General features: G+C 57.7%; 59 protein-coding genes (2 of these 59 cut by a window edge). 34 read left to right on the top strand and 25 right to left on the bottom strand.

What is annotated here, in order from left to right; genetic code table 11:
- A protein-coding gene (locus GOW16_RS15030) for a TetR/AcrR family transcriptional regulator (RefSeq protein ID WP_170416415.1) crosses the window boundary here: on the bottom strand, positions 1 to 357 show its 5' portion. The gene continues 237 nt to the left of window position 1, outside the view; the window shows 357 of its 594 coding nt (coding positions 1-357); its start codon is at positions 355 to 357; its stop codon lies off the left edge, out of view.
- 105 nt (positions 358 to 462) lie between these two features.
- Between GOW16_RS15030 and GOW16_RS15025 the strand changes: the two genes are divergently transcribed.
- Positions 463 to 888, top strand: coding sequence for a VOC family protein (locus GOW16_RS15025; RefSeq protein WP_170416414.1), 426 nt, complete (start codon positions 463 to 465; stop codon positions 886 to 888).
- A gap of 225 nt (positions 889 to 1,113) precedes the next feature.
- On the opposite strand, the gene GOW16_RS15020 is transcribed toward GOW16_RS15025, so the two are convergent.
- Both GOW16_RS15020 and GOW16_RS15015 read right to left on the bottom strand, forming a co-directional pair.
- Positions 1,114 to 1,314, bottom strand: coding sequence for a hypothetical protein (locus GOW16_RS15020; RefSeq protein ID WP_170416413.1), 201 nt, complete (start codon positions 1,312 to 1,314; stop codon positions 1,114 to 1,116).
- Between the two features lie 188 nt (positions 1,315 to 1,502).
- A complete protein-coding gene (locus GOW16_RS15015; RefSeq protein WP_170416412.1) occupies positions 1,503 to 2,528 on the bottom strand; it encodes an AraC family transcriptional regulator in 1,026 nt (341 codons plus the stop codon).
- Between the two features lie 55 nt (positions 2,529 to 2,583).
- On the opposite strand from GOW16_RS15015, the gene GOW16_RS15010 reads away from it, so the two are divergent.
- The 3 genes from GOW16_RS15010 (at position 2,584) to GOW16_RS15000 (ending at position 4,575) form a co-directional block, all read left to right on the top strand.
- On the top strand, positions 2,584 to 3,237 hold the full coding sequence (locus tag GOW16_RS15010) for a peroxiredoxin (protein WP_170416410.1): 654 nt from the start codon (positions 2,584 to 2,586) through the stop codon (positions 3,235 to 3,237).
- A gap of 89 nt (positions 3,238 to 3,326) precedes the next feature.
- Positions 3,327 to 3,929 carry a hypothetical protein gene (locus GOW16_RS15005; RefSeq protein WP_170416408.1) on the top strand — a complete coding sequence of 201 codons (603 nt, stop codon included), beginning with the start codon at positions 3,327 to 3,329 and terminating at the stop codon, positions 3,927 to 3,929.
- 193 nt (positions 3,930 to 4,122) lie between these two features.
- Positions 4,123 to 4,575: a GNAT family N-acetyltransferase gene (locus GOW16_RS15000; protein ID WP_170416406.1), complete on the top strand. Its 453-nt coding sequence runs from the start codon at positions 4,123 to 4,125 to the stop codon at positions 4,573 to 4,575.
- A 727-nt stretch (positions 4,576 to 5,302) separates the two neighbouring features.
- Here GOW16_RS15000 and GOW16_RS14995 read toward each other — a convergent pair.
- The 5 genes from GOW16_RS14995 to GOW16_RS14975 form a co-directional block, all read right to left on the bottom strand.
- Positions 5,303 to 6,289 carry a zinc-dependent alcohol dehydrogenase family protein gene (locus GOW16_RS14995; RefSeq protein ID WP_170416404.1) on the bottom strand — a complete coding sequence of 329 codons (987 nt, stop codon included), beginning with the start codon at positions 6,287 to 6,289 and terminating at the stop codon, positions 5,303 to 5,305.
- A 78-nt stretch (positions 6,290 to 6,367) separates the two neighbouring features.
- Positions 6,368 to 7,213, bottom strand: coding sequence for an enoyl-CoA hydratase/isomerase family protein (locus GOW16_RS14990; protein WP_170416402.1), 846 nt, complete (start codon positions 7,211 to 7,213; stop codon positions 6,368 to 6,370).
- Positions 7,214 to 7,305: 92 nt separating this feature from the next.
- A complete protein-coding gene (locus GOW16_RS14985; protein WP_170416400.1) occupies positions 7,306 to 8,094 on the bottom strand; it encodes an SDR family NAD(P)-dependent oxidoreductase in 789 nt (262 codons plus the stop codon).
- 12 nt (positions 8,095 to 8,106) lie between these two features.
- On the bottom strand, positions 8,107 to 9,072 hold the full coding sequence (locus GOW16_RS14980; RefSeq protein WP_170416398.1) for a TIGR03571 family LLM class oxidoreductase: 966 nt from the start codon (positions 9,070 to 9,072) through the stop codon (positions 8,107 to 8,109).
- A 13-nt stretch (positions 9,073 to 9,085) separates the two neighbouring features.
- A complete protein-coding gene (locus GOW16_RS14975; RefSeq protein WP_170416396.1) occupies positions 9,086 to 9,862 on the bottom strand; it encodes a CmcJ/NvfI family oxidoreductase in 777 nt (258 codons plus the stop codon).
- 113 nt (positions 9,863 to 9,975) lie between these two features.
- Here GOW16_RS14975 and GOW16_RS14970 point away from each other — a divergent pair, with 113 nt between their 5' ends.
- The 5 genes from GOW16_RS14970 (at position 9,976) to GOW16_RS14950 (ending at position 13,704) form a co-directional block, all read left to right on the top strand.
- A complete protein-coding gene (locus GOW16_RS14970; protein WP_170416594.1) occupies positions 9,976 to 10,881 on the top strand; it encodes a LysR family transcriptional regulator in 906 nt (301 codons plus the stop codon).
- Positions 10,882 to 11,070: 189 nt separating this feature from the next.
- Complete coding sequence (locus tag GOW16_RS14965) at positions 11,071 to 11,859, top strand: exodeoxyribonuclease III (RefSeq protein WP_170416394.1); 789 nt, start codon at positions 11,071 to 11,073, stop codon at positions 11,857 to 11,859.
- Between the two features lie 76 nt (positions 11,860 to 11,935).
- The gene (gene trxA, locus GOW16_RS14960; protein ID WP_170416391.1) at positions 11,936 to 12,853 is read left to right on the top strand and encodes a thioredoxin; all 918 of its coding nucleotides are present in this window, start codon (positions 11,936 to 11,938) and stop codon (positions 12,851 to 12,853) included.
- A 27-nt stretch (positions 12,854 to 12,880) separates the two neighbouring features.
- The gene (locus tag GOW16_RS14955; RefSeq protein WP_170416389.1) at positions 12,881 to 13,522 is read left to right on the top strand and encodes an LON peptidase substrate-binding domain-containing protein; all 642 of its coding nucleotides are present in this window, start codon (positions 12,881 to 12,883) and stop codon (positions 13,520 to 13,522) included.
- The gene (locus GOW16_RS14950; protein WP_170416386.1) at positions 13,519 to 13,704 is read left to right on the top strand and encodes a Trm112 family protein; all 186 of its coding nucleotides are present in this window, start codon (positions 13,519 to 13,521) and stop codon (positions 13,702 to 13,704) included. Before GOW16_RS14955 ends, GOW16_RS14950 begins: the two co-directional genes overlap by 4 nt.
- Here the strand turns inward: GOW16_RS14950 and GOW16_RS14945 are convergent.
- Entirely contained in the window at positions 13,701 to 14,963 is a 1,263-nt protein-coding gene (locus GOW16_RS14945; RefSeq protein ID WP_254429796.1) for an FAD-dependent monooxygenase, read from the bottom strand. The genes GOW16_RS14950 and GOW16_RS14945 overlap by 4 nt on opposite strands.
- Positions 14,964 to 15,017: 54 nt before the next feature.
- Between GOW16_RS14945 and GOW16_RS14940 the strand changes: the two genes are divergently transcribed.
- From GOW16_RS14940 to GOW16_RS14925, 4 genes are all read left to right on the top strand, one after another.
- Positions 15,018 to 16,346, top strand: a complete 1,329-nt coding sequence (locus GOW16_RS14940) for an amidase (protein WP_170416385.1) — start codon at positions 15,018 to 15,020, stop codon at positions 16,344 to 16,346.
- 108 nt (positions 16,347 to 16,454) lie between these two features.
- On the top strand, positions 16,455 to 17,636 hold the full coding sequence (locus GOW16_RS14935; protein ID WP_170416383.1) for an aminotransferase class I/II-fold pyridoxal phosphate-dependent enzyme: 1,182 nt from the start codon (positions 16,455 to 16,457) through the stop codon (positions 17,634 to 17,636).
- Positions 17,637 to 17,650: 14 nt separating this feature from the next.
- Positions 17,651 to 20,548 carry a DNA translocase FtsK gene (locus GOW16_RS14930; RefSeq protein ID WP_170416381.1) on the top strand — a complete coding sequence of 966 codons (2,898 nt, stop codon included), beginning with the start codon at positions 17,651 to 17,653 and terminating at the stop codon, positions 20,546 to 20,548.
- A gap of 39 nt (positions 20,549 to 20,587) precedes the next feature.
- A complete protein-coding gene (locus tag GOW16_RS14925) occupies positions 20,588 to 21,184 on the top strand; it encodes a LolA family protein (protein WP_170416378.1) in 597 nt (198 codons plus the stop codon).
- 12 nt (positions 21,185 to 21,196) lie between these two features.
- Here GOW16_RS14925 and GOW16_RS14920 read toward each other — a convergent pair whose 3' ends face one another.
- A complete protein-coding gene (locus tag GOW16_RS14920; protein WP_170416376.1) occupies positions 21,197 to 21,778 on the bottom strand; it encodes a lytic transglycosylase in 582 nt (193 codons plus the stop codon).
- A gap of 60 nt (positions 21,779 to 21,838) precedes the next feature.
- Positions 21,839 to 22,720 carry an AEC family transporter gene (locus GOW16_RS14915; RefSeq protein WP_170416374.1) on the bottom strand — a complete coding sequence of 294 codons (882 nt, stop codon included), beginning with the start codon at positions 22,718 to 22,720 and terminating at the stop codon, positions 21,839 to 21,841.
- 80 nt (positions 22,721 to 22,800) lie between these two features.
- Between GOW16_RS14915 and hspQ the strand changes: the two genes are divergently transcribed.
- Positions 22,801 to 23,127, top strand: a complete 327-nt coding sequence (gene hspQ, locus GOW16_RS14910) for a heat shock protein HspQ (RefSeq protein WP_108861127.1) — start codon at positions 22,801 to 22,803, stop codon at positions 23,125 to 23,127.
- 34 nt (positions 23,128 to 23,161) lie between these two features.
- Here hspQ and GOW16_RS14905 read toward each other — a convergent pair whose 3' ends face one another.
- The 3 genes from GOW16_RS14905 to GOW16_RS14895 form a co-directional block, all read right to left on the bottom strand.
- Positions 23,162 to 24,739, bottom strand: a complete 1,578-nt coding sequence (locus tag GOW16_RS14905) for a gamma-glutamyltransferase family protein (protein ID WP_170416372.1) — start codon at positions 24,737 to 24,739, stop codon at positions 23,162 to 23,164.
- Positions 24,740 to 24,953: 214 nt separating this feature from the next.
- Positions 24,954 to 25,397, bottom strand: coding sequence for an ATP-binding protein (locus GOW16_RS14900; protein WP_254429795.1), 444 nt, complete (start codon positions 25,395 to 25,397; stop codon positions 24,954 to 24,956).
- A 28-nt stretch (positions 25,398 to 25,425) separates the two neighbouring features.
- A complete protein-coding gene (locus GOW16_RS14895) occupies positions 25,426 to 25,764 on the bottom strand; it encodes an STAS domain-containing protein (RefSeq protein ID WP_170416368.1) in 339 nt (112 codons plus the stop codon).
- Between the two features lie 102 nt (positions 25,765 to 25,866).
- Between GOW16_RS14895 and GOW16_RS14890 the strand changes: the two genes are divergently transcribed.
- Together GOW16_RS14890 and GOW16_RS14885 are read left to right on the top strand one after the other, a co-directional pair.
- The gene (locus tag GOW16_RS14890; RefSeq protein WP_170416366.1) at positions 25,867 to 27,039 is read left to right on the top strand and encodes a thiolase family protein; all 1,173 of its coding nucleotides are present in this window, start codon (positions 25,867 to 25,869) and stop codon (positions 27,037 to 27,039) included.
- Between the two features lie 53 nt (positions 27,040 to 27,092).
- Entirely contained in the window at positions 27,093 to 27,545 is a 453-nt protein-coding gene (locus GOW16_RS14885) for a GAF domain-containing protein (RefSeq protein ID WP_170416364.1), read from the top strand.
- Positions 27,546 to 27,595: 50 nt separating this feature from the next.
- On the opposite strand, the gene GOW16_RS14880 is transcribed toward GOW16_RS14885, so the two are convergent.
- Complete coding sequence (locus GOW16_RS14880) at positions 27,596 to 27,985, bottom strand: SHOCT domain-containing protein (RefSeq protein WP_170416590.1); 390 nt, start codon at positions 27,983 to 27,985, stop codon at positions 27,596 to 27,598.
- A 111-nt stretch (positions 27,986 to 28,096) separates the two neighbouring features.
- Positions 28,097 to 28,477 (bottom strand): DUF1294 domain-containing protein, encoded by a 381-nt coding sequence (locus tag GOW16_RS14875; protein WP_368039915.1) that lies wholly within the window; start codon positions 28,475 to 28,477, stop codon positions 28,097 to 28,099.
- Between the two features lie 18 nt (positions 28,478 to 28,495).
- Here GOW16_RS14875 and GOW16_RS14870 point away from each other — a divergent pair, with 18 nt between their 5' ends.
- The 10 genes from GOW16_RS14870 to rarD all read left to right on the top strand — a co-directional run bounded on the left by GOW16_RS14870 (position 28,496) and on the right by rarD (position 39,579).
- Entirely contained in the window at positions 28,496 to 29,065 is a 570-nt protein-coding gene (locus tag GOW16_RS14870) for a helix-turn-helix domain-containing protein (protein WP_170416362.1), read from the top strand.
- Positions 29,065 to 29,688, top strand: coding sequence for a LysE family translocator (locus tag GOW16_RS14865; RefSeq protein ID WP_170416360.1), 624 nt, complete (start codon positions 29,065 to 29,067; stop codon positions 29,686 to 29,688). Before GOW16_RS14870 ends, GOW16_RS14865 begins: the two co-directional genes overlap by 1 nt.
- Before the next feature lie 4 nt (positions 29,689 to 29,692).
- Complete coding sequence (locus GOW16_RS14860; RefSeq protein ID WP_170416358.1) at positions 29,693 to 30,073, top strand: GFA family protein; 381 nt, start codon at positions 29,693 to 29,695, stop codon at positions 30,071 to 30,073.
- A 14-nt stretch (positions 30,074 to 30,087) separates the two neighbouring features.
- Positions 30,088 to 32,538, top strand: coding sequence for a GcvT family protein (locus GOW16_RS14855; protein WP_170416356.1), 2,451 nt, complete (start codon positions 30,088 to 30,090; stop codon positions 32,536 to 32,538).
- An 18-nt stretch (positions 32,539 to 32,556) separates the two neighbouring features.
- Positions 32,557 to 33,033: a cupin domain-containing protein gene (locus GOW16_RS14850; protein ID WP_170416354.1), complete on the top strand. Its 477-nt coding sequence runs from the start codon at positions 32,557 to 32,559 to the stop codon at positions 33,031 to 33,033.
- Positions 33,034 to 33,043: 10 nt separating this feature from the next.
- The gene (locus tag GOW16_RS14845; protein ID WP_170416352.1) at positions 33,044 to 34,096 is read left to right on the top strand and encodes an alcohol dehydrogenase family protein; all 1,053 of its coding nucleotides are present in this window, start codon (positions 33,044 to 33,046) and stop codon (positions 34,094 to 34,096) included.
- A 12-nt stretch (positions 34,097 to 34,108) separates the two neighbouring features.
- The gene (locus GOW16_RS14840; protein ID WP_170416350.1) at positions 34,109 to 35,002 is read left to right on the top strand and encodes a homocysteine S-methyltransferase family protein; all 894 of its coding nucleotides are present in this window, start codon (positions 34,109 to 34,111) and stop codon (positions 35,000 to 35,002) included.
- 10 nt (positions 35,003 to 35,012) lie between these two features.
- Entirely contained in the window at positions 35,013 to 35,987 is a 975-nt protein-coding gene (locus tag GOW16_RS14835; protein ID WP_170416348.1) for a GlxA family transcriptional regulator, read from the top strand.
- 88 nt (positions 35,988 to 36,075) lie between these two features.
- Positions 36,076 to 38,529, top strand: coding sequence for a GcvT family protein (locus GOW16_RS14830; protein ID WP_170416346.1), 2,454 nt, complete (start codon positions 36,076 to 36,078; stop codon positions 38,527 to 38,529).
- A 144-nt stretch (positions 38,530 to 38,673) separates the two neighbouring features.
- Complete coding sequence (gene rarD, locus GOW16_RS14825; protein ID WP_170416344.1) at positions 38,674 to 39,579, top strand: EamA family transporter RarD; 906 nt, start codon at positions 38,674 to 38,676, stop codon at positions 39,577 to 39,579.
- Here rarD and GOW16_RS14820 read toward each other — a convergent pair.
- Positions 39,570 to 40,280 carry an SGNH/GDSL hydrolase family protein gene (locus GOW16_RS14820; RefSeq protein ID WP_170416342.1) on the bottom strand — a complete coding sequence of 237 codons (711 nt, stop codon included), beginning with the start codon at positions 40,278 to 40,280 and terminating at the stop codon, positions 39,570 to 39,572. The two genes, rarD and GOW16_RS14820, sit on opposite strands and share 10 nt — an antisense overlap.
- Positions 40,281 to 40,282: 2 nt before the next feature.
- Positions 40,283 to 40,693 carry a nuclear transport factor 2 family protein gene (locus GOW16_RS14815; RefSeq protein WP_170416341.1) on the bottom strand — a complete coding sequence of 137 codons (411 nt, stop codon included), beginning with the start codon at positions 40,691 to 40,693 and terminating at the stop codon, positions 40,283 to 40,285.
- 96 nt (positions 40,694 to 40,789) lie between these two features.
- On the opposite strand from GOW16_RS14815, the gene GOW16_RS14810 reads away from it, so the two are divergent.
- Complete coding sequence (locus GOW16_RS14810) at positions 40,790 to 41,437, top strand: RluA family pseudouridine synthase (RefSeq protein WP_170416340.1); 648 nt, start codon at positions 40,790 to 40,792, stop codon at positions 41,435 to 41,437.
- A 2-nt stretch (positions 41,438 to 41,439) separates the two neighbouring features.
- On the opposite strand, the gene GOW16_RS14805 is transcribed toward GOW16_RS14810, so the two are convergent.
- Entirely contained in the window at positions 41,440 to 41,625 is a 186-nt protein-coding gene (locus GOW16_RS14805) for a hypothetical protein (protein WP_170416338.1), read from the bottom strand.
- A gap of 102 nt (positions 41,626 to 41,727) precedes the next feature.
- Here GOW16_RS14805 and GOW16_RS14800 point away from each other — a divergent pair, with 102 nt between their 5' ends.
- The 4 genes from GOW16_RS14800 to GOW16_RS14785 all read left to right on the top strand — a co-directional run bounded on the left by GOW16_RS14800 (position 41,728) and on the right by GOW16_RS14785 (position 44,705).
- Positions 41,728 to 42,417 (top strand): helix-turn-helix transcriptional regulator, encoded by a 690-nt coding sequence (locus GOW16_RS14800; RefSeq protein WP_170416336.1) that lies wholly within the window; start codon positions 41,728 to 41,730, stop codon positions 42,415 to 42,417.
- A gap of 108 nt (positions 42,418 to 42,525) precedes the next feature.
- On the top strand, positions 42,526 to 43,197 hold the full coding sequence (locus GOW16_RS14795) for an OmpA family protein (RefSeq protein WP_170416334.1): 672 nt from the start codon (positions 42,526 to 42,528) through the stop codon (positions 43,195 to 43,197).
- A gap of 115 nt (positions 43,198 to 43,312) precedes the next feature.
- Positions 43,313 to 43,855 carry an NADPH-dependent FMN reductase gene (locus GOW16_RS14790; protein WP_170416332.1) on the top strand — a complete coding sequence of 181 codons (543 nt, stop codon included), beginning with the start codon at positions 43,313 to 43,315 and terminating at the stop codon, positions 43,853 to 43,855.
- Between the two features lie 49 nt (positions 43,856 to 43,904).
- On the top strand, positions 43,905 to 44,705 hold the full coding sequence (locus GOW16_RS14785; RefSeq protein ID WP_170416330.1) for an acyl dehydratase: 801 nt from the start codon (positions 43,905 to 43,907) through the stop codon (positions 44,703 to 44,705).
- Here the strand turns inward: GOW16_RS14785 and GOW16_RS14780 are convergent.
- Positions 44,697 to 45,737: an NAD(P)/FAD-dependent oxidoreductase gene (locus GOW16_RS14780; RefSeq protein WP_170416328.1), complete on the bottom strand. Its 1,041-nt coding sequence runs from the start codon at positions 45,735 to 45,737 to the stop codon at positions 44,697 to 44,699. The two genes, GOW16_RS14785 and GOW16_RS14780, sit on opposite strands and share 9 nt — an antisense overlap.
- 49 nt (positions 45,738 to 45,786) lie before the next feature.
- Here GOW16_RS14780 and mnmD point away from each other — a divergent pair, with 49 nt between their 5' ends.
- On the top strand, positions 45,787 to 46,452 hold the full coding sequence (mnmD, locus tag GOW16_RS14775) for a tRNA (5-methylaminomethyl-2-thiouridine)(34)-methyltransferase MnmD (RefSeq protein ID WP_170416326.1): 666 nt from the start codon (positions 45,787 to 45,789) through the stop codon (positions 46,450 to 46,452).
- Positions 46,449 to 47,318, top strand: a complete 870-nt coding sequence (locus GOW16_RS14770; protein ID WP_368039914.1) for a DMT family transporter — start codon at positions 46,449 to 46,451, stop codon at positions 47,316 to 47,318. Before mnmD ends, GOW16_RS14770 begins: the two co-directional genes overlap by 4 nt.
- Here GOW16_RS14770 and GOW16_RS14765 read toward each other — a convergent pair.
- On the bottom strand, positions 47,292 to 49,256 hold the full coding sequence (locus GOW16_RS14765; protein ID WP_170416324.1) for a transglycosylase SLT domain-containing protein: 1,965 nt from the start codon (positions 49,254 to 49,256) through the stop codon (positions 47,292 to 47,294). The two genes, GOW16_RS14770 and GOW16_RS14765, sit on opposite strands and share 27 nt — an antisense overlap.
- Before the next feature lie 134 nt (positions 49,257 to 49,390).
- Here GOW16_RS14765 and dapA point away from each other — a divergent pair, with 134 nt between their 5' ends.
- Complete coding sequence (dapA, locus tag GOW16_RS14760) at positions 49,391 to 50,263, top strand: 4-hydroxy-tetrahydrodipicolinate synthase (protein ID WP_170416322.1); 873 nt, start codon at positions 49,391 to 49,393, stop codon at positions 50,261 to 50,263.
- 127 nt (positions 50,264 to 50,390) lie between these two features.
- On the opposite strand, the gene GOW16_RS14755 is transcribed toward dapA, so the two are convergent.
- From GOW16_RS14755 to pta, 4 genes are all read right to left on the bottom strand, one after another.
- Positions 50,391 to 51,263: a dimethyl sulfoxide reductase anchor subunit family protein gene (locus GOW16_RS14755; protein WP_170416320.1), complete on the bottom strand. Its 873-nt coding sequence runs from the start codon at positions 51,261 to 51,263 to the stop codon at positions 50,391 to 50,393.
- Positions 51,263 to 52,012 carry a 4Fe-4S dicluster domain-containing protein gene (locus tag GOW16_RS14750; protein ID WP_170416318.1) on the bottom strand — a complete coding sequence of 250 codons (750 nt, stop codon included), beginning with the start codon at positions 52,010 to 52,012 and terminating at the stop codon, positions 51,263 to 51,265. The genes GOW16_RS14755 and GOW16_RS14750 overlap by 1 nt, the downstream gene beginning before the upstream one ends.
- Before the next feature lie 91 nt (positions 52,013 to 52,103).
- On the bottom strand, positions 52,104 to 54,917 hold the full coding sequence (locus tag GOW16_RS14745; protein ID WP_170416316.1) for a molybdopterin oxidoreductase family protein: 2,814 nt from the start codon (positions 54,915 to 54,917) through the stop codon (positions 52,104 to 52,106).
- Between the two features lie 78 nt (positions 54,918 to 54,995).
- On the bottom strand, positions 54,996 to 55,049 hold the 3' end of the coding sequence (gene pta, locus GOW16_RS14740; protein ID WP_170416314.1) for a phosphate acetyltransferase. Its footprint extends 969 nt past the window's final position; 54 of the gene's 1,023 nt are visible here — the last part of the coding sequence; its start codon lies beyond the right edge, outside the window; the stop codon is at positions 54,996 to 54,998.

The raw sequence follows: 55,049 nt of genomic DNA, 5'->3' as shown, positions 1-55,049 counted from the left end.
TGGGGCCTCTTCCATAAGTAGGCGCACCCGACCTGGAACCAACATCGCATCGAAAAAGGCATTCGATCCAGTCACCATGGCCTGTTCGGGATCGGCAACATTGCGCGTTTCCTGGTCAATGTGGCGCGAGATTGCTTTGGCCTCCTCTTCTGCGACGGCGCGGAAAAGGTCAGCCTTGTCCTTGAAATGATGATACAGCGCGCCGCGGGTTACGCTGGCCTTACGCACGATGTCTGGGGTTGCAGTATCGGAAAATCCCGAATCCACAAACAGTTCACGGGCAGCCTCTATGAGTTTAGCGCGCGTTTCGGCGCGCCGGTCTGCCTGGCTGCGGCGGGCGGTTTTTTCTGCGGTCAAGACTAATGGCTCCGAATATCATTGCAAACATCTTACATACATCTTGCATGTATTTGCAAATTTATGATACATACAAATTGCATGTAAGTTAGGGAGATCAAGAATATGCGTGTCACTCAATATTACCCGGTCATTCAGTCTGAAACGGTTTCTGAGACAGCAGAGTTCTACAAACGTCACTTTGGCTTCCGCGCGGCGTTCGAGGCGGATTGGTATGTGCATCTACAAAGTGAAGTGGATCCGTCGGTCAATCTCGCGATCGTCCAGTCGGATCACGAGACGATCCCAGAGGTTTCCCGCGGTGCGTCTAAGGGTATGATCCTCAACTTTGAAGTCGAGGATGTCGACAAAGTGGACGAACGACTTCGGTCGGAAGGAGTTCCTGTCGCAAAGTCACTTGTGAGCGAGCCGTTTGGCCAACGCCATGCGATTTATCGCGATCCAAACGGGGTACTGATCGATGTCATCACCCAGATCCCACCCTCAGAGGAATTCCTGTCTCAATATGCAACCGACGCGGTACCGTCGTGACTAGAGGTGCCCAAAAACCCACTGATTGATGATGATTGCGCGGCCGCCCTGTATCGCGCAATCCACGCCTAATTGGTGCATTCAATACTGGTGGTCATTCCTTTGATACTGAATACACCAAAGCCCGATCACGTCGCTCTTCAGGGGCAAGAGCTGTGCTTGTGGGCCACATCGATGCATCGTGGTATTGATAAAGCCCAATAAACAAAACGAATTGACCGTTCCTCACAGGCTGAAAAATTTGCGGTCAGCTGCCTGCGCTTCCGGCGTTGCGATTTCCATCGAAACCATAGCTGAGATACCAATCCAGCCATTTTGGTATTCGAACGCCTGGAAGAATTCCTGAAACTGCCATACTCCATTCCCCTGTAGCAGCCCGCACACTCTATCGATTTTATTCAGACAAATCTGCCACTGGGTTGCCATGTGGTGAACGTCCGTTTTGGGCTGCCACCAGTCGCTGACGCGAGTTGCGCAGAATGTCAGGAGTGAAGCGAACTTGCCTGATGCTGCGGAAAATATGGTCGGGTGCAAAAGCTTACCCCCCGTTTCTGGGCATGGCAAGTTTGGCCTTTCTACGCTGTGACTATCTTAGTGCAGCACTTGAAGAAGTCCTAAGTGTTTTCTTTTCTCCACTCTGAAGGCGAAACGCCAAAATGACGCTTAAAGGCCCGGCTAAACGCCGCTTCTGATGCATATCCGGCCCGCTCTGCTGCATCTGCGATGTTCAACTGCTGTTCAGCAAGACCGCGAGCCGCAAGCTGCATACAGGTGTTTTGTACAAATTCCCTAGGTGAACAGCCAAGCAGATGATTGAATCTTTCGGTCAGCACGGTACGCGAAACCGCGCATTCCTGCGCTAGCGTTTCGACAACCCATCTCCTCCCCGGATACCGGTGGATCAATCCAATAGCTCTGCTGACAGCACGGTCTTTGAGAGCGTCAAGCAACCCACCGCTCTTGGAATTTGAGATGTAGTCTCGAACGGCTTCGACAAACAGAAGCTCGGATATCCTTGCGAGTGTAGCCTCTGATCCAAGCTGGCCGTCGGACATTTCCGTTGCCGCATACTTTAAGGTTGTTTTCACCAAGGACCCGGAACGACACTCTAGTCCATTATATCGAAACACGGGTGGCAAAGCGTTCAAAAGCGGATCATGCTGAAGCCCACGCCCTCCTAGGAACCCGCACACAATTCTGGTTTTTTCACCACCTCCGCCATGTCTGATGACCATCAGCTCTTCAGGTCCATTTCGGTCAGTCACATCCAATGCCGGAACGGTTGTAGCCGGTTGCTGACCTTTCAAAAGGTGAGGGTCATTACGGGGAAGAATAACCGCTTGCCCGGGCAAGAATATGTGGGCGTTTTTTTCTGCGTCGATCACGGTCAGACAGCCTTCCAACACATAATGAAAAAGAACCATTTGATCCGCGGGACCCAGATAGTGGCTGCAATCGGATGCTTTCAGAGCCGAAGACACACACCAGGGTTCGGAAAACTCCGCATGAAGAAAAACGCCACCTGTCAGCCGTGCTGAACGAAGAATTTCCGACAAAGCGTCCATCAAAGTCCTCGCGATCTGACTTCCGGCAAATCGGCAATGAATTCCGGTCAGACGATCATTCAGCAGAAATTCCAAAAGGTCTACCTCGTATCCGGGCCTACTAAGACCCCGGATACTGAAAGGAAGCACAATGAAACTTGGAGACAAGGTGCCGGATTTCTCGGCCGATAGCACGGCGGGTGAAATCCGGTTTCACGATTGGATCGGACAGGACTGGTGCCTGTTGTTCAGCCATCCAAAGGACTTCACGCCGATCTGTACGACCGAACTCGGATCAATGGCGCGATACCATGCCGATTTCACCGAGCGTGGTGTCAAAGTCATCGGACTGGGCACCGACAGTGTAGAGGATCACATCAGGTGGTCCGGTGATATCGAAGAAACTCAAGGCGCCCGCCCAAGATATCCGATTATCGCGGATACGGATCTGCAAGTCGCCAAACTCTATGACATGATCCCGGCATCCGCAGAGTTCGATCTCAAAAGCAGGACTGCGCAGGACCTGTTCACCATCCGCAGCACGTTTCTTGTCTCACCCGACAAGCGGCTTCAGATGGCGATGACCTATCCAATGACGGCAGGTCGGAACTTCGAAGAAGTCCTCCGGGTCGTCGACGCAATCCTTCTGACAGCGCGACATGATGTGGGCACACCCGCAGGCTGGCAACCGGGTGAACCGGTGATGATCCTGCCATGGGTCACCGACGAAGATGCGCGAAAGCGCTACCCTGAAGGGTGGCAAACGATCAAACCCTACATGCGTGTCGTTGATCAGCCTCGATAACCAAACCAGATTTGAAACACAGGAGAATTAAGTTGAGACAAGTGTCAAAGTCTATTCTAGCCCAAATGCTTGTGGTTGGTGCCGCAGTCATGGCAACGCAGACCCACGCTATGGACCTACATCTGCAACAAGCCTCTGTGAACACGCACAGGTCTCAGGGCGAAGTCCGGGAGGTTCAAGGGGCCACAGGAACGATGGTTCGGTCTGAGGATGGCATCTTTGTTGATGTGAAGACCAAGGAACTTGAACCGGGGCACGTCTATACGATGTGGTTTGTCGCAATAAACGATCCATCGAATTGCAGCGCGACGCCCTGTCCAAGCACTGACGTGCTTGGCTCATCTACCATGGTAAAATCAGATCTGGGTTTCGCAGATGGGACCATTGCAGACCTCAGTGGAGCCGCCCATTTTGCGACATTCCAGCCGTTGGGCGAGCTGACAAATGCCTGGTTTGGAAACGGACTAGCGCAATCTGGCGCAGAAATTCACCTTGTACTGCGCGACCATGGGCCGATGCAGATGGGTTACGAGCGTCAGATGATGTCGACGTTCAGAGGGGGGTGCACCGACGAAAGTGTGTCAGATTCTGTACCCGACACGGCCAGAAACGATGGGCTTATGGGTTACTTCGCCTGTTCCAATCAACAGACGGTGATCTTTCTCCCATCCGGAGTCGGGCAAGATTCTTGATGGGGCGTCAGGCGGCCAAAGAACCCTTGCATCACCGTAAGAGGCCGATAGCAACTTAGCCAAAGCTATTGAAGACAGGGGTTGCTCAGAATTTTAGTACTGCTGGGCAACCCCTGCTGATCTATTGAGAGTCCATTTTGCGATGACAGGCCAACGTCCGGCTGAGTGCGCAATAAAGCCAAGGAGACCAAAATTGATTGAATTACGTTCACCACGGCGAAGTGAGCTCGAAGCGGTGACGGATCTGTGTATGCGATCCAAGGCCTTCTGGGGTTATGATGCGGATTTCATGAACGCTTGTCGAACAGAACTAACTGTGACGGAAAGCGATCTGTCTGAAGAAGCCATTGTCTTGTCTGTGCAAGGTTCAGAGATCACCGGAGTTGTTCAATTGTCTTTCGATAGGAAAACTGTGTGTCTTGAAAAACTCTTTGTCGATCCTGCGTACATGGGGAAAGGGATTGGGCGGTGCCTGTTTACTTGGGCGCGGGACAAATCGCGGCTTCGGCAAGCTATGCGTTTGGTTGTTGAAGCTGATCCCGACGCTGTTCCGTTCTACACAGCAATGGGCTGTCGCGAAGCGGGAAATGTGCCATCAGGTTCGATACCTGGAAGGTATCTTCCGCGCCTCGAATTCGAACTATAACTTGCCTGAAAACACCGGGATTCGATGCCTATTCTGACGTCCACTTGAAACAAGCTTATCTCAATTTCTGGTCATACAATGGGCGCTGGGAACCTATGTTGCCCCGGCCAGGACCGCAAAGATTGCTGCATGGTCCTGGTTTTTCGTCGACAGCTCAGGCTCCGTTCTGGTGGGCGCGCCATTCTACGTTGATCTGAACCTGTCATCTCTAGTCCTGATCCAGATGTCCTGTCGCCCTAGGACGGCAAACAAACATGCAAAATCTTGACGTGAAGCGGCATTTATTAGGTTTGGAAAGGAAGACTGTCTTTGACAGAAAACCGTCAACGGTTGAAGCGACGACAACGGAGGTTTTCACTCCGGACATACTGGTGTTCTCAAGGGTGCGGCCTCTTTCAATACCTGACCTGAGCCGCTCGTGTATGTCCACGAAGTGCTAGTTCAACGACCATCGGATTTCGCGTCTGTAGCGAATGGTAGCTAAGCGGGCTGCGAACGCAGCAACTGGACCGGTATCTGAAAAGCAGGTATGGGCCGTTGGATATGTCGTGGAGAACGGGACAGGGACTTGTGCTGCTTCTGCACCGAGGTCTACGGTGAGCCCAAATCGACCGATGCTACGCTTTGCACGAAGGTCTGCTAAGCACTGATAGTTGTCATAAATTGCAGCTCAAACTGAGTTGGTGCGCAAGGTCGTTTTGCGGGCACCAATCTCAGCTGAAACTTATCACAGCTCCACTACGACTTTTCCGACCTTAGACCCATTCGTCAGGTGCGCATAGGCTGCGCCGACGTCAGACCACCCAAACTTCTGTTCGTCGACAATCGGTTTGAGCGCTCCGTCATCCGCCAGTTCCGCCAGTGTCCTCAGGATGTCGCCATGTGTTTGCCGCCCAACATCGTGCATCATCGGGATCAGCATGAAAACGACATGCAGAGACAGACCTTTGAAATGCGCAGGCGTCAAATCAATCTCGACCATCGCGACCGTTGAGGCGACATGGCCATTGAGCCTGGCGGCTTCGAACGAGTTGGTCATGTTCGGACCGCCAACGCTATCAAACACCATATCGAAGCCCACACCGTCGGTGTTCTCAGCCACGTAATCCTGGACCCTTTGCGTTGTGAAATCTATCGCGTGCGCGCCCAGCTCTTCGATCAGGGTCATCTGATCCTCGCCGCGACCCGTTGCGGACACTTTGGCACCAAGGTGGCGGGCGATTTGGATAGCAATATGACCAACGCCACCGGCGCCGCCTTGTACCAGCACGGTCTGCCCTTCGCCAACACCAGCGCGGGTCAGCCCTTCGTAGGCGGTGATGCCGACGAGAGGCAGCGCTGCGGCTTCCCGCATGCTCAGCGTCTTGGGTTTGTGGGCAATCAGGCGGGCATCGGCATTAATGTACTCTGCCAGAGCGCCCGGGATTTCCATCAACCCACCCGCGCAGCCATATACATCATCACCTATGGCGAAGCCTGTCACGCCTTCGCCAATTGCAACGACCGTGCCAGCGAAATCCATGCCAAGCACGGCGGGCAATTGGGGTGACAGAGGCAGGTCCGTACCCATGCTTCGGATCATTGTGTCGACGGTGTTGACGCTGGTCGCGGCCACTTTGACAACCACATGTCCAGAAGTCGCGACCGGGTCGGGTGTTTCAGCAAGCTCGAATAGCGCATCGGGTCCGTAAGAGTTGAGAACCATTGCCTTCATTGAGGTTTTCCTTTGTGAAATGTTGTCAGGCCCACATGGAAACCACGCCGCCTGACGAGTTTGTTGTCTTGGGGGTGGTCAGTTGATGTGCTGCACCTGCATCACCAGATCGCCCCACTTGCGCTGGTTCTCGATGTCGTGTTCCAAACCTTGTTCATCCGCGATCGTGAAACGTTTGACGGCCGGAGTTTTGCTAGTCGCTTGATATAGCCAATAGGCTTCGGCCTTCAGCGCCTCATCGATGGGCTTGTCGATGGATTCATAGACCATCTGCTTGCAGGCATTGATCGACTCCGCAGGGAATTGTGCGATCCGTTCGGCCAGTGCGGTCACATAGGGGCCGATCTCATTGGGCTCCAAAACCTTGTTGATGGTGCCGAGGCGCTCTGCATCATCCGCGTCATAATCTTGTGCGCTCAGGATGATCTCAAGCGCTTTGCCAAGGCCGGTTTGACGGGCCATGCGCGAGGCGCCGCCACCGCAGGGCAGGATGCCCATTCCGACCTCCATCTGCATGAACTTGTACTTTCCCCGTGCGGCAAATCGCATATCCAACGCTAAGGCCAATTCGTGCCCGCCACCGCGCGCGAACCCTTCCAGCTTTGCGATAGTAGCCTGTGGCACCTTGCTGATCCGCTCGCAGACCGACTGCAGGTCCAAAAGCTGGGCGTCCTCGCGGGACACGGCCTCAGTCGACATGTCCTTGAGCAGGTCGGTGTCGTAGTGGCAGACCCAGATTTCCGGATTGGCGGATTGAAAGATCACGACCTTGGTGTCGCGGTCCCGCTCTAACCGCATGGCCAGACTGTTGAGGTCGGCCAGCATTTCCTGGCCCTGCACGTTCACGGAGCCAAAGTTGAAGGTGACCGTGGCGATACCGTTTTCGACGGCTACGTCAAAGGTTTGGAAGTTCTCATACTTCATCAGGCAGTCCTTTCTTGGGCCTCAACGCGGTGTGCGTGAGGGATAGGGGAGTGTTAAAGGTGGAAGTGCGCAGCGCTTTCGCGCCGGGATGGTCAGCCCGTCCGGCTGATCAAGCCTTTGATGGTATTCATGACGTCGGCAGCGTGGTTCTTATCGCGCGCTGCGGCATGCGGATCAGCGAAAGCCCCACTATCATTGTCGAAATAGGCACCTGATGCGTCAGCGAACCGTGCACCCAAGGCAGCGTCAATCAGGATGTCAGCGCCGATGTTCATATCGTTCCCAGCCAAACCAAAGCCTTCTTTCACCATCTTTGAGGCCAGAAGTGATCCGGGATTTACAGCGACCATCACTGGCGCATTGGACAGCGATTTGGCCCATTCGCGGGTCCAGATAGTGATCGCCAATTTACTTTGGGCGTAGGCTTCCATATCCGCCAGCGGCACATTGCCCTGCATGGCCTTGATGTTCACCGGGGCCTGCGCTGCCGATGACAGGTTCACGACACGCCCGTCGGCGGGAATGATCAGCAGCAGCAATTCGGTTAGCAGAAACGGTGCAAGCGTGTTCACGACAAAGCGGATGTCCTGACCATTTTCAAGCACGGTCTGCGGGGCTTTCAGCACGCCTGCGTTGTTAATCAACACATCCAGTTTGTGATGCTTGGCCCGAACGTTTTCGGCCAGTTTTCGAACCGCGGACAGATCGCTCAGATCAGCGGCATAGGTTTCAACATCGCCTCCGACGGCGGCAGCCGCGCGCTCCAATTTGGGTACACTGCGACCATGCATCAGCACTTTGTGCCCGTCGGCGGCCAGTTTCTTTGCCGTCAGCAGGCCAATACCGTCGGTTGAACCTGTGATAAGAATAGTCTTGGTCATAAGTGTGATCCTTTACGAAAAGTCAGGCAGCACAGTGTCCGCCAAATGTTCGAGGGTTGTATCGATGGGTGCTGGATTGAACCTTAGGTTCAATGCGACGTGATTGACGCCGAGCGTCTCAATCTCACGCAGATAGCTGCGCAGGAAATCAGTTCCAGACTGAAACCCAAGATGGATTGGGCGTGGTGGTGCGGCGGGGTCGGCAACGACATCGACATAGAGCGATTGCATAACAGGCTTATCCGGTTGACCCGCCGCCTTCACACGTCTGCGGTAGTCTGCGATGACTTGACCCTGAGCCGCCGCGGTACGCGGATAGGTCATCCAGCCATCTCCGTTCTGCGCGACCCAATTGTGTGTTTGTTGGCTACCACCGGTAATGAGCATCGGCAGACGCGTCCCGTGCGGCTTTGGCAATAGATCAATCCCGCCATGCAGTTTGCCCTGTGCATTTTCATGCTTGGGGTAAGCCGATCCAACCGTGCGGATATAGTTAACACTATCGCGGAAACGTGCCCCCCGGTCGTCAAAGCTCTGGTTCATCGCCGGGTACTCCTCGGGCCGGTCACCGGAAGCTACACCCAAAAGCAACCGCCCGCCCGAGAGCACATCTGCCGTTGCTGCGGCCTTGGCGACATGAGCGGGGTGACGCAATGGCAGGATCACGCTCGACGTTCCAAGCGCAATCCGTTCCGTCGCTGTCGCCAACGCCCCTAGATAGACAAATGGGTCAAGAACTTGCCCGGGATCACCGAAGCTTGTAACATTGAAGGGCACGTCCCGAAGCCAAAGTGCCGCAAACCCAAGCGCCTCGGCTTTCCGAGCCGCTTCCAAGTGCCCTCGTAGCGTCGGCTCTGCGCCGACAGCATAGGCTTCAAGAGGCAACACAAGGCCAACGCTCAATCGCCCGGGACGGAATACCTGGTTGTAGGCCAAATTGATTTGCTCAAACTCAGCCGGTTGCGTTTTATCCAACATCTCTAGCCCTCCTTCAATAGCGCACCAAAGTGCGACTTTCGATGCTTTTGCGAACGGTAGTGATGTTTGGATCCTCGACCATATCAAGGGCGCTATGAGCAATCGAAGCCAGGCCTTGATTGTCATAGATGTTGAAGATCGCGACCTCATCCGGCGTCATCTTGGATTGATAGATCCATTCATGCTTGAGGTTTCCTACCAGCCCCATGATTTGTCCTTTGCGGTCGGGATAGATCAGGTCCAGCAGAATCCAGTCAGATGGATCAATCGATGACGGGCGAACAAAGCCTAGAGGTGCCGAATTGATCGGATGATCCACAGGGCGCCACACATTGATAAAAGCGTAGTGACCTTGCGCCCACTCCTCTGCGGCCTCGGCGCCCAGTAAGTCGATAAGCCGCTGTTCGGCTCCGTCCTTGCTGTAGTCGCTATGGACATTGCGCGCCGGTTTACGCATTGCTTCGGGGTCATCTACCCGAACGGTGTGATCAAAAACCACCACCTCTCGCGCACCCAGCCTGTCCTGCAGTATCGCCTTGAGCTCCGCGTCATAAATCGGTTCCCAGCTGTCGCCTGCAAAGTCTAAGGCCTGCGTTTCCAGTGGCGTGATTTCAACGGCATCACACGCAAATGAAACAGGCGTGGTGGTTGTGCGATTGTCTTCTAACACAACGGATGTCGCTGCCAGTTCAGGGGAAATCAGGTTACCTGCGACCCCGCCAGCATCAAGTTCAAAGGCTTGCCGGTAGGATTTGTGAATATGGTAGTTGACTATGGCTGTCCGTGTCATTTGCGCCTCCTGCCTAAGCTCTGCTGTGTCTGTGAAAGGGATTTAATACTGATCAAATTGCAGATAAACTGCTTAGCAATGGATTGTTAATTCGGATAATGAATATAATGGGCTTGGACACTGACGCGCTTCGATTGTTTATCAAGGCAGCAGAAATGCTGAACATCAGCGCGGCGGGGCGTGACCTGGGCATGGCCCCGGCAGTCTCCAGCGCAAGGCTTGCCAAGCTGGAGCAGAACCTGGGTTTCGAGCTTTTGCACCGCACGACGCGCAAAGTGTCGCTGTCGGTGGAAGGAGCAGATTTCCTGCCCTTCGCCCGTGAGATCATTGCGCAGGAGGAGGCAGCACTTGCTGCATTGGGCAAGCAAACGACAACGATCAAAGGTACATTGCGGTTTGCTGCACCAAGCAGTTTTGCACAGCTCTACATCGCGCCAATCCTGCCTAAGTTCCTTGAACAGCATCCCGACCTCACTCTCGATCTGCGCCTGTCGGATGTACAGTTCGACCTGATCGAAGGAAGCTATGATCTAGCGCTCAGGAACGCGCCACTTGTCGACACCAGCCTGAAGGGCCGCAAACTGGCTGATGACCAGCGTATTCTTTGTGCGGCGCCACACTACCTCGATACGCACGGCGTTCCCGTTACACCAGCCGATTTGACAAACCACCGTCTGATCGCTTTCCAAAACCTCCAACCGCGGCCACTGATAGGACCAGCAGGCGAGAACGCAATTTTCGATCCCGCATCAGCCAAAGGACAATTGATCATCGATGACGGCCAAAGCCAAGTCCGCGCCACACTAGCCGGAGCCGGTATTTCATTGAACGCTCGATGGAGCGTGCATGATCAACTGAAGTCAGGCCGTTTGGTACGGGTTCTTCCAAACTTTGAGGCCAGTGAAGACAATGTCTTGTGGCTGATCTACCCCAAGTCCAACGTGCTGTCCCCCAAAGTGCGGGTGTTCATGGACTTTCTGGTTGCAGAAATTGGCGCAAAGCCTCCTTGGGAAACATGAGCTCAAATTAAGTTCAGCGTGCTGTCAGACATCCTGACGCCAATGTCGGAGACAGGCGTTGAGCGGACATGCCTTGTCCAATCGCAAAAGTCTGGTTTGTCCGCTCAGTTGCTCTTCGGGGTCGTTTCCTATGGCACCCCATCCCTCACCACGCTAACCTCGCGCCCAACCGCGACAGAGGAGTCCCCTATGCCCTTTACCCTTGCCACCTGGAACATCAACTCGGTCCGCCTGCGCGAGCCTATCGTGCTGAAATTGCTGCAGGAAGAGGCTCCGGATGTATTGTGTTTGCAGGAGTGCAAGTCGCCGGTCGAGAAAATCCCGACCGAGGGGTTTGCAGAACTGGGATACACCCACATGGTTGCAAGGGGTCAGAAAGGGTACAACGGCGTCGCCATCCTATCGCGCCTGCCGATGGAAGAGGTCGGCGATAAGGATTTCGCGGGGCTCGGGCACGCACGCCACATTGCAGGGCGTCTGGAAAACGGCGTGACGATCCACAATTTCTACGTCCCCGCTGGTGGCGACATTCCGGATCGCGAAAAGAACGAAAAGTTTGGACAAAAGCTCGACTACCTCACAGATATGCGCGACTGGTTCCATGCCGAAAAGCCCAAGAAATCCATTCTGGTCGGGGATCTGAACATCGCCCCGCGCGAAGATGATGTCTGGTCGCACAAGCAATTGCTCAAAGTCGTCTCGCACACGCCGATCGAGGTCGAACAGCTTGCCGAAACGCAGGATGCAGGCGGTTGGGTCGATATCACGCGTCAGGATATTCCTGAAGGACAGCTCTATAGCTGGTGGTCTTATCGCGCCCGCGATTGGGATGCCGCGGACAAGGGGCGGCGGCTGGACCACGTCTGGGCCACGCCGGATATTTCCAACGCGGGCCATTCCAGCCGTGTCCTGCGCGATGCGCGCGGTTGGGAAAAACCCAGCGATCACGCACCGGTATTTGCGACATTCGATCTTTGACCCTATAACTCTCCCCTTGGTTTCTGCCCTTTCCGGTTGCATATAGGGGCCAAATTTGAACGAAAGAGTGAATGCCATGGACCTTCTGAACGCCGCAGCCGGACCTGATGCCACCGATCTGATCAAGGATGGATCCGAGGCCACCTTTATGGCCGATGTCGTTGAGGCCTCGCAGGAAACCCCCGTGATCGTGGACTTCTGGGCCCCGTGGTGCGGTCCGTGCAAAACGCTTGGGCCGCTGTTGGAAGAGGCTGTGACCGCCGCCAAAGGTGCGGTGAAAATGGTCAAGATCAACGTAGATGAGGCGCAGATGATCGCCTCGCAAATGCGCGTTCAGTCGATCCCGACTGTCTATGCATTCTACAAGGGCCAGCCGGTCGACGGATTTCAGGGTGCCGTGCCGGGATCAGAAATCAAGGCATTCGTGGACCGCGTGATCGAGGCGGCAGGCGGCGAAAGCCCCGGTGGGCAGCTGGATGACGCTGTTCAGGCCGCCGAAGAGATGCTGGCCGACGGCGCAGCCGTTGACGCGGCTCAGACCTTCGCGGCCATCCTTGGAGAAGATCCAAATCACGCTGGCGCTTATGGCGGTCTGGTACGTGCCCATATCGCATCCGGCGATCTGGAGCAGGCCGAGGCGATTCTGAACGGTGCGCCGGCCGAGATTTCGACTTCGGCCGAGATCGAAGCCGCCCATGCCCAGCTTGAGCTGGCGAAACAGGCTGCGGATGCAGGCCCAGTAGGCGAACTGAAAGCAGCGGTCGAGGCGGATGCCGATAACCATCAGGCGCGCTTTGATCTTGCGCAGGCGCTGCATGCCAATGGTGAGGTCGAAGAGGCCGTTGCGCAGTTGCTGGAACTGTTCCGACGGGATCGCGAGTGGAATGACGGTGCCGCAAAGGCGCAGCTGTTTACGATTTTCGACGCTCTCAAACCCAATGATCCAATTGTTCTGAATGGCCGGCGCAAGCTCAGCTCGATGATATTTGCCTAAATCCTGATCAGAGCTACACTCGGATACATGATGCATCCCGCTGATCTGCCGGAAACGGTATCCGTTTTTCCATTGCCGGGGGCGCTGCTGCTGCCCCGATCCCGCCTGCCGCTGCATATATTTGAGCCGCGCTACCTTCAGATGCTGGACGACGCACTGAAAACGCCCGAACGTCTGATCGGTATGGCCCAGCCGAATCCGTGTCAGTCGAACGAAAGCAAACTGCATCAGATCGGCTGCGCCGGGCGTGTGACGCAGTTTTCCGAGACTGAGGACGGCCGATATCTGATCACACTGACCGGCATTTCGCGGTTTCGGATCAAGTCCGAATTGGATGCGTTTACGCCTTATCGCCGTTGTGCCGTCTCGTGGGACGGGTTTGACCGTGATCTGGGTAAGGCCGAAGCGGACAATGCGTTCGACCGCTCGCGCTTTTTAGATCTGCTCGAACGGTTTTTTTCTTCACGCCAGCTCTCGACCGACTGGGACACATTGAAGGACGCCGATGATGAGCTACTGGTGAATTCCCTGTCGATGCTGCTGGATTTCGACCCCGAAGAAAAACAGGCGCTGCTTGAAGCGCCTTGCCTTCGCACGCGCCGCGAGACATTGGTGACATTGATTGAATTCGCCATGCGCGGCGGATCGAGCGAGGAAAAACTGCAATGACCGAAGCTGAACACCCCTTTGATCGCCATATGCTTGAGGCGCTGATCTGTCCGCAGACCCACACCACATTGCACTACGACGCCAAAAAGCAGGAACTGGTGTCCAAAGCTGCTAATCTGGCTTTTCCGATCCGCAATGGCATTCCGGTCATGTTGGTGGATGAAGCGCGCGAACTGGACTAAATCGCGCGCCCTTGCAGCAGTTTTGGCAGATCTCCGGTTAGCCCGGCGGCCTCACGTACAAAGCCGCGGCGTAATCCGGGCAATGAGTCGACGATTTCCATCCCGATGTCGCGGCCAAAGCGCAGGATCGGGTTGTCGTTGGAAAACAGCTTGTTGAACACATCGGTCGCCATAGCCAGCGCCGCCGTGTCGAACCTCCGCCATTCCTGGTAGCGTTCCAGAACCAGTACCGAGCCGATATCCTCGCCGCGCCGTCCGGCAAGTGTCAGAACCTCGGCCAGCGCGCCGACGTCGCGAAGACCTGCATTCAGCCCTTGTCCGGCAATAGGGTGCATTCCGTGGGCGGCGTCCCCGACCAGCGCCATCCGGTCACCGACGAAAGAGTTGGCGATGGTCAGGTTCAGCGGATAGGTGAACCGGTCGCCCTGCAGGCGGATATCCCCCAGAAAACCTCCGAAACGCGGGCGTAGGACCTGCAAGTAGTCGGCCTCGGGCATGGCATTGATACGCTGGGCCATCTCAGTGCGCTCGCTCCAGACGATCGAGCTGCGGTTGCCGGTCAGCGGGAGAATTGCCAAAGGACCGGGCGGCATAAAGAACTGATGTGCGATCCCGTGGTGGGGCAGATCGTGCTCGATGGCGCAGACCAGCGCAGTCTGACCGTAATCCCAACCCGAGCGCTTAATCCCCGCACGTACCGCGGTTCCGCTGCGGCGCCCATCGCAGCCGACAAGCAGGCTCCCGGTAACCTGGGTACCGTCGTCCAGCGTCAGCTTGACCCCGTTCGCATCGTTGTCCTGAGCGATCACAGTTTTCCCACTGATCTGATTTATGCCCTTTTCCTCGGCCATTGTATCAAGGAATGCGCGGCGCAGGTGGCGGTCTTCGACCATAAAGCCCATCGGACCTTCTTCAATCTCGGCATGATCGAAATGCATGAAGAACGGGGATGGCCCCGCGCCAGCATGTCCGTCAGTGACCTTGATCTCAAGCATTGGCTGGGCGTGTTCCGCCACCTTGTCCCAAACGTTTACCGCAGCCAATAGCCGTTGCGAGGCGAGCGCCAGCGCATAAGCGCGCCCATCAAAGGCTGCGTTTTTTCGGGCTTTTTCGGCCAAGGCGTCGATGACGGTGACAGAATGCCCCGTCTGGGCCAGTGCCAGGGCCAGGGCCGGGCCGTTCAGGCCGCCGCCGACGATCAGGATATCCGAGTTGTGTTCCATGGCCTGCAATATGCGCGCCCTTTCGGGATTGTCCATGTGCGGTCCTGTCGCTACCGTCCCTCAAAGCGCTTTTTTCGCAAGGGGGCAGGGATGCAGGACTGGCTGACCATGACGGCGTGTGATCTGGGCCGAGGTATCGGTATGGGGCAGATCGATCCGATTGAACTGACCGAGACCTATCTGGCCGCCATCGATGCGCATCCGCATGTCGAAAGAATCTATGCCCGCGTTACCCATGATCGTGCGCGGGCCGAAGCGCAGGCCGCGCAGGAACGCGCCAATTTGGGCCTGCGGCGGTCCTTGCTGGACGGTGTGCCCATCAGCTGGAAAGACCTGTTCGACACCGCTGGAACCGCAACCGAGGCTGGATCGGCCCTGCTTAAAGGCCGCGTACCCGAGGCGGATGCGGTAGTCGTACAAAACGCCACAGCAATGGGCACGGTCTGTCTGGGTAAGACGCATATGAGCGAGCTTGCGTTCTCAGGCCTGGGGCTGAACCCGATTACCGGGACGCCCCCGTGCATCGACGATGAAGAGGCGGTGTCTGGAGGGTCATCTTCGGGCGCCGCGGCGTCGGTTGCCTGGGGGCTCGCCGCCTGTGGAATCGGTTCAGATACGGGCGGTTCGGTGCGCATTCCGTCGGCCTGGAACAACCTGGTCGGGCTAAAAACCACTGCCGGACGGGTCAGCCTTGAGGGCACAGTGCCCTTGTGCCTGCGGTTTGATACCGTTGGACCGCTGGCCCGCTCGGTCGAGGACGCAGCCCAAATGCTGGCCTTGCTGGAAGGGCGGACTCCGCCGGATCTTCGCGGGGCCAACCTAAACGGCCGTCGCTTTGCCAACCTTCAGACAGTGGCGCAAGATGATTTGCGGGATGAGCCGCGTAAGGCGTTTGACAATGCCGTGGACAAGCTGCGCGAGGCAGGAGCTGAGATCGTGCCGCTGGAGGTTCCTGAGCTGAACGAAGCTATGGCGCTGTCCGGTATTCTCTACACGACCGAAGCGTATGGGCTGTGGCGTGATGTGATCGAGGCCAACCCCGATGCCATGTATCCTGAGATTCTCGAACGTTTTCGCGCAGGCCGAAATGCGACGGGTGCCGATTACATTGCGGCTTGGTCCAGACTAAAAGCCTGCAGGGCGGCATGGGATGCGGCCACATCCGGGTTCGATGCTGTGCTTGCGCCCACGGCACCCATTCTGCCGCCAAATCTGGATCGGCTGATGGATGACCACGACTACTATGTCACCGAAAACCTGCTGGCCCTGCGCAACACTCGGATTGGCAACCTGATGGGGCTGGCCGCGCTGACGCTGCCGACGGGAACACCGGGCTGCGGGCTGATGATGATGGGCTATCCGGGTTCGGAAGAGGCCCTGTTACGGTTTGGATCGGCCGCCGAGGCCGCATTGGCCTGAATGCCACAATCCCCTGATTCGCCGTCTCTTTGTCTGGACGAAGCAGGGTGCGATCTGTAATCTGCTTGAAAAACGGGGCGAAATGATCCCGGTATTGAGGCAGTAGTTATGAATTTCCCCGAGCGGTTTTCGAACCTACCGGAATATGCATTCCCGCGTCTGCGCACCCTGTTGGATCATCACCAGCCGGGGGGTGATGTGATTCACATGACCATTGGCGCACCGATGCATGATTTTCCAGCGTGGGTCACCGATGTGATCACAGAAAACGCAGCCGGGTTTCAGGGCTATCCACCCAACGAAGGCTCGCCTGAGCTGCGCTCGGCGATCACAGGCTGGATTGACCGCCGCTATGGCGTGTCTATGGATCCCGACACCAATGTGATGGCTCTGAACGGCACGCGCGAGGGGTTGTACAACGCTGCGATGGCGTTGTGCCCCGAGCAGAAGAATGGCGAAAAACCCGTCATCCTGTGCCCGAACCCGTTCTATCAGGTCTATATGGTGGCCTCGCTGTCGGTACGGGCGGATCCGATCTTCGTGCCTGCAACCGCCGCCACAGGTCACCTGCCGGACTATGCCGGGCTGCCAACGGACGTGCTGAACCGCACTGTTGCGGCCTATATCTGTTCGCCTGCAAACCCGCAGGGCGCGGTCGCCTCGCGCGACTATTGGGTCGAGCTGATTCAGCTGGCCGAGACATATGATTTTCGCATCTTTGCGGATGAGTGTTATTCCGAGATTTACCGTGACACTGTGCCAACCGGCGTTTTGACCGTTGCACAGGAACTTGGGGCGGATCCCGAGCGGATCACATTATTCAATTCGCTTTCGAAGCGATCCAATCTGGCCGGGCTGCGTTCTGGCCTGATCGCGGGTGGGCCGCAAACCATCAAGCGGGTCAAGCAGCTGCGAAATTACGCGGGTGCCCCATTGCCGCTGCCTTTGCAGGCAGCCGCCGCCAAAGTCTGGGCGGATGAGGCGCATGTGGTCGAGAACCGCGCGCTCTATCAGGAAAAATACACCATCGCGGATGAGGTGTTCGCGGGGGTGCAGGGTTATATGCCGCCCGAAGCTGGGTTTTTCCTGTGGTTGCCGGTCGAAAACGGCGAGGAAACCGCACTGAGGCTGTGGCAGGAGACCGGTGTGCGGGTTCTGCCGGGCGCATATCTTTCTCAAGGTGATCCGGGACAAAACCCGGGCGAGCAATTTATCCGGGTCGCGATGGTGGCCCCAAAAACAGAGTTGCGGCAGGGGCTGATCACGCTCCGTGACTGCATCTATTCGTGAGGTACGAGGGCAAAATGGCATCATATAACGCGCGCAACCGCGATCCATTGCTGGACAGCACGACTCAGGCCGCCATCGAACGGCGCAGCAAGGAACTGATCGGGATCGCCCTGATCCTGCTGGGGCTGGCTGCGGCCGCGATGATCTGGTCCTACACGCCGGATGATCCGAACTGGATGGTGTCAACTGACGCGCCGGTGCAGAACTGGATGGGGCGGATTGGGGCATCGATTGCCGCGCCGCTGTTCATGATCGTCGGATGGGGCAGCTGGAGCATCGCGATGGTGCTGATCGGTTGGGGCATACGCTTTGCCGGGCATTTTGGCGAAGAGCGCGCGGTGGCCCGTCTGATATTTGCTCCGATCTGGATTGCGATCGTTTCGGTTTACGCAGCAACTTTGGTACCCGGAGAGGCCTGGCGCACAACCCACAGCTTTGGTCTGGGCGGGTTGTTTGGCGATACCGTAATGGGTGCGCTTCTGACGCTGCTGCCGATCTCATCACACTTCATGGTCAAGCTGATGTCGTTTGCGATGGCCGCAGGCATGCTAGCGTTGGGGATTTTCGTCCTTGGGTTCACAAAAGCCGACGTGCGCAAGGGCATGCGGGCCTTCTTGCTGGGCCTTGTGATGGCCTACGACATGCTGATGAACCTTCTGGGCCGCAGTGCGACGGCGACCGCGCAGGCCGCGCGGGATCGCCGGGCACAATGGGAAGAGCGTAAAGCCGCCCGCGCAGAGACAGCTGGTGCGATGTTTGACGATGACATGGCATATGCCGATCCGGTGTTCGATGAGCCGGAATTTAATGAGCCTGAGCCCGCAAAACCTGGCCTGCTGGCACGGATGCCCAGCCTGATCCGCCGCCCTGATCCGATGCCCGAACCGGAATTGGTCGACCGCGAGCCTGTTGCTGGATTCGATGAAATGCCCGGTGAAGATCGCATCAAGTCCAAGATTTCCGCAGCCGTGCGCAACCGTAAGGTGGCCACAGGTGAGATGGCGCCAGAGGTCGATCCGACACTGCCACTGACCAAGGGCCGGGGTCGGGGACCGGACCCTCTGATCCTGAACCCCAGAGGTGGCGACGAACTGCCGCCCGAGCCGCCGGTGACGTCCAACGGTCTGCCGCCCGAGCCGATGCTGACAGCAGAGCCCGCGCCTGAATGGCAGCAGGAACCCCTGCATCAGGACTTTGTGCCTGAGCCTGCATATGAAGATGAGGCTGTATTTGAAGATACGCCCGAACCCGAACCGGTACTGCGTCCCGCGATGAAAATCCCGGTGGCCGAGCCGCGCAAACCGGTGGTCGCGCAGCCTGTGCGCCGAACACCGCCGCCCTCGCGCAGGGCGCAGGCCGAAGCGCAGCCCGCACTGTCATTTGAGGATCGGCATTCGGACTTTGAACTGCCTCCGTTGAGCCTGCTGTCCAATCCGGCCAGCATTCAGCGCCACCACCTTAGTGATGAGGCGTTGGAGGAAAACGCACGCATGTTGGAAAACGTGCTGGATGACTATGGCGTGAAGGGCGAGATCGTTAGTGTTCGCCCTGGTCCGGTCGTTACCATGTACGAACTGGAGCCCGCTCCGGGCCTGAAAGCCAGCCGTGTGATTGGTCTGGCCGACGATATCGCGCGCTCGATGTCCGCGCTTTCGGCGCGGGTTTCGACCCTGCCGGGACGTTCGGTCATCGGGATCGAACTGCCAAATGAGAACCGTGAAATGGTGGTGCTGCGCGAAATCCTCGCCAGCCGCGATTTTGGCGATGGCAACCACGCGCTGCCGCTGGCTCTGGGCAAGGATATCGGCGGTGAATCCGTTGTGGCGAACCTCGCCAAGATGCCTCACCTGCTGATCGCGGGTACGACCGGTTCCGGTAAATCGGTTGCGATCAACACAATGATCCTGTCGCTTCTGTACAAGCTGACGCCGGATGAATGCCGCCTGATCATGATCGACCCCAAGATGCTGGAACTGTCTGTCTATGACGGCATTCCGCATCTGCTCTCACCTGTTGTAACCGATCCCAAAAAAGCGGTTGTCGCTCTGAAATGGGTCGTGGGCGAGATGGAGGATCGTTATCGCAAAATGTCCAAGATGGGCGTCCGCAACATCGCTGGCTACAACGGCCGCGTGAAGGACGCGCTGGCCAAGGGCGAGATGTTCAGCCGCACGGTTCAGACCGGGTTCGACGATGAAACCGGAGAGCCCACGTTCGAGACCGAAGAATTCGCACCCGAAGCGATGCCCTACATCGTTGTTATCGTCGATGAGATGGCCGACCTGATGATGGTTGCGGGTAAAGAGATCGAGGCTTGCATTCAGCGTCTGGCGCAGATGGCGCGAGCCTCGGGCATTCACCTGATCATGGCGACACAGCGGCCCTCGGTCGACGTTATCACGGGCACAATCAAGGCGAACTTCCCAACCCGGATTTCGTTCCAGGTGACATCGAAGGTCGACAGCCGCACAATTCTTGGCGAGATGGGTGCCGAACAACTGCTGGGGCAGGGCGATATGCTGTACATGGCCGGTGGCGCCAAGATCACCCGCTGCCACGGCCCGTTTGTCTCGGACGAAGAGGTTGAGGAAATCGTCAACCACCTGAAGCAATTCGGCCCGCCGGACTATATGAGCGGAGTGGTCGATGGACCGGCCGAGGAAAAGGCAGACAATATCGACGCTGTTCTGGGTCTGAACACCGGCGGCAACACCAACGGAGAGGACGCGCTGTACGATCAGGCCGTGGCGATTGTGATTAAGGATCGCAAATGCTCGACCTCGTACATTCAGCGGAAACTTGCCATTGGCTATAACAAAGCTGCGCGGCTTGTTGAGCAAATGGAGGATGAAGGCGTTGTTTCGTCGGCAAATCACGTCGGTAAGCGGGAAATCCTCGTCCCCGAGCAATAGGATATTTAATAACAAGGGCAGAGCGCATATCTGATAGCCATGAAACAGATTGCCTTTGCCCTTGCTTTGACACTGGCCGCGCCTGCGGCCTGGGCGGCTGATAAGCTGCCGTTGTCCCAAATCTCAAACTACCTGAACGGCCTCAAAACCGTTGAGACCACCTTCACACAAGTCAACGATGACGGCTCGTTGAGCACCGGAAAGCTGTGGATGGAACGGCCCGGTAAAATGCGGTTTGAATACGATCCGCCCAACAGTGCCGTGGTTCTGGCGCGGGCAGGCACGGTGCAGATATTTGACCCGAAATCGAACCAGCCCCCCGAACAGTATCCGCTGAAACGTACACCCTTGTCGCTGGTCCTGGCGCGAAATGTAAATCTGGGGCAGGCGAATATGGTGGTCGCCCACGACTTTGACGGAACAGCTACAGTTGTAACGGCTCAGGACCCGAAAAACCCCGAATCCGGGCGGATTGAGCTGATGTTCACGGGCGATCCGATCGAGTTGCGCAAATGGGTCATACACGACAATGCGGGCAGTCAAACGACCGTGTTGCTGGGTCAATTGAGCACTGGTGGCAACCTTAGCAACGATTTGTTTTCAAAGTCGAAAAGAAGCGGGTCAAGCAATCGCTGACCCGCAATCTTGTCAGTAGCGGCAGTTGGCCAGCTGCGCCTGATAAAGCTTGGCGCGGGCATCAACGTCATTGGCGACGTTCAACAGCCAGGATTTGCTGTTGTGGCTGCCGCGGGCAAAACCGGTGTGCCCCTCGTGATAGGCCAGATACTGGTTGCGTGTATCACTGGGGTGAATGCCATTCCGCTGATGACTTTTGTTCATGTACCAGCCGATGAAATCTGACGCATCGCGAATGCGGTCTCGTTTCGCGCGGCGCTTGCCGGTCTCTTTGCGGTATTCATCCCATGTCCCGTCCAACGCCTGGCTGAACCCATAGGCGCTGCTTTGACGGCCCATCGGAATCACGCCCAGAACGTATTGGTGCGGTGTGCGTGCATCGTGCTTGTAGCGGCTTTCCTGATAGATTGTCGCCATCTGGACGTGAACGGGAACCCCCCACTTACGCTCGGTCTTCTTGAAGGCCTTGATGTAGTCGGGTTTTTCGCGCGCAATACTGCACGCGTCATTCAATCTGCTCGGTGGCTGTTTGGACCCGCCACCACAGGATGCCAAAAGCAGCACCCCAAGGAGTACGAAAAAAATTCTGCTCATGTGCCTCGTGCCTTTTTTCTTTATTCTAGCGCAGATTGAGCATTTAGGAAATGACAATCGTTACAGAACAATAGCTAGAATTATAGGCAAGGCGCCCACAGACAGCACAGTTGACACCATGACCATACCTGCAACGGCGTCCGCATCCGCGTCAAACCGCTCGGCTAGAAGGTATGATGTCACCGCGACCGGGGTGCACATCTGCAAAACCATTACGCCAAAGGCGACTGAGTCCAGATCAAAGAAACGCGCGATTGCCCAGCCGAGCGCAAAACAGACCAGCAATTTCAGGACAGACAGCCAAATCGCCTGACCCAATTTGCGCGTTGTCAGCCTTGCGACGGCGACACCAACCGTAATCAGCATCATCGGGACAGCCATCTGGCCCAGCAGTTCCAGCGTGTTGGTCAGAAACAGCGGCGTTTCCCAATCCTGCCACAGAAACAAGGCCCCAAGCAGAGTTGCCCAAACCATCGGCTCGCGCGCGACTTTGCCGAACGCCCCCTTTCCAGCGACGAGGTAGATGCCATAGGTGAAGGAAAACAAGGCGGTTATGGCCAGAAAAATGACTGCGAAACCCAGGCCTGCCTGACCAAACGCAAAAATGCATAGCGGAAGGCCCAAATTGCCAGTGTTTCCAAAAATTAGCGGCGAAAGGTAAGTTCGGCGGTCCAGATTAGAAATCCGAACAAAAACGCCAAATGCTACGGCAAGCCCAACATGACCGGCAATTGCGGCCAGCGTGAAACGGGTCAACTCTCCTGCCGGAATCTCGGTCTGCATCAGCGCCACAAAGATCAGGCTGGGCACGGCCAGCGTCACGGCAAGGCGTGTCACGAACTCCAGACGATATTCAAAACCAAGTTTGACCCAAGTGAATCCGATGCCCGCAAGCAGGAAGACCGGCGCCACAATTTCGAACACTGTCAGTAAGATGTTCACAGACTGTTTCCTTTAATTTCCGATCAATGATTGGCATTTCGGCCCGGAAAGAGGTAGTAAGATCTCTGGGGGCTGAAAAAATGCTGAAGACAAATGCCAAGTACCGCCTGGGACAGGTGGTCCGCCATAAAAAGCATCCCTTCCGAGGGGTGATTTTTGACGTGGACCCGGAGTTTTCCAATACAGAAGAGTGGTATCAGGCCATTCCCGAGGACAGCCGCCCCATCAAGGATCAGCCGTTTTATCATCTGCTCGCAGAAAACGACCAATCCTTCTATGTGGCTTATGTTTCAGAACAAAATCTGGTTGCGGACCAATCCGGAGAACCGGTTGAGCATCCTGATATTCCTGACATGTTCGGTCCTTTCGAGAATGGCGCATACCCGCTGCACTTTAATTTGAACTAAGTGATTTGGTGCGCCAGATCGCGCGCCCTGGTGGTCAATAACCTAACGCACAACCATCTTTTCTGGGGTCGCTAGCGCCTTCCAGAACACCGTCTGAGCGGATTCGGATTGCTTGTGCCCCGCCCAGTGGCGTTTCTGGAACCTGAACGTTGTGTCCTAATTCACACAATTGTTGAGACGTACTGGGCGGAATTCCGCGCTCAAGTTTCAGTACACCGCCGTCCGCAAAGGCGCGCGGGGCGTCTATTCCGGCCTGCAAACCCAAGCCATGATCGGTGAGGTTGGACAATAGGCGTGCGTGGCCTGTAGGTTGAAACGCACCTCCCATCACACCGAATGGCATCAGCACTCGGCCATCCTGTCTGAGCATACCGGGAATAATTGTGTGCATCGGTCGCTTGCCCGGGCCAAACTCGTTTGGATGATCAGCCTGCAGGTTGAAACCAGAGCCTCGGTTCTGCAGCAATATCCCGTACTTTTCTGATGCGATACCGGACCCAAAGCTGTGAAATATGGAATAGATCAGCGAAACCGCCATCCGATCCCGGTCAACAACCGTGATATAGACCGTGTCTTTGTGAATGGACTCGGTTAGCGGGGCTGCCGCTGGCATGGCGCGCTTGGGGTCAATCAACGCGGCCAGCCTATCGGCCACCGTCTGGTCAAGGAACCGCTCGGCATGGGTTGTGAAATCTGGGTCAGCAATGAACCGATTGCGCGCGTCATAGGCGAGTTTCGAAGCCTCGGCTTCAAGGTGGATGAGTTCTGGCCCAAAGGGGTCAAGGCTGCCCAGATCAAAGTTCTTCAGAATGTTCAAAAGCAGGATTGCAGTCGCACCTTGGCCGTTTGGCGGATGTTCGACCAGATCAATGTCATTGTAGGTTCCGCTGATGGGCTGGGCTTCGGTGCACTGTGTGGCCAGAAAATCCTCGGCAGTGTGAACACCACCCAATTCTTTCAGGGCGTCGATCATATCCTGTGCAATTTCACCGGAATAAAAGGCATTGCGGCCATTGCGTGCGATCTGGCGCAGGACCTCGGCCTGCCCCGGCGCGCGAAAGACCTGTCCTGTCTGTGGCACTTGACCGTCGATCAGATAATGCGCACGCGCTGATCCTTGTAGCGTTGGGGCTCCAATTTCCCAGTCTAAAGCCACCCTGGGTGCAACAGGCACCCCTACCTCGGCATAGTGAATCGCGGGCTGCAAGATTGCGTCCAGCCCAAGCCTTCCTTCGGTCTCTTCCAGATGGCAAAACGCGTCAATCGCACCGGGAATGGTCACAGAATCTGGCGTGCTCAAGGGCACCGCGTCGAGCCCCTTGGCCCGCAACTTATTCGCGTCACTTGCCGCCGGGGCGCGTCCGGACCCGTTCAGGGCGCGTATCTGATCTTCGCCTGCGCGATTATACAGAACAAAGCAGTCGCCGCCGATCCCCGTCATCTGAGGTTCGCAAATACCCAGCAACACAGAGCCCGCAATGGCGGCATCCATCGCATTGCCGCCCTGTTGCAGGATATTCAACGCGACCTGAGCGGCCAAAGGGTGCGATGTGGCGCACATTCCTTCGGTTGCCAGAACTTCGGACCGACCCGGAGTGTGAAAATCCCGCATAGGCTTGCCTTCCCCTTTTGAACACGCCGAACGTAAAGCGTGGTCAGGGATTGTCTAGTCACATCAGCGGGAAGGGAGGTCCTCGGCGCCGTTCACTGGGTGGGGGCTGTGACACAAGGCGCCGAGGGAAGCTATCTGAGCTACGAATATCTTTCTGCCCTTTGTTTGCGGCGCGCCAATGGTGCGATCGGGGCCTTTATGTGGCCATTTTGGGTCACGTGACGGGGTTTGGAAAGTCAAACCGCAAGGATAGCCGATTGCAGCCATTGCGGCGTTCATAGCGAATATCACTGGTCAGTTCATGGATCAGAAACCACCCAAAACCACCTTCAGGCAATTCATCGCGCGTTGATCCCAATGGTGCGGGGACACCATCCGGTACACGAAATCCGGGTAGTGGGTTCCCAGTGTCAGAGATCAGAATATCCAGCCAGTTTTGATGCAGCCGACAATGCACTTTGACCTTGGCTGGCGTAATCCCCGCATAGGCATGCTCAACGACGTTGTTGATCGCTTCAGCCAGCGCGATTTTCACATCTCCAGCCTTCCGTGACGGCAGACCATGCGCCTCTAAGCCCTTGCTTAGCTCGGCTATGCCATCGCTGGCCTCGGCTTCGGTTGCAGCAAAGCTCAGATCCAAGAAGTCCCCGTTCCCCATGGGCATCGCGCCTATTCAATCCTTAAGTTCATTCAGCCGACCGTGCCAGAGCGTCGTCCAAGGTCGGATAAAGTTGAAAGACCGTATCCATGCGGGTCAGGCGAAACACCTTTTCGACGAAAGGGTGCAGACCAGCCAAGTCCAGCCTTCGGTCACTGCCAAGTTGTTTCATCGACGCGACGATGGCCCCAAGACCGCTTGAGTCGATGAATTCCACCTCCGTCAGGTCCAGGACCACACGCGCCGCGCCGCCTTCGGCCTCATTGCGCATATCTTCCTTGAACTGAATGGCCATTGCAGCATCAATTCGGTCCGAATGCACTGTAATGATCTGCGTAGTGTCTGTTGTCTTACTGGTCAGGGCCATGCGCGCGGGTTCTCTAAACTGAAAATCACTCGTAGAAATACGCTAGACGGCAATTCTTACCATTCGGTATCCATCCCAGTAGAAAAACGGAGGAGCATCCAAATGAAACAAGTCGTTATCGCTGGCGCAGCACGTACCCCGATGGGTGGGTTTCAGGGGATGTTCGATACAGTGACAGCAGCCGATCTGGGCGGTGTTGCGATCAAGGCCGCGCTGCAGGGGGCGGGCGCAGAATCTGTTGACGAAGTTCTTATGGGATGTGTTCTGCCAGCTGGACAGGGTCAGGCCCCTGCGCGCCAGGCCGGGTTTGCGGCAGGGCTGGGTGAAGAGGTCCCAGCCACGACGCTCAACAAAATGTGCGGATCGGGCATGAAAGCAGCCATGATGGCCTATGATCAGATTGCCTTGGGCCATGCCGACACAATGATCGCGGGCGGGATGGAGAGCATGACGAATGCTCCCTATCTTTTGCCCAAAATGCGCGAGGGCGCGCGGTTGGGTCATGCGCAGGCAATGGATCATATGTTTCTGGACGGGCTCGAGGATGCCTATGACAAGGGTCGCCTGATGGGCACGTTTGCCGAAGACTGTGCCGAGGCCTATCAGTTCACGCGCGAGGCGCAGGATGAATACGCGCTGCGTTCTTTGTCGAATGCGCTGGCCGCACAGGAAAATGGTGCATTTGCGGATGAAATCACGCCCGTCTCGGTCCGCACTCGCAAGGGCGAAGTCACCCAGTCCGCGGATGAGCAGCCGTTTTCTGCGCGGCCCGAGAAAATCCCAACGCTCAAGCCAGCCTTTCGAAAGGATGGTACCGTCACGGCTGCAAACTCTTCTTCGATTTCAGATGGTGCTGCCGCGTTGGTGCTGGCATCGGAGGACGCGGCACAGGTGCAGGGCTTGAGTGTCCGTGCCCGTATTGTCGGCCACGCCAGCCACGCGCAGGCACCAGGGCTGTTTACGACCGCACCAGTTCCGGCCGCGCAAAAATTGCTGACCAATATCGGTTGGTCGAAAGAAGATGTTGACCTGTGGGAGGTCAACGAAGCCTTTGCCGTCGTGCCGATGGCGTTCATGCATGAGATGGGCTTGCCCCGCGATATCGTCAACGTGAATGGTGGGGCCTGCGCTCTGGGCCACCCGATCGGTGCATCGGGCGCGCGGATCATGGTCACGCTGCTGAACGCGCTAGAAAAGCGAAACCTCAAACGGGGCGTGGCGGCCATCTGCATCGGCGGTGGCGAAGGTACGGCGATAGCCATCGAACGCGTTTGACGCTTCACCTTTTTCCAAATACTCCGGCATAAACCCCTGCCACGAGCTCCGACATGACAGCCGACTACAACACACTTGCCAAAACCATTGCAGCCCTGACCGAAGGCGAAACCGACGACGTGGCTCTGATGGCCACGGTCGCGTGCGAGGTGCATCATTCCGATGATCGATTTGACTGGACAGGCTTCTATCGCGTTACCGAGCCGGGGCTTTTGAAAATCGGACCCTATCAGGGCGGGCACGGCTGTCTGGTCATCCCGTTCGACCGCGGCGTCTGTGGCGCTGCCGCCCGCACCGGTGAAGTACAGTTGGTGCCGGATGTAGACGCGTTTCCGGGCCATATCGCCTGCGCGTCTTCGACCCGGTCCGAATTGGTGCTACCCGTGCTAAATGCCGCCGGTGACGTCATTGCTGTGTTCGATATCGACAGCGATCAACCCGATGCGTTCAATGAACAAGACGCAAGCCAACTGGGCGAAATTCTGTCCAGCATTTTCGCCAAATAGCCAAGGCCGAGGGTGTAGCCCCGGCCTCGTCTATCTCATGATGTCAACGATCAGGTGTTCAGAAGCTTGGCTTTCTGCGCGGCAAATTCCTCGTCCGTCAGAACGCCTTTTTCCTTGAGCGCTGCAAGCCGTTCCAGCTCATCCGCGGCGGATACGGTCGCGACTGAGCGGATATAGTCCTTTTGCGCCTGTTCGATCTGGCTCATGGCTTCGGCATTGTGCTGGTGCATCTTGTCGCCGCGGACAATCAGGTAGGCCAGAACACCCATCCATGGAATCAGGATGACAAAGGCAATCCAGACCGCCTTTCCACCGCCACTCAAGTCCTTGGATCGGAAGACATCGGCCACAACCGAAATCATCACCCAGAACCAGGCCACCATCAGGAACAGCCAGAAGATTGACCAGACTATGTCGAAGAAACCGATGCCGTTGTCCATTTGTCATTCAACCCTTTGCGAATGCGTAAGAATATTCATATTCAGATAGCATGGACTGTAGCAGACAGTTTGCCGGTTGGTTAGTGTCAATTCTCTGATGGTTTTACTACGCTACGCCAGGCTGGGTAATTCAATGGCCGTTAGAAGATAGGCCAGCACAGCCTGAGCGCCGAATATCCCAAAGATATAATATGAAAACAGCCGCTTGCGGGTTTTGTGTCTGAATATCCAACGCCCCAGCAATGCGCCTGGACTGCCGCCCAGCGCAGCTAACCACAAAAGGTTTCGTTCAGGAGCACGCTTTTTCCGCCGTCTTGCCTGCAGTTTATCCCAGCCAAAGGCAAGCAAAGTCAGGGCGTTGATGGTCCATAAGTAAATCACCGCAATCCACATGGTGGACGGATACCCAAACAATGTTGTGGGTCCAAGTGAAAAATATCTTGGTTTTTTCACGGAATCAGCGCATCGTGAAAAACGAAGAGAAAATTTCACCAAACCCCGGAGCTTTCAGTGAACAGCCAAGCACCGCGCAGCGCCACACTCGGAGCCGATCTTCGCGCATTGCGCAAATCGCGCGGGCTGACGTTGAGCGAGATCGCCGCGCGACTGGGCCGTTCGGTGGGTTGGCTAAGCCAGGTCGAGCGTGACATGTCCGACCCCTCAATTTCCGACCTGCGCCAGATTGCCGAATGTCTGGGCGTGCCGATGTCGATGCTGTTCGCGCATTCCTCCGCGCCGGCAGATGAGCAGGGGTATGTGGTGCGGGCCGGAACGCGCCGCCCGATGGGGTCCGGTGAGGAAGGGTTGATCGAAGAACTGCTGTCGCCCGATCTGACCGATGATTTCGAAATGGTGCATTCCACGTTCAAGCCCCGATCGAAAATGCAAACCCCGGCCAACCGACCAACGCAGGAGGTTGGGTACATGGTGTCAGGGCGGTTGGAACTGACGATCAGTGGGCGCCAGTTTTTGGTCGGCCCCGGCGACAGCTTTCGGATCAAACATGAACCCTATCAATGGTCGAACCCCTATGATGAGCCCGCAGTGGCCATCTGGGTTATCGCTCCGCCGGTGTACTGATGAGCTTTGAAGCCTGGACCATATTCGCGCTGTTTTGGGTGGTGTTCGTCACCACGCCGGGGCCGAACGCGGTCAATTGCATTTCAAACGGGATGAGCCTGCCGTTTCTCAAAGCGATGCTGGGTGTCCTGGCGATTCTAACGCAGGCCAGCACGTTTCTTGTCCTGTCAGCGCTGGGTGTGACCGCGTTGATCGCAGCATCCCCAACCGGGTTTTTTATCGCCAAACTGGTGGGGGCAGGGTTCCTGATCTGGGTTGGAGTTCGCGGCTGGATGAATGCCACGCGTCCGGCCCCGGCAAGTGAACGACCTGCGCGCCATGTGTATCTGCACGCACTGGCGGTCGCTACGATCAATCCTAAAAGCGTGGCAGGGTACCTCGCCGCCTTTTCCCAGTTTGTGCAGCCTGACGTTCCGATCTGGCAGCAGATGGTCGTCATCATGCCTACGGCGCTGATCATCACCACGCTCAGCTATACCGGGTTCACCGTGTTGGGCGCGCTGATGGGTAAGGCTGCGCTGGGAGCGGTTTTCAACACCTGGGTGCGCCGTGTGATGGCCGCCTGTTTCATCATCTATGGCGTGTTGCTGGGGGCCAGCTCCACGCCTGCAGCAAGGGGGTAGTCACATGTACAACGGTTCTTGCCTCTGCGGCGCGGTAGCGTTCACGATTGACGGAGATCTGTCGCCGCCCTCGGCCTGCCATTGCGGTCAGTGCCGCAAGCAATCAGGACATTATTGGTCTTCAACAGTAACCCATCAGGACAACCTGAGTTTCACTGCCAGCGACACGCTCACCTGGTTTCGCGCATCAGGTACAGCGCGCCGGGGCTTTTGCAGCGTATGCGGCTCATTCCTTTTCTGGCAGCACAATGAAGAGGACACGATTTCGATTTCCATGGGGGCCTTCGATACGCCTACCGGATTACACCTCGCCCGGCACATCTTTGTGGCCGACAAGGGCGACTACTACGACATCACGGACGATCTGCCCCAACGGGCACAGTAACAGGGATCAAGCAAATGAGTGACTTTCCGACAAAAGCCCGCGTGGTCATTATCGGTGGCGGTGTGGTGGGGGCTTCCTCACTGTACCATCTGGCCAAGAAGGGCTGGACCGATTGTGTTCTGCTGGAAAAGAACGAACTGACTGCAGGCTCGACCTGGCACGCGGCGGGTAACGTCCCGACCTTCTCGAATTCATGGGCGATCATGAATATGCAGCGATACTCGACCGAGCTGTATTCGCGTTTGGGCGAAGAGGTCGACTACCCGATGAACTACCATGTTTCGGGCTCGATCCGTTTGGCGCACAGCAAAGAGCGGATGCAGGAGTTCGAACACGCCATGGCGATGGGGCGCTATCAAGGCATCCCGATGGAGATTTGGACGCCTGAAGAAGCTAAAGAGCGCTATCCATTCCTGGAAACGCACGATCTTGAAGGCGTACTGTACGACCCGACAGATGGCGACATTGATCCGGCGCAGCTGACACAGGCGTTGGCCAAGGGTGCCCGTGACATGGGCCAGAAGATCATCCGCTTCTGCCCGGCGACCGGCGTCACCCAGCGCGACGACGGAACCTGGACCGTTCACACGGATAAGGGTGACATCGATTGTGACTACGTGGTGAACGCGGCCGGCTACTACGCACAGCGCGTGGGGGAGTGGTTCAAGCCCTTCGGCGGTCGTACCGTTCCCGCAATGGTCATGAGCCACCAGTACCTGCTGACAGACGAAGTGCCTGAAGTCGAGGAATGGTCCAAAGCGAACGGAGGCAAGAAGCTGCCGTTGCTGCGCGATGTGGATATCTCGTACTACCTGCGGCAGGAGAAGAACGGTTTCAACCTCGGCCCGTATGAGCCCAACTGCAAGGGTCACTGGATGACCGAGGACGACCCGATGCCCGAGGATTTCAGCTTCCAGCTGTGGAACGACGACCTGGACCGCATCGAAGACATCGTTACCGACGCGATGGAGCGGGTGCCTTTGATGGCGACCTCCGGCGTTGGCCGTGTGATCAACGGCCCGATCCCCTATGCGCCGGACGGGCTGCCGCTGATCGGCCCAATGCCCGGTGTAAAAAACGCGTTCGAGGCACACACATTCACCTTCGGCATCGCTCAGGGCGGCGGTGCAGGCAAGGTGCTGGCCGAATGGATCGTCGATGGCGCGACCGAGTGGGATATGTGGGCCGTCGATCCACGTCGCTACACCGATTACACAGATCAGGACTACTGCAACCAGAAAGGTCTGGAAGTCTATGGCAACGAGTACGCCATGCATTTCCCCCATCATGAATGGCCCGCGGCGCGCGACAAGAAACTGTCGCCGGTGCATGACAAGGTCAAAGCGCTGGGCGGCGTGATGGGTGCCTATAACGGGTGGGAGCGTGCCAACTGGTTCGCAAAGCCGGGCGACGACACGTCGCTTGATGCGACCCATACCTGGGGCCGGTCCGGCCCGTGGGAGCAGCGGATCCAAGAGGAATGCGAGGCCGTGCGGGATGATTGTGGAGTGCTGGATCTGCCAGGCTTCTCGCGCTTCATGGTCAAGGGAGAGGGCGCCGCTGAGGCGCTGCGCGGCCTCGCAACCGGAGGGCTGCCAAAGGTCGGCCGGATGAACCTCATCTACGTATCTGACAACCGTGGTCGCATTCTGACCGAGATGTCCTGTATCCGTCTGGGCGAGGATGAATTCGTCATGATCACCGCCGCAACTGCACAGTGGCATGATCGGGACATCCTGATGAACGCGATGCCTGCGAGTGTGTCGATTGAAGACGTCACCACGACACGGGATACACTGATCGTCACCGGCCCGAAATCGCGCGAGATACTGTCGACTATGACGGATGCGGATCTGACCTCGGGGTGGCTGACTCATCAGTCTGCGACCGTCGCAGGCCAGCCCGCCTATCTGATCCGCGTCTCCTTCGCGGGTGAGCTGGGATGGGAAGTCCACGCTCTGAACGAGCATATGCCCGCGATCTATGACGCGATCATCGATGCCGGTGCCACGCCGTTCGGGATGTACGCTCTGAACTCGCTGCGGATCGAAAAGGGTTACCGTGCCTGGAAGGGCGACCTGTCGACCGACTACTCGCTGCTCGAAGGTGGTCTGGAGCGGTTCGTCAAACTGGACAAGCCGCAGGACTTCCCGGGCAAGGCCGCGATCCTGAACGAAAAGCAGCAGGGCGTGAAAAAAGCCTTTGTCACTCTGACGGTTGATGCCGGCGATTGCGATGCGCCGTATATGTCGTGCATCTGGCAGGGTGATCAAATCGTGGGCGAAACCACCTCGGGCGCCTGGGGCTACCGCGTCGGTAAATCCATCGCGCTGGGCATGATCAAGGCCGAGCTTGCCAACCCCGGCACCGAGCTTGAGGTCGAAATCTACGGCCAAAAGTGCCGCGCTGTGGTAGAGCAGGACCAGCCGCTCTGGGATCCCGAGAACGAGCGGTTGCGCGCTTAACCTCTCACGGAGACCGCCATGAGCAAGAGATACGCCAAATTGGGACCCGGTGAGGGTCCCAACTATGACTGGGAAAATGACCACACCTTTGTGAAGGTTTCCGGTCAGGACACCGACGGCGCATACACGCTCATGGAAGACAATCTGAAGGCCAGCTTCGCGCTTGGCCTTCATCGCCATGATAGCCATGCCGAGACCTTCTATTTTCTGGAAGGTACAGTAGATTTCTATGTTGATGGTGACTGGCATCGGTGCCCCCCGGGTACAACCATGCATGTGCCGCCCGGTGTGCCCCATGCCTGCCGCGTGGCCGATGGTGCGCCTGCCAGAATGCTGATGATTTTCCAGCCTTCGGGGTTCGATGGATTTCTGGCTGAACTGGCGACCATGGATGAGGCTGATTTTGCGGATGATGCGAAGATGGCTGAGTTGAATGCGCGCTATGACATCGTACCGATGGGACCGGTTCCCGCTCATCCGGATGATCAGAAGTGAAAGGGCGCTGATGGCTGTTCCTGCGACCATGTCTGGCGTTTACCTGACCCGCCATGGTGGCCCCGAAGCGCTGGAGTGGCGCGAGGATATACTGGTCCCAACACCCGGCCCAGGTCAGGTGCTGGTTAGGGTCGCGGCCGCGGGCGTTAACAACACTGACATCAATACACGGGTCGGTTGGTATTCCTCGGGCGTGACCAGCGCCACTGATGATGTCAATCAGGAGGTTGATGCAGGCGGCTGGGGTGGGGCGCTTTCATTTCCCCGCATTCAGGGCGGAGATCTGTGCGGCTATGTCGAAGTAGCAGGTCACGGTTCCAGATTCACAGCGGGGCAACGTGTGACCTGTCCGATCAACCTGCCGCGGCCTCGTCCGGGCAATCCGACGGGATTCATTGCGCTGGGGTCTGAAATCGACGGAGCTTTTGCACAATACTGCTTGGTTGCGGCGGATGATTTGTATGACGTCACAGAATCCCCCCTTTCAGACGTTGAGATCGCCGCGATCCCCTGTGCTTTTGGAACGGCAGAGAACCTATTGACCCGCGCCGGTGTGTCGGCCGGACACAAGGTTCTGATAACCGGGGCGTCAGGCGGCGTGGGCTTGGCAGCAGTGCAGTTAGCGGCGTTGCGTGGGGCGACGGTTTGGGGCATCACCAGCGCTGCCAAGGCCGAGGTGGTCAAATCTCAGGGTGCTATCGACACGTACGACCGCGACGACCCGCTGCCAAAGGACACATTCGACGTCGTGATCGACGTTGTCGGCGGCCCCGCCTGGCCTAACCTGATTTTGGCTTTGAAGCCCGGAGGGCATTATGCCGTTTCTGGCGCAATCGCCGGGCCGATTGTTGAAGCTGACCTGCGGGAGATTTACCTGCGCGACATCACAATACACGGCTGCACGCACCAAACCTTCGACGTCTTCGGGCGTCTCGTCGAGATGATGAACGCTGGTTGTTTCAAACCTTTGGTTTCCAAAACCTATCCGCTAAGAGATATCGCCAAGGCGCAGGAGGATTTCCAGTCCAAGACGCTGCCGGGAAAACTTGTTCTGGTTCCTTAAGGAGATTGGCAAATGGTGGATATCACACTTCTGGATGGGTCGATTGGTCAGGAGTTGGTCAAACGCAGCGGGGATAAGCCGACGCCACTATGGTCGACGCGCGTTATGATCGACCACCCGGAATTGGTGAATGAGGTCCATGCCGAGTATTTTCGCCGCGGGGCAACGGTAGCAACGACCAACACCTACGCGGTCCATCGTTCTCGGCTGGAGCGCTTGGGTATGGAAGCCCAACTGCCCGACCTGATTGATGCTGCGGTTACACAGGCGAACCGTGCGAGAATGGGCGGTTCCGGGCGTATCGCAGGCGCGCTGGGTCCATTGCTGGCGTCTTATCGCCCCGATCTGAAACCCGACGTGGAAGACGCTGCCGCGAAATTTTCGGAGTTGGTCAAACTGATGGCCGACAACGTCGATCTGTTTCTGATCGAAACCGTATCATCGGTGCAGGAGGGCGAAGGGGCTCTGCTAGGCACGGCAAAGGCAGGTAAACCGGTCTGGCTGGCACTATCGGTCATGGACGACGATGGAACGCGCCTGCGATCGGGAGAACCGCTCGGTGGCATCGCGCCGCTTGTCGACCGGTTCAACCCTGACGCGGTTCTGATAAACTGTTCGCGCCCCGAGGCCGTTCCTGCTGCGCTTAAGATCATTGCAACGATGGGGCGGCCGTTTGGGGCCTATGCAAACGGGTTTACCGGGATTACGCAAGATTTCCTGAAAGACGCGCCAACGGTAGATGCCCTGAAACAGCGCCACGATCTTGGACCCGAGGCTTACGCCGATCATGCAATGCGCTGGGTTGCACAGGGGGCAACGATTGTTGGCGGATGCTGCGAAGTCGGCCCGGATCATATCGAGGCTCTTGCCGACCGCCTGCGGGCCGCAGGGCACCGGATTGTCTAAGAGGAAAGCGATGCCATCGACGTCAAACAAACCGGCAGTCAATGCTCAGCGGCACTTCGACATCGTCGTCGCACCGGGCTATGTGCTGTTGGAATTTGCGTCCTTGGTCGAGGTGCTTCGGTTGGCAAACCGCGTTTGCCCTAGCCCGCCTTTTACCTACACTTATCGTTCTCTGCGGGGCGGTCCGATCGCCAGCAGCAGCGAGGCGACGATCCAGACCGAGCGCATTCCGCCGCAACCCAACGCGGACTACCTGTTTGTCATCGGCAATTCCAATCCTGATCATCCCGACCTTTCCTTGGGGCGCGTCGTATCTGATTACACGTATCGCGGCGCTCAGGTCTTTCTGCTGTCCGAGGCGGCAAGCCGTTATATTGACGAGCAGGGGACCGAGGAGATGTCGACCCATTGGGAAAACGCGTCCTTTTTGCGCGAACGCCGCGCTCAATTCGAGGCCAAACTGTCGATTGCAACAGAACAGGGCGCCGTTGTGACCTGCGCCGGGATGGAGGCGACAACCGATGTCGCGCTGGCCGTGATCGGGCGCCACATATCTGGGCCAACCAGAATGACCGTGGCCGATATTATGCTGCACGAGAACATCCGGGACTTTTCCTCGCTTCAGCCTTTTTCCGGGTCGAAAACCACGGCAACCGGCGACGCCAAGCTGGATCAGTGCATCAAGGTGATGCAGGCCAATATCGAAGACCCGCTGCCAATACGGGAAATCGTCGAAGCACTAAAGCTTTCGAACCGGTCTTTGGAGCGGAAGTTCAAGAACTATTTCGGAACCACACCAAACGGCTTTTACCGCGAGATGAGGCTGGCCAAGGCCAATAACCTCCTGCTGAACACTACGATGAGCGTGCGCGAAATCGGACTGGCCTGCGGGTTTCCCAACGGGTTTTCGTCGGTCTACAAAAGCTTTTTTGGGGTGACGCCCTTCGTGTTGAGACGCGAAAAGCGGCAAGTTAAACATGGTTGATTTTTGCAAATGCGCTGACGTTTTTCGTGCATTCTGCGTCGCTCTTCCGTGTATTTTGGCTGGAAACTCATAAAGCGGAATCATGAGAATGGCTGATCTTCCTACTAAGGCCCGTGTTGTCATCATCGGTGGCGGAGTCATCGGATGTTCGGTGGCGTACCACCTGACCAAAAAGGGCTGGAAAGACGTAGTGCTGCTGGAACGTAAGCAACTGACCAGCGGTACCACCTGGCACGCGGCGGGCTTGATCGCGCAGCTGCGTGCAACGGCGAACATGACCAAACTGGCGAAGTACAGTCAGGAGCTTTATGGCTCGCTTGAGGAAGAAACCGGTGTGGCCACGGGATTCAAACGTTGTGGGTCGATCACTGTTGCGTTGACTGAAGAGCGCAAAGAAGAGCTCTACCGTCAGGCGGCCATGGCACGGGCCTTTGGTGTCGAGGTCGAAGAAATCGAAAATGAGCGCATTCAGGAACTGTATCCGCACATCAACCTACAAGGTGTGACGGGTGCTGTTTACCTGCCGCTGGACGGTCAGGGTGATCCGGCCAACATTGCACTGGCGCTGGCCAAGGGGGCCCGACAGCGTGGCGGTATCGTCAAGGAACGCGTGAAAGTTACCGACATCGCCAAACAGGGCCGCAAGGTGAGCGGCGTTGACTGGGTCGCGGATGACGGCAGCGCCTCGGGCCATATCGAATGTGACATGGTCGTGAATTGCGCGGGCATGTGGGGGCATGAGGTCGGCAAGATGGCTGGCGTCAACGTTCCGTTGCACGCGTGCGAACACTTCTACATCGTCACCGAAGGCATCGACGGCTTGACCCAGTTGCCGGTTCTGCGAGTTCCGGATGAATGTGCGTATTACAAAGAAGATGCTGGCAAGATTCTGTTGGGTGCATTTGAACCGAACGCCAAGCCGTGGGCGATGAACGGCATCCCCGACACGTTTGAGTTCGACCAACTGCCCGAGGATTTCGACCATTTCGAGCCAATCCTCGAAGCCGCGTGTGAACGTATGCCTATGTTGGCCGAGGCTGGCATCCATACCTTCTTCAATGGACCGGAATCGTTTACCCCTGATGATGCCTACCATTTGGGGCTTGCGCCCGAGATGGACAATGTCTGGGTTGCGGCAGGCTTCAACTCAATCGGTATCCAATCTGCTGGTGGTGCGGGCATGGCACTCGCCGAGTGGATGGACAGCGGTGAAAAACCGTTCGATCTGGGTGACGTGGACATCAGCCGGATGCAGCCGTTCCAGGGCAACAAGCAGTACCTGTTTGAGCGTTCGAAAGAGACGCTGGGCCTGCTCTATGCCGATCACTTTCCCTATCGCCAAAAAGCCACCGCACGCGGGGTGCGCCGGACGCCGTTCCATCATCACCTGCTGGAACAGGGCGCGGTCATGGGCGAACTGGCAGGCTGGGAACGTGCCAACTGGTTTGCGAATGAAGGGCAGGAGCGGGAATACCAGTACAGCTGGAAGCGCCAGAACTGGTTCGAGAACTCGGCCGCTGAACACAAGGCTGTTCGCGAAAATGTCGGTATGTACGACATGTCATCTTTCGGCAAAATCCGTGTCGAAGGCCCCGATGCCGAGGCGTTCATGAACTATGTCGGCGGCGGCGATTACTCGGTGCCGAATGGCAAGATCGTCTATACCCAGTTCCTCAACCGCGCAGGTGGGATTGAGGCGGACGTGACGGTCACCCGCCTGGCCGACACCGCCTATCTGGTCGTGACCCCGGCGGCGACACGTCTGGCGGACCAGACCTGGATGCAGCGCCACGCGGGTAACTTCAACGTTGTCATCACCGATGTCACTGCGGGTGAGGGCGTACTGGCCGTGATGGGGCCGAATGCACGTGCGCTGCTTGAAAAGGTCTCACCCAACGATTTCACCAACGCGACCAACCCGTTTGGCACAGCGCAGGACATCGAGATCGGCATGGGCCTGGCTCGCGCTCATCGCGTGACCTATGTGGGGGAACTTGGTTGGGAAATCTACGTCTCGTCCGACATGGCGGGTCACGTGTTCGAAACACTACACGAGGCAGGACAGGACGTGGGGCTGAAACTGTGCGGTATGCATATGATGGACAGCGCCCGGATCGAAAAAGGCTTCCGCCACTTCGGCCATGACATCACCTGCGAGGACCATGTGGTCGATGCTGGGCTCGGCTTTGCGGTCAAGGTCGACAAGGGCAGTGACTTTATTGGTCGTGAGGCTGTGATCGCGCGCAAGGAAAGCGGACCGCACAACCGCCTTGTTCAATTCAAACTGACCGACCCGGAACCGCTGTTGTTCCATAACGAACCGATCATTCGGGATGGCGAGTATGTGGGCTATCTGTCCTCGGGCAACTATGGCCACACGCTGGGCGGTGCGATCGGTCTGGGCTATGTGCCCTGCGAAGGCGAAAAGGCCGCTGACGTTCTGGCCTCGACCTACGAGATCGATGTTTGCGGTGTCAAAGTCAAAGCCGAAGCGTCGCTCAAGCCGATGTACGATCCAAAATCCGAACGCGTAAAAGTCTAAATCCTTATGATCGAAAACGGGGCGCTTCGGCGCCCTTTTTTGTTGTGCATATCAATTTTGTTGATGTGAGTGTTCACGGATTTCGTAGTTTTCAAACCATCCGGATCAGCCGTATAGACAAACGGTATTATCGGGAGGCCCATGATGGCGGACGTCGCAGCACCACCCCAGAATGAGGACACGCCAAAGGGATTGGCTTTGGCGGTGACCGCTTACGTTCTTTGGGGTTTCCTGCCGCTTTACATGAAGGCGCTGGCGCATATCGGACCGGTTGAGATCGTGGCGCATCGGATTATTTGGTCAGTACCGGTAGCCGGGCTATTGCTGGTGGCGTTGGGGCGAACCAAGGATCTGAAGGCCGCACTGCAGAACCCGAAAATGCTGGGCATGGCCTGTCTGACCGCAGCTTTGATCTCGGTAAACTGGGCAATTTATGTTTGGGCCATAGCCAGCGGCAATGCGCTGGATGCGGCGCTGGGTTACTACATCAATCCGCTTTTCAGCATTGCGTTGGGGGCGGTACTGTTGCGCGAACCTTTGAACCGCACGCAACTGGCGGCCGTTGGTTTGGCCGCATTGGGCGTTCTGGTGTTGGTTGTCGAAGCAGGCCGGCTTCCATGGGCCGCTCTGGCGCTGACCGTCAGTTGGGGGTTCTATGCCTTCTTCAAACGCTCGTTGCCCATCGGCCCCAATCAGGGCTTTTTGTTAGAAGTTCTGATCCTGTTGATCCCCGCCTTGGTTTACATCACCTGGTTAGCGGCTAAAGGAACCGGTCACTTCGGCGCTGCCGCTGGGGACACCATGCTGCTGGCTTGCGCCGGTATTGTCACGGCTGTTCCGTTGCTGGTCTATGCCAACGGGGCCAAACTGGTTCGGCTGTCCACAATGGGGATCCTGCAATACATCGCACCGACGATGATCTTTATCACTGCAATCACCGTATTTGGGGAACAGATCGACCGAGGGCGCATGATCGCCTTTCCGCTGATTTGGGCGGCGCTGGTGGTCTACACGATCCCAATGATCCGTCAGATGCGGTCTCAGACCTGACGCAACATGTCAGCGGCGGCCTCTGCCCACAAGCGATAGGCCTTTGGGCTTGGGTGATATCCGTCCGGAGCAGCCAGCGCCGGGTCATCGGGAAGCTCCAAGGGCAGGTGGCGGGCCTGCGGGAATGCCGCGGCAGCCTTTTGTAAACCCTGATCCAGCCGCGCGGCCTGACGTCCCAGCACCCACGCAAGTGGCTGCGGTAGCGCTGGAAATCGCTCCATTTGTGGCACGGCAGTTACGACGATATGGCGAACACCCAGATTGTTCGTAAGATGATTCAGCAGTTGGGTCTGCAAGGCTGTGAACCTTTGCTGAGAAACAGCACGTGTGACGTCGTTGACACCCAGGGCGGTCACGGCCGCATCAAACGTGCCTTCAAGGCGTTCCAGCCGGTCCAGCGTATCCTGCGTCGTGTGGCCTGTCGTTGCCTCAAGTCGCCATTCCACGCTGTAGTGGCGGGCCAATCGTGCCACCAGAAACCCCGAAAGCGCCTGTTGTTGTCGGCCAGCACCAACGCCGGCTGCCGAGCTATCGCCTGCGATCAGCAACCGCAACCGGGGGCCGCGCCCTTCGCGCCCCTGTCGAGGGCCCGAGGGTTCTGGAAGTTGTTGCGCGTTTCGGCGCACGGAAACCGCCTGGGCTGCCAGAACCGGCAGCAGCGGCACGCGCAAGATCTGATCTGCGGCAATCAGGCTGGGCATGTTCAACTGAGCGCGTTTTTGTACTCGAGGAATCTGGGGTCTGTCATAACCCGGGCCATCATGGCCTCACGCAGGGCACCAATGGTTTTGTAGGGACGCATGACAACTTCGAAGTTCTGAATCAAACCGTCGTCATTCAGAGTGATCAGGTCGACGCCTACCGCATCCAAATCTCCGACCTTGCACTGAAACTCCAGCGCCCAGTCTTTGCCTTCACCCATGATCCGGCGATAGCGAAAATCGGAAAACACCTGTCCCACATGGCCCAAAACGGCCGCCACAGGTTCACGACCGGTCCACGTGCTGTAGTAGGTCGGTGGTGAAAACCGCACGTCCTCGGCCAGCAATTCGTGGATCAGGCTTTCGTCGCCCTTGGCAACGACGTCTTTCATGTGCGCGATCATGGGATGCATGGGTTCTCCTCCGCTTTGTTCCGAGAGTTGCTGAACTGATCCGTTCAGGCAAGGCCGACGTTGCGGGAAGCAACGCCGTGCGATAGGCAGGCGCGCATGAGCGAGACCTATGATCCCCCGAAAACACCGTTGGACGTGCTGCATGAAGATGCGCAGCTAATCGTGGTCAACAAACCCTCGGGTCTATTGTCTGTGCCGGGGAGGGGGGAGCATCTGGCCGATTGCCTGTTGACCCGCGTGCAGGCGGCATTTCCGCAGGCTTTGCTGGTGCACCGGCTGGATCGGGATACGTCAGGTGTCATGGTGTTCGCCCAGTCACCGCACGCACAGCGGCATCTGAGCATGCAGTTCGAAAAACGCCAGACCCGCAAGACCTATGTTGCGCGCGTTTGGGGGCGTATCGAGCAAAAGACCGGAACCGTCGATCTGCCATTGATCGTGGATTGGCCCAACCGCCCGCGCCAGATGGTCTGTCATGAGACTGGTAAGCCCGCCGTCACCGACTGGCGGTTTGTCAAATACGAGGGCGAGACAACGCGCGTCCGATTGTCCCCCAAAACGGGCAGATCGCATCAGCTGCGCGTCCATATGCAAGCGCTGGGTCATCCCATTCTGGGCGATCCGTTCTACGCAGAAGGACCTGCGCGCGAATTCCCGCGTCTGATGCTGCACTCTGAGGAATTGCGCCTGAAGAGCCCTGAGGGCGGAGTTTCAATGAAATTCCGCGCCCCGGCTGATTTCTGACCTCAGGCCGTGCTCGACCACAGAATCTTGAGGTTGCCCAATGAGAACCGCTTGGTCCGCTTGCGCGGCGCGCAGGGCTGACGGGCTGCCATGATTTCGCGTTCAATCTCGAACGCGCGCAAGGTGTGATCCTGAGCCCAGCGGTCCAGTTTCAATGTCATCATCACGTGATTGTCGAGATATGGCATGATCGACCTCCTTTGATTTGTTTCCCCAAGATCGCCGATCACTCCTGACACCACCCTGTCAGGGGGGTGTGCTAGAGTGTCAGCAGATACCCGGAGAACCCAATGCGCCGCTCGACCCGCCTGTTTGAAATCATCCAGATTCTGCGCTCTGCCGAGGCACCGGTGACGGCAGAAGCGCTGGCAGAAAAGCTCGAAGTATCGTCCCGCACCGTTTATCGCGACATTGCAGCATTGCAGGCGCAACGAACTCCGATCGAGGGTGAAGCTGGCGTGGGATACCTGATGCGCCGCGGGTATGATCTGCCGCCGTTAAACTTTGACGCGGAAGAGGTCGAGGCGCTGTGGGTTGGGCTGTCCATGCTGGCGCGCACAGGGGACAGTACCCTGCAACAGGCGGCGGACCGGGTGTGTCGCAAGATCGACGCTTTGCGCGCGCCTGCGGATTGGCTGCAGGTCGCCCCATGGGGCGCACCGATGGATGACCCGGCCAAGGGGTGCGTGCCCGTCGTGAACTATCGTGAGGCCATCCGCTCTGAGCGCAAAATTCGCATCACCTACGTGAACGCCGAAGGCGAACGGACCGAGCGAGTCGTCAGACCCGTCGCCCTGATCTATCACATCGAATGCACGATGCTTGCAGCGTGGTGCGAACTGAGAAATGCATTCCGCCATTTTCGCACGGATCGTATTTGGGCCTGTGACCTGACAAACGATCATTTCTGCGGGCAGGGGGAGCCGTTGCGGGCGATCTGGCAAGACCAGAACCAATGGGATCCCGCAGAACGGCGGTAAATTGCCGACTTCACCCGATTGTTGCTTGAGCCTATGTTGAGGGAACGCGATATACTGCGCCAAACAATGCGGGTCCGGTGAACGGGCCCCAGAGCAGAAGGTGATTTCATGACGATTTCCAAAAGTGTTCTTGCCGCCGGACTGTGTTCGGCCCTGTTTTTGGGGGCCTGTACAGACCCCGGTACGCTGAACCTGCCCTCGGACCCGAACCAGAACGCCAAACAGGGCGCAATCCTTGGGGGTCTGATCGGCGCAGGTGTCGGCGCGATTGCCAATGATTCGGACCCTCTGCTGGGTGCAGTGGCCGGCGGTGCGATCGGTGCAGCCGGAGGCGGCCTGATCGGCAATCAACTGGATCGGCAAGCAGCGGAATTGCGTCAGCAACTGGCCAACCAAGGCATCATCGTTACCAACGCGGGCGACCGGCTGATCGTCACCGTTCCGAATGACATCACCTTCGACACCGACAGCGCGACCGTGCGCCCGGCTCTAAGGGCCGATCTGGTTCGGGTGGGGCAGAATCTGGTGAACTACCCCAACTCGAACGTGCAGGTCATCGGCAATACCGACAGTGACGGTGACGCCGCGTATAATCAGGGCCTGTCCGAACGCCGTGCGCGGTCTGTCGCGGATATTCTTCAAGCAAATGGCGTAAGCGGTGCACGCATCTCAACCATCGGTCAGGGCGAAAGCCGCCCGATTGCGTCAAACCTGACGCCCGAGGGGAAGGCGCAGAACCGCCGGGTCGACATCGAGATCATCCCCAACGGAAACACATAACGACATGGGCGCTTTTACGTGCCCATTTTTTGCACATTGACTGCGCGTCATCCGGGCTTTGGTGTGCGTGAAAGTTAAGTTAGCTATTGGGAAACACCTGAACCGGAGTTTCCCAATGTCTGACCCAATCCTCCTGAGCCTGTCCGGCTCATTGCGCCAGAGCGCGACCAACCGCAAATTGCTGCGCGAAGCAGCCCGGCTGTTCGAGCCGGGAACGCATATCGAAGCTGATCTGAACCTTCCACTCTATGATGGGGACCTTGAGGACGGCAAGGGCATCCCTGAAGCCGTGCAAACCCTTTCCGATCAAATCGCCCAAGCCCATGCCGTGATCATTTCGACCCCGGAATACAACAAAGGTCCGTCGGGTGTTCTAAAAAACGCTTTGGACTGGGTCAGTCGAACCGACGGTCGCCCATGGGCCGACAAACCGGTTGCCGTGATGTCAGCCGCCGCAGGACGCGCAGGCGGCGAGCGGGCGCAGATGGTTCTGCGCGGCTATATGGTTCCTTTCCAACCGCGCATCCTGCAGGGCCCGGAGATTCATCTCGCAAGCAGTTCGAACGAGTTTGACGAGCAGGGCAAATTGCTGAGCGACCGTTACGAAAGTTCTCTGCGGACACTCATGCAGAAACTGCGTGCCGAGGCTGGGTTCTAAGATCGAGAGGCTGCTTGCCGGGTCAGGTCCGTCTGCATAATCTGCCGCTATGACTGACGAAATACAGACCGATGTGATGGACCCGGCCCGCGCCTCTGCGCTATTGGCGGCGCTTGGTTCCCGTAAGAAATTCGGTGCGGGCGATCACCTGCCGCCGTTCTTTCACCAGCTGTATTTCTGGTCGCCGCAACCGCCTGCTGCCTTAGGTCGGGACGGGCATCCAAAGGTTGGTGGCGGTCTGATCCCCGATATGGGCTTGCCGCGCAGAATGTGGGCTGGGGGCCGCCTGCAATTTCACACGCCGTTGGTCGCGGCTTCAAAAGCCCTGCGCCGGTCTGTGTGCGAAAGCGCGACGACAAAAGCCGGCCGGACCGGTCCGTTGGGGTTTGTAACCTTGCGGCACGACATTTCTCAGGACGGTCAATTGTGTCTGAGCGAATGGCAGGATCTGGTTTACCGGCAGGACCCGTCGGACACGGATATCCAAGCCAAACCGCCTGTGGCACGCACCGATGAAACCGACAGGCGAGATGTGACCTTCGACAGCACATTGCTTTTTCGATACTCGGCGCTGACCTTTAATGGGCATCGTATCCACTATGATCTGGACTATGCACGTGGGGTCGAAGGCTATGACGGTTTGGTCGTTCACGGCCCGCTATTGGCGCAACTTTTGTTGCTATTTGCCGAGGATCTTGTAGGTCCATTGGCTCAATTCTCGTTTCGCGCGTCATCGCCGTTGATGGATTGTGAGACGGCAACCCTGTGCCGGAATGGCCAATCGATGTGGGTGCGCGGACCCGACGGGCGGCAATGTATGTCCGCCGAGGCCGTCCCGCGATCAGAGTGACGCTTCGGGCCTGAAATCTTCCGGGATCGCATCCTTATCTTCAAGAACAAGATCTGCCATAACCTCGGCCACTTTCGGGGCCATACCAAATCCGATCTTGAAGCCACCATTGGCGATAAACTGACCCTTGTGCAGCGGGTGCGCGCCCAGCATCGGAGCGCGGCTTTTGCTTCTGGGCCGCACGCCCGCCCATCGTTCGATGACCTCCGCCCCGTGTAACACGGGAACCGCTCGCATCGCCCGGTCCAGAACGTCATCCAGGGTGGAATCCGTGCTGGCCGGATCATCATAGTCTCGTTCCGAAGTTGATCCGATTGCCAACGTGCCATCCGCATGTGGTATGAAATGGATCGCATCCGCAAACAGTTGCGGTACGTCGCCCGCGTCAAACCGCAACAGAGCCGCCTGTCCTTTGACGCCGTTGCCGACTGTCTTGCCAAACGCCTTGTTCAGTTCCTGAAGTCCGGCAAGTCCCGTTGCATGAACAACCTGCCCGCGGTCTGGTGCATCCGCTACGACCTCGACCCCCATGACCCCCAACGCCGCAACCAAGGCCGCACAGGCGCGGCGGGGATGCATGCGGGCACTCAGCGTGTCATGGATGACAAAGCCCGTGGAGCTGGGTGGGCACCATGCACCGATTGCGGCTGTTTCAACAACGCGCCATTCGGCGCGGGCTTGCCACAGTTCGGCCGCCGTACCAGCACGAGCATGCGCAAGGTCCAGCGTTCGGGTGTCAGTGATGGGTTGCAGGCGCCCCAGCCGGGCATAACCGGGTGAAACGCCGCCTGTCGCCTCGACCTGTTTCCAGAAGGGTTCTGCCATGATCAGGCTGTCGAACTGAAACGCCTTCTTGGCATTCCAGTTCTCGGGTACATGCGGAGCCAGCGCACCGACCAAACCGCCGCTTGAACCCGCACCGGGACCAAGGGGGTCGACGATCTGCACCTTTGCGCCGCGTCGGGCACAGGTCCAGGCGATGGACAGGCCGAAAATCCCTGCACCTCGCACCGTCACATCGACCATTGCCATTCCCCTTTACCTTGTTCAGTGTCGCGCCGCTTAGCTACAGGATTCCCCGATGGCACACCAGCGCGCCGAACTGACATGGACCGAGGATCAGATCCCCGTCTCGGATCGTTTCGACGATCCGTATTATTCGTTGCAAAACGGGTTGGAAGAGACGCGTCACGTGTTTCTGGCTGGCAATGATCTGCCTGCGCGCTTCGCACCGGGATTTCACATTGCGGAACTCGGCTTCGGCACCGGCCTGAATATGCTGACCGTCTGGTCAGAGTGGGAGAAATCGGGCCAGACGGCATCCCTGGCTTTCACCAGTTTCGAGGCTTTCCCGATGGAAGTTGAAGACATGGAGCGTGCGCTGGCGGCCTTTCCCGAACTCGCGCCGTGGAGCACGCGATTTCTTGCGCACTGGAAAGGCGACGCATGTGATCTGGGAACCTTGCGGCTTGAAGTCGTCGAAGGCGATGCGCGCCAAACGCTGCAAGCATGGAAAGGGGTCGCCGATGCTTGGTTTTTGGATGGGTTCTCTCCGGCCAAGAACCCCGAATTGTGGGGCGCTGAGCTGATGCAGCAGGTGGCCGACCACACGGCAACCGGGGGGACGGCAGCGACATACACCGCCGCCGGGTTCGTGCGGCGGGGGCTTGAGGATGCAGGTTTCACCGTCACCCGCACACCGGGTTATGGCCGAAAGCGCCACATGACGCAGGCGGTCAAACGGTGACACAACAAAACAACACGCGCGCCGGGATTGCGTTGATGATCGGGGCGACCATCGTCTTTGCGTTGCAGGACGGTATCTCGCGCCATCTGGCGGGAACCTATAACACCTACATGGTGGTGATGATCCGGTATTGGTTCTTTGCGGCCTTTGTTATCACTTTGGCCGCACGTGCGCCGGGCGGGTTGAAGGCCACCACTCAGACAAGCCAATTGAAGCTGCAGATTTTTCGCGGCCTGCTGCTGGCAGCCGAAATCTGTGTCGCGGTGTTCAGTTTTACTGTTCTGGGCCTGATCGACGCCATGGCCGTCTTCATCTGCTACCCGTTGTTGGTCGCCGCTCTCAGCGGACCGGTATTGGGCGAACAGGTCGGTTGGCGCCGCTGGGCTGCGATCGGCGTCGGATGCATTGGCGTTCTGATCATTCTGCAACCCGGTGTGGGTGTGTTTAACCCATGGGCCATTGTCCCGCTGATCTCGGCTTTCATGTTTGCAGTTTATGGATTGCTGACCCGGTACGTGTCCCGCCGCGACAACTCTGCCACCAGCTTCTTCTGGACAGGCGTCAGTGGCGCTGTTGCCATGACGCTTGTTGGGATGTGGTTCTGGGAGCCGATGGCCCAGACAGATTGGGCCTGGATGGCGCTGCTGTGCGTAAGCGGTGTTCTTGGACACTGGTTGCTGATCAAGTGCTATGAAATGGCCGAGGCCAGCGCGGTGCAGCCTTTCGCCTATTTCCATCTGGTCTGGAGCGCGATCCTGGGGATCTCGATCTTTGGTGAAACTCTGCGCCCCGAAGTGGTCATAGGCGCAGCTCTGGTTGTTGCGGCCGGGTTGTTCACTCTATGGCGCGAAAGACGCCAGAGTTGAGCCAACCAATTCCTGCGAAAACGGAATCGGCAGAGCTGGTTCGCCAAGACGGGCGCGATAGACGGGCAGGCTTTCCGCGACCCGCATCACGTAGTTGCGAGTCTCGCTGAACGGGATTGTCTCGATCCAGTCGACCACGTCGATTTCACCCGCGCGTGGATCGCCATAGCGCTCCATCCACGAAATCGGTCGGCGCGGGCCTGCGTTGTACCCGGCAGCCATCATCACGACATTTCCATTGAAATCAGCCGCCAGGCTGGACAGGTAGTTCGCACCCAGCTTAGCGTTGTACTGCCAATCAGATGTCAGCTTGATCGTCTTGTGACCACTTAGAATGCCCAGTTCCTTGGCCACTAGTTTTGCCGTGGCGGGCATGACCTGCATCAGCCCGCGCGCACCTGCGCCGCTGATCACAACGGGGTCAAACTCGCTTTCCCGTCGGGCAATGGCTAGCGTCATTTCCTTGGCCATGGGCAGGCCTATGTCGGCGACCGGGTGCACCGGATAGTAGGCAGCCGGCAGAACCAAACCGACGGTCGCAGCCCGTTTGGCAATCATCACGGCCAGATGTGGTTGCCTCAACTCGATCACCAGGTCGCCCAGTTGATTGGCCTGAACCGGGTCCAGCCCCTCGACCAAGTGGGTCAGGAAGCGCTCAGCCAGATTGTCTTCGTCAGCCTTCAAAAGCAAAAGCCCGGCCTCCAGCACGCTGGACTTGGAAAACTCGGCCTGCTTCCAATGCGGCGCGCGGCGGGGGTTGGCCAGTTCACTATCGAATGGACGCCCGATCCGTTCCGCGGCCAACAAACCATAGAAAGATGTCTGATGATCCGCGCCCATGGCATAGGCTTCATAGGCCTTGTCAGCATCTCCTTGTGCCGCATAGGCACGTCCCAGCCAGTACCCGGCACGCCCTTTCGAAATCGGTGATTTCACCGCTTCCGAGAAGTTCTGGAAATGTCGAACCGCGGTGGCCGGATCATTCAGTTTACGCAAAGCCAGAAACCCCGAAAGCCACTCGAGATCCGCATAGCCATAGCCCATTTCAGGCGTCATATGGTGATTGGCGGCAATCTGATAGGCCCGGCCTTGATCCCCGTTGCGCATCTCAAGCCGGGCCAGACGGCGGCGGCCCTCGGCCCATTTGTCGGGCTCACCTAACGTATCCGGGCCGGTGGAGCGCGTCAGCATCAGGTCAATCGCGCTGTCATCCAGTTCCTTCTTGTCTCGCCAGACAAACCTGTCAAAGGCCAGCCCCGGAGTATCCATCAGCGACTTTGGAACCGCCGCCACCTTGCTGTCGACGCCGGATTGCCGTTTTTGAAGACCGATCCGCGCCTCTGCCAGTTTGCGCTGATCAGCACTGACCAGCGGCAGCATTTGGCCTGCGCTGACCAGGTGATTGTCCCACAGCATCCGGTCCAGGCGTGCAGCGTGATGGGGTTTGAGCAGTTTGCCAAAGTTCTCAAGATAGTCCTTTTGCAGACCTGCACCCATGGGCATCGTCCGCCATGCCGTGACGATATCGGCCTCGGCATCGCCGGGTCGTCCCTTTGCTTTTAATGCGACCGCATAATTCAAAGCACCTTCGGCGGATTGCGGCGGCTGTTCGGCATAGAATTTAAGGACGCGATCCGGATCCGTACCAGTGAACGCGGGCTCACTCTTACGCCTGAGCCAGGCCAGCCCAGGCCAGTCAGGACGGCGGTCCAAAAACACCAGAACGTCGCCCGAGCTTCCAAACCCTTCGCGCAGCCAGTGCCAGACGATGATGTCCCGGGATACCGACCCCCGCGGACCTGAAACACGTAGGGCTTCATTCCAGTCCCCCTTGCGCATTTCGTTCATACCGGCCCGCAGATCACCTGCCGCGTCGGCTCGCACATGTGTGCCCGAAATCAGAATCACGACCGTCAAAAACGCCAGAAAGCGTGTCATCCCTTGCATTTCCCAACCAACCAAGGATACAGCCATTCAGGATAAAGCTTGCGCCGTCGGGTTCAACTCAAGAAAGTCACTTTCCTGACAAACCGAGACGCAAAAAATACAAACTGCACTCTAAGGAGCGTGTCATGTTCAAAGGCTCTATGCCAGCCCTCGTCACCCCGTTCAGCAACGGCGAGTTGGACTTGGATACGCTCAAACGTTTGGTGCAATGGCAGATTCAGGAAGGCTCGACCGGTCTGGTTCCTGTTGGCACCACCGGAGAAAGCCCGACGCTCAGCCACGAAGAACACGAGACCGTCGTGGAAGAGGTTGTCAAAGCCTCGGCCGGTCGCGTTCCTGTGATCGCGGGCGCCGGTTCGAACAATACCGTCGAGGCGATCCGCTTCGTGCGATTCGCCGAAAAAGTGGGCGCCGATGCTGCATTGGTGGTGACGCCCTATTACAACAAGCCCACGCAAAAAGGTCTTTTGATGCATTTCCGCGCGCTACACGACTGCGCGGATATCCCGATCATCATCTATAATATTCCCGGTCGCTCGATTATCGACATGACCCCTGAAACCATGGGTGAGCTGGCAAAACTGCCGCGCATTGTCGGTGTGAAGGATGCCACCGGTGATCTAGCGCGCGTCAGCCAGCAGCGGGCCAGTTGTGGTGCCGATTTCTGCCAGCTGTCCGGCGAGGATGCCACTGCGCTGGGGTTCAATGCCCATGGCGGTGTTGGCTGCATCTCCGTGACAGCTAACGTCGCACCCAAGCTGTGTGCCGAATTCCAGCAGGCGACACTCGACGGCGATTTCGCCAAAGCTCTGGAGTACCAGGATCGCCTGATGCCACTGCACGAAGCGATTTTTATCGAGCCTGGCCTCGTGGGTGCCAAATACGCGCTCAGCAAACTTGGTCTGTGCAGCGAAGAAGTTCGCTTGCCCCTGTCCGGGTTGGACAACAGCACCAAATCCGCGATTGATGCGGCGATGGAACATGCAGGCCTGATCTAAACAGGTTTGAAAAAGAAAAAGGCGGCCTCGAACTTCGAGCGCCGCCCTTTTTGTTCCGGATCCAGACTTCATCTGGCTGAAAATATCTCGGGGGAGTCGCGGCTTGCCGCGACGGGGGCAGAGCCCCCTACCGTTTTCCGTAATACAGCCCGACGACGTGCTCGGCCTGCGCGAAGAACAGCCAGCGCGAAGTGGCAACGCCGGCAAGGTGCGACGCCACGGCCAATAGCGCAAAGAAGTGGCCGAACGGCAGTAGCAACAGGATAACAGGCAGGACAAAAGCCAACACAAACGAGATGATGCGCAGCTTTTCGGCATGTTTGCGGCCAACGACGTGAACGAATTCGCGCAGCAGGTAGTTGGTGCCAGTATGGGGTGGCTCAAACGCACGTACTGCACCTCGGTCGCCCAGTCCGGTGGCTGTGCCCAGATTGGTGCCGGACTCTTCCAGTGCCTTGTCGCCCTTCTTCCAATACAAAATCTGCACCAACGCCGCGATAAGCAACAGCGGCAGCGCCACTCGGACCTGTCCGGCCAACAGCGCGCCTCCTGCAAGGCTGAAGCTGAGGAACATGGCCGGAGTCAGCTTCATGTTCCAGCGCGGAATGGTCTTGAGCTGGGTGTAGATCATCGAAGTGGTGAACACGGTCAGTAGCGAGAACAGCGCACCGATCCAGCCAAGTAAGCTCCAGCGTTGTCCCAGAAAGATCACGCCTATCGCATAAAGACCCATGACGATCAGAGCGATAACCGCGCACCAGCCTTCGCGGCTGAGCCAGCTGGTCTTCCATTGCGTAAACGCTTTCCAGGCCCGCTCAGGGTGGCCAAGGTGAAAGGTGGACGCCATCAGGCCGCCAACGGACAGGGCGTAGGCGATGGCGAAAAAGACAAAAGCGATCCAGCCAGAGACGTCAGGCAGACCAAGCCCCAGAAAGAGCAACAGTCCAAAGCCAAGGCCCGACAGGGTCGTGAAGATGATAACGGATGGTGCTGGATGCATCAGAGCTTCTCCAAGGTTTTGTCCAGCCAGCCAAGGAACCCTTTGGGCTCTTCAGCGACCGGGGCCAGCAACGGGGCCAGGATGTCGATCTGATCTTCGACATTATCTTTGGGCCGTGGCGGCAAGTATTTGTTGACGGGTTTTGTGCCCATTTCAGGCATCAGGTCCATGCCACCGCGTTCGGCGACCAGCTTGCTGACATCGCTGTCCGGATCGCCCAAGTCACCAAAGTGACGTGCGCCCGCGGGGCAGGTGCGTACGCAGGATGGAACACGGTCTACTTCGGGGAGGTTCTCGTTATAGATCCGGTCCACGCAGAGCGTACATTTCTTCATCACCCCTTCAGCCTGATCCAGTTCGCGCGCGCCGTAAGGGCAGGACCACGCGCACAGGCCGCAGCCGATGCAGTCGCTTTCATTGACCAGAACGATGCCATCCTCGACCCGCTTGTAGCTGGCGCCGGTGGGACAGACGGTAACGCACGGTGCGTCCTCGCAATGCAGGCAGGATTTGGGGAAATGGATCAGCTGGGCGTGGCCTTCGGCCGGTTGCACCTCATAGGAATGCACCCGGTTCAGGAAGGTGCCCGACGGGTTGGCTCCGTAAGCGTCCTGATCGGACAGCGGCGCGCCGTAGTTTTCGGTGTTCCAGCCTTTGCACGAGATGACGCAGGCGTGGCAGCCAACGCAGGTGTCCAGGTCGATGACCAGACCCATCTTGCGGTCAGTGGATGAGGGGAGCTGGGTCATGACTGCCTTGCCTCCGCGTGTGTGGTGAGGGCGGGCTGGGGCGCTGCCCCAGACCCCGAGGTATTTTGGGCCAGATGAAGTGCGGATCGGTTCATTTGCCTACTTTCCATGCCAAATCCTTCGGTCCTTTTCCGACCGGAGATTCGATTGGTGGGAATTCCGGTTGGCTTTCCGCATCCGAGGGCGGCGCGGCCTTTTCGATTTTGACCTTGAGGTCGAACCAAGCGGCCTGACCGGTGATCGGGTCCGAGTTGGCCCACCGCAGACCATCGCCCTTGGGTGGCAGCAATTCGTGGATCAGGTGGTTCAGCAGGAAGCCCTTGGTGGCTTCGGGCGCGTCCTCTTGCAAGGCCCAGGCGCCTTTGCGTTTGCCAATGGCGTTCCAGGTCCAGACGGTGTTTTCGTTCAGTGCTGCCATTTCCATGACCGGAACCGTGATCTCTCCGTGCGGGGAAGTTACCTTGGCCCAATCGCCGTCCTGCAGGCCATTCTCGCGCATCAGCTTGGTCGGAACATAAAGCGGGTTGCGGCCGTGCAGCTGACGCAGCCATGCGTTTTGGGTGCCCCAGCTATGATACATCGCCATCGGGCGCTGCGTCAGGGCATTAACTGTGAACCCTTCGTTCCCGGTCTGGTCGGTTTCGTACCAGATGGGCATCGGGTCCAATGTCTCTTTGATCCGCTCGCGCAGGTGCTCGGGCGGCTGACGCTCGCCGTGACCTTCGGCGGCCAGCTGGAACTTGCGCATCGGCTCGGAATAGAGCTGGAACAGGTAAGGCTGCGGGCTGTCATAAATACCCATGCTGACGGCCCAGTCCTGATAGGCCGTGTTCCATGGTTTGTAGTAGTCGGCCCCTTCCGGGATATGAGCCACGTAGAAGCCGCCGTTTTCGATGTAACGGTTCAACTGGTCCGGGTTGACCTCACCCCGGCCTTCCTTGTCGCCATTCTCGCCACGGAAGCCGGCAAGCGGGCCGATGCCTGGTTTACGCTCGTGATTGACGATGTAGTCGGCGTAGTCCTGCCATTTTGCGCTGCCGTCTTCGTTGGTGAACCCCGGCAGGTCCATGCGATTGGCCAGTTCGATCAACGCCGATTGGAAGCCTTTGACATCCCGGTCGGGTTCAATTACCGGCCAGCGTATCGCGTCGGCTGCCGCATCCGCTTCGCAGATCGGGCGATCGAGAAGCGAGATACAGTCATGCCGTTCCAGATAGGTGGTATCGGGCAGGATCAGGTCGGCATAGGCCACCATTTCCGACGAATAAGCGTCGGAATAGATGATATGCGGGATCACATAATCGCCGTTCTCATCCTTGTCCGTCAGCATCTCCATGACACCCGTGGTGTTCATGGATGAGTTCCAGGACATGTTGGCCATGTACATGAACAGCGTGTCGATCTTGTAGGGATCGCCGGCATGCGCGTTAGAGATCACCATATGCATCAGCCCATGGCTGGACATCGGGTTTTCCCAGGTAAATGCCTTGTCGATCCGCGCGGGGCTGCCATCAGCCTTAAGCGCCAGATCATCAGGTCCCTGAACAAAGCCCAGGTGCGGGCCGTCCAGCGGTGTATTTGCGGTCACCTTGCAGTGTGGTTTCGGGTGCGCCTCAACCGGCTTGGGATAGGGCGGTTTGAAGCGGAAACCGCCGGGAACTTCGACCGTGCCGAGGATGATCTGCAACACGTGCAGCGCGCGGCATGTCTGGAAACCGTTAGCATGGGCAGAAACACCGCGCATCGAGTGCATCGCCACCGGGCGACCGATCATCTTGGTGTGCTTTTCGCCGCGGAAATCGGTCCATTCCTGGTCCAGCTCAAACGCCTCGTCAAATGCCACGCGCGCCAATTCGCCCGCGATTGCACGTATACGGCTTGCGGGGATGCCGCATTTCTCGGCGATCTTCTCGGGCGCGTATTCGTCGCTGAGATAGCGCTCGGCCATCAGGTGGAAAACGGGACGGTGGGTGACGCCGTCTTTCTCGTAGGTCGCCGACAGGTCCGGGCGAACGCCCGGTTTGTCGAACGCCGTCAACTCGCCTGTATTGCGGTCAACAACCAGCGGCTTGCCGTCCTTATCCCGCAGGAACAGACCTTTGGTCGGACCCTCGGACGCGTCGATCAGGACCGGTGCGTTGGTGTAGCGGCTGAGGTAATCCAGGTCGATCTTGCCCGCCTTCATCAGCACATGGATCATCGACAAGATGAACAGGCCATCGGTGCCGGGTGTGATTCCGACCCAATCATCAGCAACGGCGTTATAGCCAGAACGGATTGGGTTGACGCCAATCACGCGCGCTCCGCGCGCCTTGATCTTGCCGATGCCCATCTTGATTGGGTTGCTGTCGTGATCCTCGGCCACGCCAAACAGCATGAACAGCTTGGTGTGTTCCCAGTCGGGCTGACCGAATTCCCAGAACGCGCCGCCCATCGTGTAGATACCGCCTGCAGCCATGTTTACGGAACAGAACCCCCCATGAGCCGCATAGTTACAGGTGCCAAAATTCTGTGCCCAGAAGCTGGTGAAGCTCTGGCTCTGGTCCCGGCCGGTGAAAAAAGCCAGTTTTTCGGGGTTATCCTCGCGGATCGGTTTGAGCCAGCCAACGGCAAGGTCCAACGCCTCGTTCCAGCTGATCTCTTCAAACTTGCCCGAGCCACGCGGACCAACGCGTTTTAGCGGCGCGCGAAGGCGTGAGGGCGCGTTGACCTGCATGATCCCCGCCGAGCCCTTGGCGCACAAAACGCCCTTGTTGACCGGGTGATCGCGGTTGCCCTCGATATAGGCGACCTTGCCGTCCTTCATGTGCACGTTGATCCCGCAACGGCAGGCGCACATGTAACACGTTGTTTTTCTGACCTCGTCAGAGACCTTGGGAGAGGTATTAATGATTGGCTGGTTCATTTCTGGTCCCTGTGGCTTTTGTTCCGATTAGTCTCATGATCAGAGAAAAATCGGAACATTATTTTGCTTGAGCCGGATTTACGAGACGTCTGTCCGGGTCTTGGATGTTTCGGCCTGGACGGCGGTGACCGC

The organism is Ruegeria atlantica (genome assembly GCF_013033965.1).
Classification (GTDB): Bacteria; Pseudomonadota; Alphaproteobacteria; order Rhodobacterales; family Rhodobacteraceae; genus Ruegeria; species Ruegeria atlantica_D.
This window is presented reverse-complemented; position numbering and strand designations above follow the sequence as displayed.

Excerpts from the sequence above, each read along its gene's own strand:
- GOW16_RS15025 (WP_170416414.1), top strand. The coding sequence starts at position 463 with ATGCGTGTCACTCAATATTACCCGGTCATTCAGTCTGAAACGGTTTCT.
- GOW16_RS15020 (WP_170416413.1), bottom strand. The coding sequence starts at position 1,314 with ATGGCAACCCAGTGGCAGATTTGTCTGAATAAAATCGATAGAGTGTGC.
- GOW16_RS15010 (WP_170416410.1), top strand. The coding sequence starts at position 2,584 with ATGAAACTTGGAGACAAGGTGCCGGATTTCTCGGCCGATAGCACGGCG.
- GOW16_RS15005 (WP_170416408.1), top strand. The coding sequence starts at position 3,327 with ATGGCAACGCAGACCCACGCTATGGACCTACATCTGCAACAAGCCTCT.
- GOW16_RS14995 (WP_170416404.1), bottom strand. The coding sequence starts at position 6,289 with ATGAAGGCAATGGTTCTCAACTCTTACGGACCCGATGCGCTATTCGAG.
- GOW16_RS14990 (WP_170416402.1), bottom strand. The coding sequence starts at position 7,213 with ATGAAGTATGAGAACTTCCAAACCTTTGACGTAGCCGTCGAAAACGGT.
- GOW16_RS14985 (WP_170416400.1), bottom strand. The coding sequence starts at position 8,094 with ATGACCAAGACTATTCTTATCACAGGTTCAACCGACGGTATTGGCCTG.
- GOW16_RS14980 (WP_170416398.1), bottom strand. The coding sequence starts at position 9,072 with ATGTTGGATAAAACGCAACCGGCTGAGTTTGAGCAAATCAATTTGGCC.
- GOW16_RS14975 (WP_170416396.1), bottom strand. The coding sequence starts at position 9,862 with ATGACACGGACAGCCATAGTCAACTACCATATTCACAAATCCTACCGG.
- GOW16_RS14965 (WP_170416394.1), top strand. The coding sequence starts at position 11,071 with ATGCCCTTTACCCTTGCCACCTGGAACATCAACTCGGTCCGCCTGCGC.
- trxA (WP_170416391.1), top strand. The coding sequence starts at position 11,936 with ATGGACCTTCTGAACGCCGCAGCCGGACCTGATGCCACCGATCTGATC.
- GOW16_RS14955 (WP_170416389.1), top strand. The coding sequence starts at position 12,881 with ATGATGCATCCCGCTGATCTGCCGGAAACGGTATCCGTTTTTCCATTG.
- GOW16_RS14950 (WP_170416386.1), top strand. The coding sequence starts at position 13,519 with ATGACCGAAGCTGAACACCCCTTTGATCGCCATATGCTTGAGGCGCTG.
- GOW16_RS14945 (WP_254429796.1), bottom strand. The coding sequence starts at position 14,963 with ATGGACAATCCCGAAAGGGCGCGCATATTGCAGGCCATGGAACACAAC.
- GOW16_RS14940 (WP_170416385.1), top strand. The coding sequence starts at position 15,018 with ATGCAGGACTGGCTGACCATGACGGCGTGTGATCTGGGCCGAGGTATC.
- GOW16_RS14935 (WP_170416383.1), top strand. The coding sequence starts at position 16,455 with ATGAATTTCCCCGAGCGGTTTTCGAACCTACCGGAATATGCATTCCCG.
- GOW16_RS14930 (WP_170416381.1), top strand. The coding sequence starts at position 17,651 with ATGGCATCATATAACGCGCGCAACCGCGATCCATTGCTGGACAGCACG.
- GOW16_RS14925 (WP_170416378.1), top strand. The coding sequence starts at position 20,588 with ATGAAACAGATTGCCTTTGCCCTTGCTTTGACACTGGCCGCGCCTGCG.
- GOW16_RS14920 (WP_170416376.1), bottom strand. The coding sequence starts at position 21,778 with ATGAGCAGAATTTTTTTCGTACTCCTTGGGGTGCTGCTTTTGGCATCC.
- hspQ (WP_108861127.1), top strand. The coding sequence starts at position 22,801 with ATGCTGAAGACAAATGCCAAGTACCGCCTGGGACAGGTGGTCCGCCAT.
- GOW16_RS14905 (WP_170416372.1), bottom strand. The coding sequence starts at position 24,739 with ATGCGGGATTTTCACACTCCGGGTCGGTCCGAAGTTCTGGCAACCGAA.
- GOW16_RS14900 (WP_254429795.1), bottom strand. The coding sequence starts at position 25,397 with ATGGGGAACGGGGACTTCTTGGATCTGAGCTTTGCTGCAACCGAAGCC.
- GOW16_RS14895 (WP_170416368.1), bottom strand. The coding sequence starts at position 25,764 with ATGGCCCTGACCAGTAAGACAACAGACACTACGCAGATCATTACAGTG.
- GOW16_RS14890 (WP_170416366.1), top strand. The coding sequence starts at position 25,867 with ATGAAACAAGTCGTTATCGCTGGCGCAGCACGTACCCCGATGGGTGGG.
- GOW16_RS14885 (WP_170416364.1), top strand. The coding sequence starts at position 27,093 with ATGACAGCCGACTACAACACACTTGCCAAAACCATTGCAGCCCTGACC.
- GOW16_RS14880 (WP_170416590.1), bottom strand. The coding sequence starts at position 27,985 with ATGGACAACGGCATCGGTTTCTTCGACATAGTCTGGTCAATCTTCTGG.
- GOW16_RS14865 (WP_170416360.1), top strand. The coding sequence starts at position 29,065 with ATGAGCTTTGAAGCCTGGACCATATTCGCGCTGTTTTGGGTGGTGTTC.
- GOW16_RS14860 (WP_170416358.1), top strand. The coding sequence starts at position 29,693 with ATGTACAACGGTTCTTGCCTCTGCGGCGCGGTAGCGTTCACGATTGAC.
- GOW16_RS14855 (WP_170416356.1), top strand. The coding sequence starts at position 30,088 with ATGAGTGACTTTCCGACAAAAGCCCGCGTGGTCATTATCGGTGGCGGT.
- GOW16_RS14850 (WP_170416354.1), top strand. The coding sequence starts at position 32,557 with ATGAGCAAGAGATACGCCAAATTGGGACCCGGTGAGGGTCCCAACTAT.
- GOW16_RS14845 (WP_170416352.1), top strand. The coding sequence starts at position 33,044 with ATGGCTGTTCCTGCGACCATGTCTGGCGTTTACCTGACCCGCCATGGT.
- GOW16_RS14840 (WP_170416350.1), top strand. The coding sequence starts at position 34,109 with ATGGTGGATATCACACTTCTGGATGGGTCGATTGGTCAGGAGTTGGTC.
- GOW16_RS14835 (WP_170416348.1), top strand. The coding sequence starts at position 35,013 with ATGCCATCGACGTCAAACAAACCGGCAGTCAATGCTCAGCGGCACTTC.
- GOW16_RS14830 (WP_170416346.1), top strand. The coding sequence starts at position 36,076 with ATGGCTGATCTTCCTACTAAGGCCCGTGTTGTCATCATCGGTGGCGGA.
- rarD (WP_170416344.1), top strand. The coding sequence starts at position 38,674 with ATGGCGGACGTCGCAGCACCACCCCAGAATGAGGACACGCCAAAGGGA.
- GOW16_RS14820 (WP_170416342.1), bottom strand. The coding sequence starts at position 40,280 with ATGCCCAGCCTGATTGCCGCAGATCAGATCTTGCGCGTGCCGCTGCTG.
- GOW16_RS14815 (WP_170416341.1), bottom strand. The coding sequence starts at position 40,693 with ATGCATCCCATGATCGCGCACATGAAAGACGTCGTTGCCAAGGGCGAC.
- GOW16_RS14810 (WP_170416340.1), top strand. The coding sequence starts at position 40,790 with ATGAGCGAGACCTATGATCCCCCGAAAACACCGTTGGACGTGCTGCAT.
- GOW16_RS14805 (WP_170416338.1), bottom strand. The coding sequence starts at position 41,625 with ATGCCATATCTCGACAATCACGTGATGATGACATTGAAACTGGACCGC.
- GOW16_RS14800 (WP_170416336.1), top strand. The coding sequence starts at position 41,728 with ATGCGCCGCTCGACCCGCCTGTTTGAAATCATCCAGATTCTGCGCTCT.
- GOW16_RS14795 (WP_170416334.1), top strand. The coding sequence starts at position 42,526 with ATGACGATTTCCAAAAGTGTTCTTGCCGCCGGACTGTGTTCGGCCCTG.
- GOW16_RS14790 (WP_170416332.1), top strand. The coding sequence starts at position 43,313 with ATGTCTGACCCAATCCTCCTGAGCCTGTCCGGCTCATTGCGCCAGAGC.
- GOW16_RS14785 (WP_170416330.1), top strand. The coding sequence starts at position 43,905 with ATGACTGACGAAATACAGACCGATGTGATGGACCCGGCCCGCGCCTCT.
- GOW16_RS14780 (WP_170416328.1), bottom strand. The coding sequence starts at position 45,737 with ATGGCAATGGTCGATGTGACGGTGCGAGGTGCAGGGATTTTCGGCCTG.
- mnmD (WP_170416326.1), top strand. The coding sequence starts at position 45,787 with ATGGCACACCAGCGCGCCGAACTGACATGGACCGAGGATCAGATCCCC.
- GOW16_RS14765 (WP_170416324.1), bottom strand. The coding sequence starts at position 49,256 with ATGACACGCTTTCTGGCGTTTTTGACGGTCGTGATTCTGATTTCGGGC.
- dapA (WP_170416322.1), top strand. The coding sequence starts at position 49,391 with ATGTTCAAAGGCTCTATGCCAGCCCTCGTCACCCCGTTCAGCAACGGC.
- GOW16_RS14755 (WP_170416320.1), bottom strand. The coding sequence starts at position 51,263 with ATGCATCCAGCACCATCCGTTATCATCTTCACGACCCTGTCGGGCCTT.
- GOW16_RS14750 (WP_170416318.1), bottom strand. The coding sequence starts at position 52,012 with ATGACCCAGCTCCCCTCATCCACTGACCGCAAGATGGGTCTGGTCATC.
- GOW16_RS14745 (WP_170416316.1), bottom strand. The coding sequence starts at position 54,917 with ATGAACCAGCCAATCATTAATACCTCTCCCAAGGTCTCTGACGAGGTC.